The sequence below is a fragment of the Sphingomonas sp. SP3 genome, assembly GCF_058514305.1.
In genome coordinates, this window is sequence record NZ_JBZSOE010000001.1 from 1272116 (window position 1) to 1327709 (window position 55594).

Consider the following 55594-nt stretch of genomic DNA (forward strand, 5'->3'; position numbering starts at 1 on the left):
AGCCTGCCGCGACTATGCACGGCGCGGCCGCGCTGCGCTCGACGAGCGCCTGGCGAAGGAGCAGCAGCCATCAGCTGGCGAGTAACGGTTCGCTGCACCCGGCAGCAGGCCGAGGCGGTCGGCGCGATGGACGAGCTGCCCGACTTTGGTGACCACCCGCCGGTCCTCGTCGCGGACGAGCCGGATGAATCGAAGCCCGACGAATGGGTGATCCACGCCTATCTCGAACATGAGCCGAAGTCGGACGAACTCTACATGCTCGCGAGCTTGGGAGGAGGCGAGCCGCGAATCGAAAAGCTCGATGAAACCGACTGGGTGAGGATGAGCCAGGCGGGGCTTCAGCCGATCCGCGCCGGCCGCTTCACGGTTCACACGCCCACCTATGTGCCGGACCCGGAGCGGATCAATTTCGAGATCGACGCTAGCCTCGCCTTCGGCACCGGCCAGCATGCCACGACCAGCGGCTGCCTCGCCGCGCTCGATCGCCTGGAGGTCGAAGGTAAGGCGTTCGCCAACGTCGCCGATATCGGCACCGGCACAGGTTTGCTCGCCTTTGCGGCGCTGGCGCTGTGGCCGCAAGCGAAGTGCATCGCGACCGACATCGATCCCATCGCGATCGACGTCGCGCGCGACAATGCCGCCATCAATCGCATGAAGCTAGGCCACGGGGCCGGCGAGCTGCTCCTCGGTGTCGCCGACGGGATGGACTCGCCGCTGCTCGCCGCGCGCGCGCCGTTCGACCTGATCGTCGCCAATATCCTCGCCGGACCATTGATCGAGCTCGCGCCCGATTTCGCAAAAGCGCTGGCGGCGGGCGGGAAGATCGTGCTCGCTGGCCTGCTCGACACGCAGGCTGACGGCGTCATCGCGGCCTACCAGCAGCAGGGACTGACATTGAAGGATCCCGGCTTCGGCGAGTGGCCGGTGGTGGTCTGCGAACGGGTCGCCTAGGCTTGCTTGCCGCCGCGGCGGCTGCAACACCCGCGCAATGAAATTGCCGATGCTCCTCGCGGCGACCGCGCTGCTCGCCGCTCCCGCTCTTTCCGCTCCCGCCGCAAAGCATTCGGCGGCGAAGCCACCACGAAGCGAAGCCAAGAAGGGCGACGCCAGCCAGCCTGCGAAGCAATTCTTCCACCCAAGCGAAGTTCGCTCGGTCGGCAGCGTCACGATCGGCGGCCAGCCGATCGCGTTCGATGCGGTAGCCGGAACGCTCGTGATCCACGCCAAGGACTGGTCCGACACCGACCAGCTCGAAGCCGACGCCCAGACCAAGGGCGACAAGGACGAGCCGAAACCCGAATCGTCGATGTTCTACACGGCCTATTTCAAGCAGGGCGTGCCATCCGCGACCCGGCCGATCACCTTCCTGTTCAACGGCGGCCCGGGATCCTCAACCGTGTGGCTGCGTATGGGCGCATTCGGGCCGGTCCGCGTGGCCACCGTGGACGGAAGGCACACCAACGCGCCTTATTCGGTCGTCAACAACGACCAGAGCCTGCTCGATGCCTCCGATCTCGTCTTCATCGACGCGCCCGGCACGGGCTTTTCGCGCATTGCCGGCAAGGACAAGGAAAAGGCTTTCTACGGCGTCGACCAGGACATCGACGCCTTCTCGCAATTCATCTTCCAGTTCCTCAGCAAGTACCAACGCTGGAGCTCGCCCAAATATCTCTTCGGGGAGAGTTACGGCACGATGCGAGGCGCGGGCCTCGCGCTCGCGCTGCAGAACAAGGACATCGACCTCAACGGCGTGATCCTGCTGTCGGACATTTTGAACTGGGACTTCATGCCGGACGATCCGCAGAACAATCCGGGCATCGACATGCCCTATATCGTGTCGCTGCCAACCTATGCGGCGACCGCCTGGTACCACAATCGCATCGCGAACAAGCCCGCGAGCCTTCAAACCTTCCTCGCCGGGGTCGAAGCCTTTGCGACCGGCGATTACGCGACGGCCCTGCTCAAGGGGAACGACTTGCCCGACGCGGAGCGCCAGCGGATCGCGGAGCGGCTGTCGGCTTACACCGGGCTGACCGTCCCCTATTTGCTGAAGACCAACCTGCGCATCGAATATGGCGCGTTCCAGAAGGAGCTGCTGGCGCGCGAGGAAGCGACCACGGGCACGCTCGACACGCGCTTCGTCGGCGCGACGATCGATCCCCTAAGCAAGGTCGCGAGCTACGACCCGCAGAGCGCCGCGATCAGCGCCGCCTACCTCGCCGCGTGGAACGGCTATGTACGCTCGGCTCTGCATTACGGCGAAGGCGTTGAGTATAAGTCCGGCATCCCGATCTATTCGAAATGGGACTACAAGCACGCCCCGCCGGGCGTCAGCGACCCGCTAATCGCGCTTCCTAACGTTCTTCCGGATCTCGCGGTCGCGATGAAGCAGAACCCGGACATGAAGGTGATGGTCAACGGCGGTTATTACGACATTTCGACGCCTTACTTCGAAGGCAAGATGGAGTTGCGGCACTTGCCCGTGCCGCCGGCGCTCCGCGGCAATATCGAATACAAATATTATGAGAGCGGGCACATGGTCTACGCGCACCTGCCGTCATTGGTCGCGCTGCACGACAATGTCGCGGACTTCATCCGCAGGACGAGCGGGGCGCGCTAGGCGGCTTTTCGCCCAGCCATCTGCGCCTCTACGTCGGCGACGCTGAGGATATGGCCACCCACTGCCCAATGGTCGACCTCGTTGAGCTTCACCCAGGTCACACCGCGCATGGTCTCGCCTTCAACCGAAATCATCGCCTCGGTCACCCGCTCGATCATCTGCTTCTTTTGATCGTCGTTGAAGACACCTTTGACGATGTCGATCGTAACCAGCGCCATTCGTTACTCCCACGGAATGTTATGCGCGGGCCGATACCGTCGGCGGCTTGGGTGTAGCCAACTAATGAATTCGAATGCCCGATAAGCGCCGCTTATCGGTGAGGGTCACGCCTCGGCGACGATCTTCGCCCATTCCGTTTCGTTGACGACGCGGATGCCGAGCTCCTCGGCTTTCTTGAGCTTCGATCCCGCACCGGGCCCAGCGACAACCAGGTCTGTCTTGACGCTGACCGACCCGGCGGCGCGCGCACCAAGTCGCTCGGCCTGCGCCTTGGCCTCGTCGCGGCTCATCGTTTCCAGGCTGCCGGTGAAGACGATGGTCTTGCCGGTCCACTCGGTCTGCTTCGCGCCGCTGAGATAGGGTGCCGGAGAGACCTCGGAGAGCAGGTCATCGAGGACTTCTTGATTGTGCTTCTCATGGAAGAAATCATGGAGTGCCTCGGCCACAACCGGGCCGACGCCCTGAACGGACGACAGTTCTTCCTGTCCGCCCTCCGACAGCGCGGCACGGCGAAGTTCCTCGATCGTCCCGAAGCATTTCAGAAGATCGCGCGCGGTGACGATCCCGACGTGGCGGATGCCGAGCCCGAACAGGAAGCGTGGGCCATCGGGCTCACGCTTGGACTCGATCGCAGCAAGGAGATTGTCGACCGATTTCTCCTTCCATCCCTCGCGGCCGAGCAGGTCGGCGCGACGCTTGTGCAGCCGGAAGATGTCGGCGGGCGAGTGCAGCCAGCCGAGATCGATGAATTCGGAGATCGACTTCTCGCCCAGCCCCTCGATATCGAGCGCGCCGCGCGACACGAAATGGCGCAACCGCTCGAACCGTTGCGCGGCACAGATCAATCCGCCCGTGCAGCGGACGTCGACTTCGCCTTCTTCCGCGACCGCCTCGGAATCGCAGATCGGGCAATGGTCGGGGAAGACATAGGGCTCGCGCGGCTCGTCGCGGGTGAGGTTCTCCACCACTTGCGGGATCACGTCGCCGGCGCGCTGGATCCGGACCCGGTCGCCAATGCGCAGGCCGAGCCTCTCGATCTCGTCGCGATTGTGCAGGGTGACGTTGGCGACCATCACGCCGCCGACGCCGACCGGCTTCAGCCGGCCAACCGGGGTTAGCTTGCCGGTCCGCCCGACCTGGATATCGATCCCCTCCAGCGTCGTCTCGGCTTTTTCCGCCGGGAATTTGTGCGCAAGGCCCCAGCGGGGAGCGCGGGCGACGAAGCCCAGCCGCTCCTGGAAGTCGAGCCGGTCAACCTTGTAGACCACGCCATCGATGTCGAACGGCAGGTCGGCGCGCGCTTTCTCGATCGCGCGATAATGAGCGAGCATCGCCGCGACATTCTCGCAGCGGACCAGCAAATCGCTGACGGGGATTCCCAAGCTCTCGATGCGCCTCATCGCTTCATATTGCGTGTCTGCCAGCGGCGCCGAAAGCTCGCCCCAGCCGTGGGCGAGGAAACGCAACGGCCGCGCCGCGGTGACGGCCGGGTCCTTCTGGCGTAGCGAGCCGGCGGCGCCATTGCGCGGGTTGGCGAAGACCTTGCCGCCGGCCGCTTCCTGGCGCTCATTGAGCGCCTCGAAGTCGGCCTTGGACATGTAGACCTCGCCGCGAACTTCGAGCACATCAGGTGCGCCGGCGATTTGCTGGGGCACGTCACTTATCGTCCGCACATTGGCGGTCACATCCTCGCCCACCGAGCCGTCCCCGCGCGTCGCGGCAAGCACCAGCGCGCCCTTCTCGTAGCGCAGCGAGCAAGAGAGCCCGTCGATCTTTGGCTCGGCGGTCATCGGCACCGCCGCGTCGGCGGGCAAGTTGAGGAAGCGCTTCACTCGAGCGACGAACTCCTCCACTTCCTCAGTCGCGAAGGCGTTTTCCAGGCTAAGCATCGGCCGCGCATGCGTGACCTTGGCGAGCGAACTGGTCGGGGCCGCACCCAACCGCCTTGATGGAGAATCCGCGCGGACCAGCCGAGGAAAGCGCTCCTCGAGCTCCCGGTTCTCGCGGATCAGGGCGTCATAGTCCGCGTCGGAAATCTCCGGCGCGTCCTGGTCATGATAAAGCTTGTCGTGCCGGGCGATCTCCTTCGCCAGCCGCATCAGGCGGTTGGCGGCATCGGCCTCGGAGAGAGTCTCAGCCAAACACTTCCTCGAGCAGGCTGACGAAGCTGGTCCACGACCGCTCGGCCGCCAGCTGGTGGTAGAAGACGCCGTCGATCCCGATCTGGTGCGCGTGCGGGTTGGTGAAACCATGGCCAACATGGCCGTAAGCGTGGATCTGCCAGTCCGACCCGGCCTCGGTCAATTCCTGCCCCAGTGCGACGACCTTTTCCGGCGGGACCATCGGATCGTCCCAGCCATGGTAAGCGACGACTTTCGCTTTGATCTTGTGCTTGGGCAGGCCGGGCGGATCGAACAGGCCGTGGAAGCTCACTGCTGCGGCGATGTCCGCGCCGCTTCGGGCAAGGTCGAGGGCGCACATGCCGCCGAAGCAATAGCCCGATACGGCGATCCGATCGCCCTCGACCTCGTCGAGCCCGCGCGCCACGCCGAGGACATGCTCGAGCCGGCGCAGCAGCGCAGAACGGTCTTCCTTGATCCGGTTCATCTCGCCGAACATCGTGTCCCGCGGCGCCCCCCGGAATTCGCTCCCGAACACGTCCGCGAGGAAGGTGCTGTAGCCAAGCTCGACGAGCTGGCGGCCCCAGCCGATCTCAAGGTCGGTGATCCCCATCACGCTCGGGATCAGCAGGATGGTCGGTCGGGCCTCGCCGTCGCGCCGCCCGACGAACACGCTCTCGAGGCTCTCACCCTCGAATCGATGCGCGACGCTTCGTTCCTTGCTCATGCTGCCTCCAGTAGTTTCGCGGCTTGGGCGCGCGCTTCCTCGGTGATCGACGCGCCCGATAGCATGCGCGCTATCTCTTCGCGCCGCTCATCGTCGTTCAGCTTGCGAACGGTGGTTCGCGTGCCGTCCGAGCCGTGATTCTTCTCGATCCGGTAATGATGCGCGGCGCGCGCCGCGACCTGCGGGCTGTGGGTAACGACCAGAACCTGCGATTGGCGCGACAGGCGGGCAAGGCGCTCCCCGATCGCGCTCGCAACGGCACCGCCGACGCCGCGGTCGACTTCGTCAAAGATCATCGTTGCCGCGCCTCCGGCTTCAGCAAGCGCTACCTTGAGCGCGAGAATGAAGCGGGACAACTCACCACCGCTCGCGATCTTGGTGAGCGGGCCGAACGGCGCACCGGGATTGGTCGAGACTTCGAATTCCACCCGATCTGTTCCGGCCGAGCCCGGCTCGACCGCTGCGATCGCCGTACGGAATCGCGCCGCGTCGAGCTTCAGCGGGACGAGTTCGCTGGCCACCGCCGCGTCGAGCCGCTGTGCTGCTTCATGTCGCTGTTTGCTAAGCAGCGAGGCCGCCCGGGCGTAGGCCGCGCGCGCTACCATAAGCTCGCGATCCAAATCGTCGATGCGCTCGCTGCCCGCTTCGATCGCCGCAAGCTGCTCCCTCATTTGATGACCGAGCGCCGCCAGCGCGTCGGGCTCAACCCTATGCTTTCGGGCGATGCCGCGAATATCGAACAGTCGCGCTTCGGCCTGTTCCAGTCGAGCAGGGTCGAATGCCAGTGCATCCGCCGCGCGAGTGATCCGATCCTCGGCTTCGCTCGCTTCGATCACCGCACGGTCGAGCGCTGCAAGTGCCTCGCCGAGCAGCGGGTGATCTGCCGCGCCGCGCTCGATCCGCCGTGCCGCCTGGCGTAACTGAGCGAGTGCACCCTCGGACCCGCCGAGCAGCTCGTCGAGGCCGGTCAGCGATTCTCCAGCCTTCAGTCCGGCCTGCATAGCGGTGCGCTCTTCGGCCAGCCGCGTCTCCTCCCCCTCTTCGGGCGCCAATGCCTCGATCTCCGCACAGGCGTGCTCGAGATAGTCGCGGTCGCGCTCTGCCGCCGCGGCCTCGGCCCGCTGGCGGGTGAGCTCTGATTCGATATGGGTAACAGTTGTCCACGCATCGGCGACCGGCCCGACGTCGAGCTTGCCGAAGGCGTCCAGTAACGCCCGGTGTCCCTTGGGGTTGAGCAGTCCGCGATCGTCGTGCTGGCCGTGAATCTCGACCGCCAGCGCACCAACGTCGCGAAGCAGGCCGGCGGGAACTGCAGCCGAGCCGATGAAGGCCCGACTGCCGCCGTCACTTTTCACCGTGCGGCGAATGATCAATGGTTCGCTCGCATCGAGGTCGATGCCTTGCTCGGCGAGAAGCTTGTGCGCGGGATGATCGCCGGGAAGCTCGATTTCTGCGGAAACCGTGGCACCGTCCTGTCCAGTGCGGACGAGGGACGTATCCGCGCGCACGCCTAGCGCGAGGCCAAGCGCATCGAGAAGGATCGATTTGCCAGCGCCCGTCTCACCCGTCAGAACGCCAAGCCCCGGCTCGAACTCGAGCTCGAGCCGCTCAACGAGCACGACATTGTGGACGGCGAGCTGCCTCAGCATGCTCGGGTGAAGGGCGCGGCTGCTCTGCTTGGCCCGCCCATCGCTACTTACTGTTTCGGGTCCGGATAGTCGGTCGCGCTCGGCGGTCCGACCCGCTTGGCCTTCGGCAACCGAGCATTCGTCGCCCCCGCTGGCGCGAGCTGGTTCGCCCCGAACGCCCTACCCTTGGTGTACTGCCGCTCCTTGATCAGAAGCCGCAGCGACTGACGGTACCAATAGCTATCGGGATAATTGGCGCCCAAGACCGAGGAAGCGCGCCACGCCTCATCGGGAATGCCGAGCGCGATGTAGCATTCGACCAGGCGCTCAAGTGCTTCGGGCGCGTGGCTGGTGGTCTGGTATTTGTCGACAACGGTGCGGAAGCGGTAGGTCGCGGCAAGCCACTGGCCCGAACGCTGATAGAAGCGGCCGACCTCCATTTCCTTGCCCGCCAGATGGTCGCTGATCGAGGCGGCCTTTTCCCGTGCATCGGCCGCATAGCGCGAGTCAGGATAACGGCGGACCAGCTCACCGAACGCATCCGACGCCGACTGGGTGATCGACTGGTCGCGCGTCACGTCCGCAATCTGCTCATAATAGCTCATCGCGATCAAATACTGGGCATAGGGCGCTTCCGCGTTGCCCGGATGGATCGAGACGAACCGCTGGGCCGAGCTGATCGCTTCAGTATACTTCTTCGACAGATAGTAATTGAACGCGCTCATCAGCTGGGCGCGACGGGCCCACACCGAATAGGGATGCTGGCGCTCAACCTCGTCGAACAGTTTCGCCGCCTGCTCGTAGTCGCCGCTGTCCATCGACCGCTTCGCGGCCGTGTAGAGCATGCCGACATCGCGAGCGACATAGGCCGTATCGCCCTTCTTTCCGCCAGTCGCGCACGCGCCGAGCGAGAGGATCGCGGCCGAGCCGAGCAACAGGGCGACAGAACGGGTGAGCTTCAGCATGGGGTCCTCATTAGCGTGGGGGTCATAGCAGGCCAAGCGGCGGGATGGACTGAAGAAGCTTGGCCGTTCCTGAACGAAAATCAGGCGGGTTGTGGTTCAGGCTCGTCCTTCTCATCGCCCTTTAGGAAGCTGTCGGGCTTGACCCCCAGCCAGACGAGAACGGGCGCCGAAATGTAGATGGACGAGTAGGTGCCAATCAGCACACCTAGGAAAATAGCGATAGCAAGACCGAAGATGACCTCCGGTCCGATCAGCATCAGCACGCCGAGCGCAAGCAGCACGGTGAGCGAGGTGACGACGGTCCGCGCCAGCGTCTCGTTGAGCGAAAGGTTCAGGAGCGGCAGGATTCCCATCTTGCGGTATTTGCGCAGATTCTCGCGCACGCGGTCATAGATGACGACGGTGTCGTTCAGTGAGTAGCCGACGATGGTCAGGAAGGCGGCGACGACGTTCAAGTCGACCTGCAATCGTGTGAACGCGAAGAAGCCCAGGGTCATGGCGATATCGTGGCCAAGCGTAAGCAACGCCCCAACCCCGAATTGCCATTCGAACCGGAACCAGATGTAGACCGCGATTCCGAGCATCGCCAAGGCGATGGCGATGGCGCTGTTGTCCGCCAGCTCCTCGCTGACCTTGCCCGAGACGGTGTCGACCGAATCGATCTTGGCGCCAGGGTAATCGGTTTCGATTTCCTGCTTCACGCGGGTCGCGACGCTGTTCGCGGCAGCATCGCCGCCGGGCGGCTTGGGCAGCCGGATCTGGAAGGTCTTTGGACCGCCAAACTCCTGGATGCTGGCTTCGCCGAGATGCATGCTGTCGACCTTGCCGCGCAGCTGCTCGACATCGACCGGCTGGGCGAAGGTGACGCGGATGAGCTGGCCGCCGACGAAGTCGACGCCGAGGTTCAGCCCCCGGTAAACCGTGTAGGAGAGGGAGGCGACAGTCGCGATCAGCGAGAGGACCAGCGCGAGGTTGCGCCAGCGCATGAAATCCAGGTTGGTATGATCGGGAACGAGCTTCAGCAACTTCATGCGATGAGCCTTAAATATGCAGGGCGCGCGGACGGGCGCGGCGAATCCACAACGCGACCAGCATCCGGGTGAAATAGACAGCCGTGAAAACCGAAGTAACGACGCCGATCAGCAGCACCACGGCAAAACCCCGCACTGGACCCGATCCGAAATAGGCCATGATCGAGGCGGAAATGACGTGGGTCACGTTGGCGTCGAAGATCGCGCGCATCGCCTCGCGATAGCCAGTCTCGACCGCGTCGATCAGCCTTCGCCCTCTTCGTATCTCCTCGCGTATGCGCTCGTTGATCAACACGTTGGCATCGACCGCGGCACCGATCGTCAGGATGAAGCCGGCGATTCCGGGCAAGGTCAGTGTCGCATTGAAGATCGCCATGATGCCCAGGATCAGGAAGGCGTTCACGAGCAGCGCGATGTTCGCATAGACGCCGAAGCGGCCGTAGGTGACGAGCATGAACAGAACCACGAGCAGGACCGAGATCCCGCTGGCGATCGCGCCCTTGTGAATCGAATCCTTGCCGAGATCGGGGCCGACCGTGCGTTCCTCGATCACGTTCAGCTTGACCGGTAGCTTACCCGAAGCAAGACTGACCGCGAGGTCGTTGGCTGATTTGACCGTGAAGCCGCCATTGATCTGCGCCTGACCGCCGAGGATCGGTTCATTGATGTTCGGCGCGGACAGGATCTTGTCATCGAGGATGATCGCGAATGGCTTCCCGACATTCTCCTGGGTGACCCGGCCGAAGCGCCTCGCGCCACTGGTGTTGAACTTGATGTTGATGTCCGGCCGGCCGTCCTGGTCGAAGCCCTGCTTGGCGTCGGTCAGCTGGTCGCCCGACACCATCACGCGGCGCTTCACGGCCATGAAGCCCGTGCCGTCGGCCATGGGAAGAACCTGACTTCCCGGCGGCGCGCGGCCCTGCTGGACGTCCTGGGGGTTGGCCGAAAGATCGACCAGCTTGAATTCAAGCCGGGCGGTCTGGCCGATGAGGCGCTTGAGCGAATCCGGGTCCTCGACGCCCGGGACCTGGACGAGGATTCGGTTGCCGCCTTCGGTAATGACCGTAATTTCCTTGGTGCCGCCCGGATCGATACGGCGGCGGACGACATCGCGCGCGACGCCCATCGCATCCTTCAACGCCCGCGCTGTCCCCTCCGATGTCGGAAGCATCACCACGCGGGTGGAATCGACAACCTGGACATCCCAATCGCGTTGACCAGTCAGACCCTGCGGCTTGGTGAGCGTCCGCATTCGCTCGACCGCAGCGTCTACCTGGGTCGGATTGCGGACGAGGAAGGAGAGACGGCCGCCGGCGGTCGAGATATCGCCGATATCGATGCGCGGGTCGCGGCGAAGTTCGGTCGAGACCGAATCTTCCATCGCCTGAAGGCGCTGCTTTTGCGCGTCGCGCGCGTCGGCTTCGAGCAGCAGGTGACTGCCGCCGGCAAGGTCGAGACCGAGGCTGATTTTGTACTGCGGAGCCCACTTAGGCCAGTAATTCTTCGCCTGGGTCCCGGCGATCAAGCTTGGAATAGAAAACAGCACGCCGAGCGCGACGATGAGCCACAGGACCGTGACCTTCCAGCGCGGGAATTCGAGCATCAGTCGTTGGCCGCTGCGGAATTGCCGGTGAGCACGTGACTAATCGTGGATTTCACCACGCGGATCTTGACGCCCGACGCGATCTCTACCTCGGCCTCGTCATCGCTGACCTTGGTCACGCGCCCACGAATGCCTCCACCCGTGATCACGTCGTCACCCTTTTTGATAGCGGCAATCGCGGCTTGGTGATCCTTCAGCCGGCGTTGCTGCGGACGGATCATGAGCATGTAGAAGATGACGAAGATCGCGAGCCAGGGAAGGATGCCGACGAGGATGCCTGCGGCTCCCCCCGGCTGGCCGCCTGGCGCGGCTTGCACGAGGCTCATCTGGATCGGTTCGTTGGACATGGGATGCTAACTGACTTTCCGAGAAAGATGATGGTCGGGGCGACTGGATTCGAACCAGCGACCTCCACACCCCCAGTGTGATGCGCTACCAGGCTGCGCTACGCCCCGACCTGGCCGCGGCATCTAGGCAGGGCCACCAGTGAAGGCAAGGCATGGGCGGGAGGCCAAGTGGCTCGGCGGGCTAAGAAAGTGAAGCGCGGCAAGTGGGTTGGCCGCCTGCTCGTCGCAATTCTGGCGTTCCCCGCGCTCTACCTCTGTGCCGCGCTGGTCGGCTCGCTTGTCCCGGTCAATCGCGCCTGGACCGAGCCGGCCCGCGGGACGACGATCTACCTGATCGACAACGGCATCCACGTCGACATCGTTATGCCAATTGCCGCGCAAGGGCTCGACTGGGCCAGGCTGATCCCACCCAGTGATTTTGCAAGTGCCGGCGGACCCGCCTGGATCGCCTTCGGCGCAGGGGAGGAGCGAGTCTATCTCAACACGCCGACCTGGTGGGACCTGACGCCGCGCACGGCCTGGCACGCCCTCGCAGGCGGCAACCGCGTAATGCACGTCGATTATGTCTCGGGGATCAATGTCGAGGTTCGCCAAATCCGGCTGCGGCCGGAGGAATACCGGCGGCTGTTCGCCGCGATCCGCGCTGACCTCATTTTGGATGCGCACGGCCGACCAATTCGCATCGACCATCCCGGCTATGGCCGGAACGACGGCTTCTACCGCGCCCGCGGAAAGGCAAGCGCGGTTCGGACGTGCAATAGCTGGGTCGCCGACAAGCTGCGTCTCGCCGGCGTCAAAACAAGCTTGTGGCCGCCGTTCGAACAGGGCTTGCTGTGGCGCTACCGCCGCGAGAATTGGTTGCGACTGCTTTAGAGTACGTAGCGGCTGAGGTCTGCGTTGCGAGCGATGCTGGACAACTGCTGGTCGACGAAGGCCGCGTCGACGACCAGCGTGTCGCCCGCCCGGTCCTCTGCGTCAAAACTAACGTCCTCGAGAAGCTTCTCCATCACCGTCTGAAGCCGGCGCGCGCCGATATTCTCGACCGCTTCGTTGACCTCGGCAGCGATGCGAGCGAGCGCCTCGATCCCGTCGTTGGCAAATTGAACGGTCACGCCTTCGGTGCCGAGCAGCGCCTGATATTGCTCGGTCAGGCTCGCCCGGGTGTCCGACAGGATCCGCACGAAATCTTCCTGCGTGAGTGCCTTGAGCTCGACGCGGATCGGCAGCCGGCCCTGAAGCTCCGGCAGCAGGTCGGCGGGCTTGGCGATGTGGAACGCGCCCGAGGCAATGAACAGGATGTGGTCCGTCTTGAGCGGCCCATATTTGGTCGCGACCGTCGTGCCCTCAATGAGCGGCAACAGGTCGCGCTGAACGCCCTCGCGGCTGACTGACCCGCCGCGGACATCGCTAACCGCGATCTTGTCAATCTCATCGAGGAAAACGATGCCATTGGCTTCCGCGTCCAAGAGCGCCGCGCGGTTGATGTCGTCGGGATCGAGACGCTTGTCGGCCTCTTCTTCGGTCAGCCGAGCGAACGCTTCCGGTACCTTGAGCTTCCGGCGCTTGCGCGGTCCGCTGCCCATCGCCTTGCCCATGATCGACTTCAGGTCGAACACCTGCGCGCCCATGCCCGGGATCTCGAACGGCATGGCGGCCGCCTCGTCGACCTCGATCTCGACTTCGGCCTGGTTGAGGCTGCCGTCGGCGAAGCGCTGGCGAAAACTCGCTCGCGTTGCTTCGCTCGACCCTTTGCCCGTGAGTGCGTCGAGAAGCTTGTCCATGGCCGCTTCCTCTGCCGCGGCGCGGACCTTGTTGCGGCGACGCTCCCGCTCGAGGCGAACGGCCTCCTCGACCAGGTCGCGAGCGATCTGTTCGACATCGCGACCGACGTAGCCGACCTCGGTAAACTTGGTCGCCTCGACCTTCACGAACGGCGCGTCGGCAAGCTTGGCCAGCCGTCGGCTGATCTCGGTCTTTCCGCAGCCCGTGGGGCCGATCATCAGGATGTTCTTGGGCGTGACCTCGTCGCGAAGCTCGGGGCCAAGCTGTTGGCGACGCCAGCGGTTGCGCAGAGCCACCGCGACCGCGCGCTTTGCGTCGTCCTGGCCGACGATATGCGCATCGAGCGCGGCGACGATCGCCTTTGGAGTGAGCTTGTCCTTAAGCACTTCGGCTTGCTCCCCGCCCTGGGGAATGGGGGAATGGTAATTCATTTCCCGAACTATGTCGGAAGGCAGTCAGGCCACTTCAAGCAGTGCAGCGGAAGGTGTCGAAGAAGCGCTTCTGGGATGACAGGATCCGGGCGATGTCATCCGGCTGGGGCGTCACATCCCAGGTATCGTACTCAAACGTGCCGCCAAGCAGAATGCCGTCCGCTCGGGGGAACATGTAGCCGAAACTGCCGAGCGCGGCGTAGCGAACCTCCGGCTGCGGCTCGAGGATGGCGAGCTGGCCGCGAATGGGTTGGAGTTCCTGATCTCCAAACAGGTTGCGCGATCCGAGGCCGGTGCAGTTGAACACCAGCGCTTCGGGGAGCGCGGCAATGTCTGCGGGCGTCGCAAATTGCCGCACCTCGATCTTGCCGCCGGCAATCTGGATGTCGCGCATCATCTGCCGGAGGTAGCGGCCGGTTTCCACGTACATCGTGTCGTAGCGGCGCATGCTGTCGACCGGGAACGGATGCTCGGCCCGACGGAGCATTCGGTTAATCGGTGGGAACGTCGCGATGAGCTTTTCTTCAGGGCTGTCGGATTCGACGTAGGTCGGGAGCCAGCGCACGCCATAGTCGTCGCCGACCATGATCTGGAAACGGCGCCAGCTATAATCGAGAGCACGTATGAACTGAGCCCTGAATTCGGGTGTCGACACCGATTCCCGGAAGACGGCGAAGGGGTGAAACTGGCCGCCGGCGATGTTCGAGGTGGTGTCCGGCGGAAGCGCGGCGGCATAGATCGTGGCGGGAAAGCCCGCCTCCTGCACCAGCCGCGCGGTCGACAGGCCGAGAATGCCCGCGCCGAGCACCGCGACCGGGCCCGAATGGCCCTGCAACCCGAGCTCGGCGGCAAGCTTGGCCGACCCCCAGCTCAAGGTGATGCCGCCACCGCCGTGACCGTAATTGTGCACGAGCGCCTTGTCGCCAAGCGACTCTCGCCGGACGACGAAGCCCGAACGGCGGTAAGGCCTCAAGCCGGCAACCGTGCGGATTACCCGGCTTTCATCGACCAGGACCTTGGGCAGCGGCGTGCATTCCGAAAAGCTCCGCGGCGCGACGACCGTCGTACAACCGGAAAGCAAGGCGGCGGAGCTGGCGGCGAATGTCCGGCGATCGAGGAGCATGGGGCCAGACTAGCCGCTCCGCGTCAGCCTTCAACCGTCTCCACGGTCAGCCGGTCGTTGGTGAATACGCAGACTTCCGACGCGATCTGCATCGCCCGGCGGGCAAGCACTTCGGGATCCTGCTCGTAATCGGCGAGCGCCTTGGCCGCAGACAGCGCGTAATTGCCGCCCGACCCGATCGCCGCGATCCCGCCTTCGGGCTCAAGCACGTCGCCATTGCCGGTGAGGATCAGCAGCTGCTCCGCGTCGGCGACGATCATCATGGCCTCGAGATTGCGGAGGTATTTGTCGGTGCGCCAATCCTTGGCGAGCTCGACCGCGGCACGCAGCAGTTGGTTGTTATATTGCTCGAGCTTGCGCTCCAGCCGCTCGAACAAGGTGAAGGCATCGGCCGTCGCGCCGGCAAATCCGCCAATGACCTTTCCGTCCTCCCCGATCCGGCGAACCTTCTTCGCGTTCGGCTTGATCACCGTGTTGCCAAGGCTGACCTGCCCGTCCCCGGCGATGACGGTCTTGCCGCCCTTCTTCACACCAAGGATCGTGGTTCCGTGATATTGTTCCATGGACGTTGAGGTGGGAGGCCGTGGCTATTGCTGCAAGGCGCGCGGGCCGAACGCCCATTCGAGGCCTTCGGTCAGCGACTGCGGATCGATCTGATGATCGCCGTCGAATGGGCGGAAGCGCACGTTCGCCCCGCCGCGCTGGAGGAGCTCCACCATATCCTTGGTGGCGGTGTAAGGCAGGACGTGATCGCTGCGTCCATGAGCGACGAATACCTGCTGCTGATGGTCGATGCGCTTCAGCGGGGCGAGCATGCCCGGTGACAGCGCGATCACGGTCGTGAACAGCTTCGGGTTCGCAAGGCCCAGCGACAGCGCGTAGCTCGCGCCATCGGAGAAGCCGAGCAGCACGACGTGGCTGGGATCGACGGCTGAGCGCTTGAACAAGTCGCCTAAAGACTGGTCGAGGCGGTGAGCGTCGAGCCCCTGCCACGGCTGGTCCTCGGTCTGCATGTTGAGAATGAGGTCCCACGTCTTGTCGAGCGAGTGGGGCGCTACCAGGATCACGCCGAGCTTGTCGGCGAGCGGCTCCATCTTTTGAAGGAAGCCCTGCGGGTAGCCGCCTGCGCCATGCAGCAGGATCAGAACCGGCAATGGCCCGGGCGAGACTTTGGCCGGACGGTAAGCTGAAGCACCGTTGACCAAGGTCGTCTCGCCGGCGGGAAGCATCGGGCCGATCGCAGACGGGTGCGCCTTCAACGAGGGCGGCGAGGCACCGGGCATCGGTGGGCCGGCCCAGGCCGGACAGGCGATCGCAATGGCAATCGCGCCGAGAAGGCCGAGGTCACGCCTCATTGGGATCGAGCGAACCGGCGGTCCGGGACCAGCCACATCAGCGCGACCGCCACGTACAGGATGATCGAAAGCCAGGGCGACACCAGGAAAGCCGAGACAACGCCGACGATGTAAAGCGCGCAGCTCAGCCATTCCTTGAGACTGGACCCCACCGCCCTCGCGACTCCCGAGGATTCGCCCTCGGCCGCGATCAGCGCCCTTTCGAGTATGAAATAGGCAAGTCCAGCGAGGGCAAGCACGACGCCGAACGCGGCGACCGGAAAGGCGGTCACGCCACGCTCATCGATCCAGCGGATCACGAACGGGAACAGGCTCAGCCAGAACAGAAGGTTGAGGTTCGACCACAGCACCCGGCCGTCCACCCGTTTCGCGGTCTGCATCATGTGGTGATGGTTGTTCCAGTAGATGCCGACGTAAATGAACGAGAGGACGTAGGCACCCAGGATCGGTAACACGGGTTGCAAGGCGGCTAAGCTAGTCCCTTCCGGAACGCGCATCTCCAGCACCATGATGGTGATGATGATGGCGATCACGCCGTCGGTGAATGCATTGAGCCGATCCGGCTTCATCCTGTCCCCCGCTCAATCTTCCGGCCAAGTGGGCGCAGCGGCGGCGTTGTTGTCAACCTTTGCCTGCGCGCGAACCCATTTGATGAGCTCGTCGAGCTGGATTGCCTGCTCGGTCGCGATCAGCGCGGTGGCTGAAGGAAGTCGACCTGAGCTGGCGCTTTGAGCAGCGCTTCGGGCGGAAGTGGATAGGGCGGGCAAGAGCGGCGCTCTGCCAGCACGGCGATCGGTTGCGGGGCGGGCAGCTTCGATGCGCAGGCGCTGAGCAGCAGCGCGAGCGGTAGCCAGGCGGGCTTCGAAATCATGGGCGGTCCTTTCATTGATGGTGCGCTGGTCGGCGGCGACGCGTTGTGCATTGGCGAGATCGGCGGCGCGGGCGCGATCGGCGGCGACGCGAACGTTGGCCACGGTCCCGGCCAAGGCCGCCTGTTCCTTCTGGTAGAGCCGCTCGAACCCGGCGCTCTGCTTCTTCCAGTGGCGGGTCTCGACCTTCTGCAGCGCGAGGAGGGTCGCGAGCGCTGCGCCAAGAGCAATCCCGGCGATGCCCTGGATGTTGAGCAAGCGAAGGATCATGGTTGGCAGTCCGCTTCGACGCTGGCGCCGTCGCGCCCGGCGGCGAGCCTGAACCGGCCGACCGGTCCGCCGGCGAGCAGCCCGACGATCACCGCGACCATCGCAGCAATGAATCCGCCGAGCGACCAGCCGAAGATGACGACGATGCTATGCTCTTCGTACGGGGACCAGCCGCCCCACATCAGGAGCGCGATCATGCCGACCGCGAAGGCGCCGCAGAACATGCCGGCGGCGGCGGCGAGCAGGCCGTAAACATAGCGCTGGCCCTCGGCGAAGGTGCCGGGCGGCGGCAGGGGTTTCATGCCAATCTCCGTCGAAAAGTCCCAAAAGTCACAGATTCACGCGTGCGCACGCGCGAGTCAGGGCTCACCAATCCGGTTCGAAAGCCACCCATAAAGGAACACCTCATTGGCTGGGCGGCGCTCGGCCAGCCGGAGGTAGCGCTCGCCCTGAAGCGCCTCGAGCGCGCGCAGCAATATTGTTTCACCGTTGCTCTTTCGTCCGCTGAGAAACGAGTCCAAGGCGGCGAGCGTCGCGGCGCCAATCCTGCCATCGGGGACAAGGTCGGGGTAATCCTTGCCATTGCGGTTAAGGGCGGTGAGCGCGCGCTGTAGGAAGGTGATTGCGACTGCCGGGCCCATGTTGGCGCCCGTGTCGAAAAGCTCAACGGCGATCCGCTCGCTGCGTCGTGCTACTTCGTCGAGCCGCGGCCGTAGCCAGTAGAGCCGGGCGTAAATCGCCGCCGCTTCGTCGCGCGGCAGCTGGCGCATCAGTCCGGCGTAGCCGTGAGCGCGAGCGACCGCCTCGGTAATGCCAAAGCAGGTCGGCCCGCCCCTGTCTGCGGGATGATCGACATAGCCGCCCTCACGCTCGATCAGGGCGTCGATCAAGGCGCTGATATCCAATATCCCCTCCCCATCTCATCCCGAGTCGGTGATTTGATAACCAAATAGGTGTGGTGTAGGAAAGCAGAACTAACCGGGTAGATCTCGACGCAATTTTCCGCTGGACGAGTCCGCTCGCTGTCGTGCAACTCGCTCCCGCTTCGCGGGTTGTGCGTAACGCGGCGGTCTATGCCGACCGTCGCACCGAGAGGAGTGAAGCTTGGAGGGGGCTCCGGAAACCGTGCCGCAACCGATGCCGGAACATTCGTTCAAGCTGCTCGTGCAGTCGATTGTCGACTACGCGATCTACATGCTCGACCCCCAAGGGCATGTGACCAGCTGGAACGCGGGCGCCGAGCGGATCAAGGGGTTCCAGACCAGCGAAATCCTCGGCCGCCATTTCTCGGAGTTCTATACCGAGGAAGACCGCAAAGCGGGCACGCCGGACAAGGTGCTGAGCATCGCGCGGACCGAGGGCCGGTTCGAGGGCGAAGGCTGGCGGGTGCGCAAGGACGGATCGCGCTTTTGGGCAAGCGTGGTGATCGACCGCATCGACCAGGATGGCGAGATCGTCGGCTTCGCCAAGATCACCCGCGACATGACCGACAAGCGCGCCACGCAGCAAGCGCTGATCGAGGCCGAACGACGCTTTCGAATCCTCGTCCAGGGCGTCACCGATTACGCGATCTACATGCTCGATCCCGAAGGTCTGGTAACCAACTGGAACGCGGGCGCCGAGCGGATCAAAGGCTATTCGCCCGGTGAAATCATCGGCGAGCATTTCAGCCGCTTCTACACGCCCGAAGATTTCAAAGCGGGTGTGCCGAAGACCGCGCTGGAAACCGCGCGCGAGACGGGCCGCTACGAAGCCGAGGGCTGGCGCATGCGCAAGGATGGGACGCGCTTCTGGGCGAGCGTGGTGATCGACGCGATCCGCGACGAGGAAGGCGAGTTGATCGGCTTTGCCAAGATCACTCGCGACATGACCGAGAAACGCGAGACTCAACTTCGCTTGGAAGAATCGCGCGAGCAATTGTTCCGTTCGCAAAAGATGGAAGCGCTCGGTCAGCTCACCGGCGGGCTTGCCCATGACTTCAACAATTTACTCACGGCGATTCTCGGCGCGTCCGACCTCGCGCTGCGGAACGCCGGCAGTCCTGAGAAGCTCAAGCGGATGCTCGACGGCATCCGCAGTTCGGCGCAGCGCGGGGCCAGCCTTACCAAGCAGCTGCTTGCCTTTGCGCGCGCCCAGCCGCTTGAATTGAAGCAGATCGACCTCAAGGATTTCTTCGGCGACGTTACCACCCTGCTGCGGCCGTCGCTGCGCAGCAACATCGAGCTGATCACCGAAATCTCCGATCAGCTATGGCCGATCGACGCAGACGCGGGCGCGCTTGAGCTCGTCATGCTCAATCTCGCCTTCAATGCCCGGGACGCGATGAAGGACGGTGGAATGCTGCGCATCGGCGCGCACAACGTTGTTCTGAACGGAGAGCCTGAGGGTCTTCGCGGCGAGCATGTTGCGCTTGTCGTGAGCGACACCGGCATAGGCATGGCACCCGAACTCATGCAGCGCGTGTTCGAGCCATTCTTCACGACCAAGAGTTACGGCGAGGGAACCGGGCTCGGTCTCAGCCAGGTGTTCGGCTTCGCCAAGCAACTCGGCGGCGCCATCAACGTCAAATCGACAGAGGGCGAAGGATCGACCTTCACGCTCTACCTGCCCGCAAGCCGTGGGGCGGATGCGGAAGAAACCCACGCCAACGGCGAACGCGCGATGGGCCGGGTGCTGGTGGTCGAGGACGATACACTGGTTGCCGAGTTGGCCGCTGGAATGCTCCATGAGATGGGATTTGAAGCGACGGTCGCGCATAGCGCCAAGGAAGCGCTCGACAGGCTTACTGGGGGGGAGAAACCCAGGCTCGTCTTCACCGACATCGTGATGCCGGGGGGGATCAGCGGAATCGAACTCGCTCAGAAGGTGCGCAAGCGCTTTCCCGAATTGCCGATACTGCTGACCACCGGTTACAGCGAACAGGTGGGTGGTACCCACGGTTTCCCGGTACTGCAGAAACCCTATGAATTGGACTCGCTCGCAGGCGCGCTGGGCGATCTGTTGAAAAGCGAAATCCCCATCAACTGAAAGGCTTGGCCGCGCCGCCTTGACGGCAGCGGCGAATAGGGGCCTGATCGGAGCACCGACCGCGGCGGGGCCGCGGCATGGAGGGGGTAAAATCCATGGCAACATCTGCACCTACGCGCGCGCCCGCTCACCTGTGGGCCGTCGGGCTTCTTGCCGTCCTGTGGAACGGCTTTGCCTGCTACGACTATCTGATGACCAACCTTCGAAGCGAAGCGTATCTTGCGAACTTCCCGGCCGACCAGCTGACATACATGGACAGCCTGCCCAGCTGGCTCACCGCCTTCTGGGCGCTGGGTGTCTGGGGCGGTCTCGCAGGGTCGCTTCTGCTGCTGGCGCGCAGCCGCCACGCGATCGCGGCTTTCGCCCTGTCGGTGGTCGGAGTGGTGATCACGTTCGGCTATATGATGTTTGGCACCGACATGCCGGCGAGCATGAAGACCGGCGTTTCGGCCGCAATGCCGTGGGTGATCTTCATCATCGCTCTGTTTCTGCTGTGGTACGCCCGCGGCGCGCAAAAGCAGGGACTGCTTCGCTGATTTGGTAGGGGGTCGCCTCCCCTAGCCGCGGCGGCCCCCGAACCGCGTTCGCTGCTGCTTGCCGAACCGGCCCTTGCGGGTGCCCGGCTTGCCCTCGGTCGAGTTGCCGGGCGGCCGCGGCGCGACACGGTCGGGGTCGGGTATGCCGAGCTCGTCCTCCTCGAGCCGGCGGATTTCGTCGCGCAGGCGAGCGGCCTCCTCGAACTCGAGGTCCGCCGCGGCTTTGCGCATCCGCTCCTCGAGGTCGGCGATATAGGCCTTGAGGTTGTGGCCGACGAGGTGCGGCCGCTCGTCGTCGCCGGTGTCCACGGTGACCCCTTCGCGAGCCGCCAGCGAGCCCATGATGTCGTGGATGTTGCGCTTGATGCTTTCGGGCGTGATGCCGTGCTCGGCGTTATACTCGAGCTGCTTTTCGCGCCTACGGCTGGTTTCGGCGAGCGCACGCTCCATCGAACCGGTGACGGTATCGGCGTAGAGGATGACGCGGCCCTCGACGTTGCGCGCGGCGCGGCCGATCGTCTGGATCAGTGACGTCTCTGAGCGCAAGAAACCTTCCTTATCGGCGTCGAGGATCGCAACCAGGCCGCACTCCGGAATGTCGAGACCCTCGCGCAGCAGGTTGATGCCGACCAGCACGTCGTAGACGCCGAGCCTCAGTTCGCGGATCAGCTCGATGCGCTCGAGCGTCTCCACGTCGGAATGCATGTAGCGGACCTTCAGGCCCGCCTCGTGTAGGTATTCGGTGAGATCCTCCGCCATGCGCTTGGTGAGCGTGGTGACGAGGGTGCGGTAGCCCTTTCGCGCGGTCTCCCTAGCTTCGTGGACAAGGTCGTCGACCTGGTCCTCGACCGGCTTGATCTCAACCGGCGGGTCGATGAGCCCGGTCGGCCGGATGACCTGCTCGGAGAAGACGCCGCCCGTCTCGTTCATTTCCCACGGGCCGGGGGTTGCCGATACGAACACCGATTGCGGGCGCATCGCTTCCCATTCGTTGAAGCGAAGCGGGCGGTTGTCGATGCAGCTCGGCAGGCGGAAACCATATTCCGCCAGCGTGATCTTCCGCCGGTGGTCGCCGCGCGCCATCGCGCCAATCTGCGGCACCGTCTGGTGGCTCTCGTCGACGAACAGTAGCGCGTTGTCGGGGAGATATTCGAACAGGGTCGGCGGCGGCTCACCGGGCAGGCGCCCGGTGAGGAAGCGAGAGTAATTCTCGATGCCCGCGCAAGACCCGGTCGCGGCGATCATCTCGAGATCGAAATTCGTGCGCTGCTCGAGCCGCTGCGCCTCGAGCAACCGCCCTTCGGCGGTCAGCTCCTTGAGGCGCTCGGCGAGTTCGTGGCGAATTGCCTCCATCGCCTGCTTCAAGGTCGGACCCGGCGTTACGTAGTGTGAGTTCGCATAGACCTTGATGTAATCGAGGCTCGCGACCTTCTTGCCGGTCAGCGGATCGAACTCGACGATGTCCTCGATCTCGTCGCCGAAGAAGCTGACGCGCCAGGCGGTGTCCTCATAGTGCGACGGGAAGATCTCCAGGCTGTCGCCGCGCACTCGGAAATTGCCGCGGGCAAAGGCCTGGTCGTTGCGCCGATATTGAAGCGCGACGAGTTTGCGGATGACCTCACGCTGATCTTCGCTCGCGCCCTTTTTCAGGCTGAAAGTCATGGCCGAATAGGTCTCGACCGAGCCGATGCCGTAGAGGCAGGAGACGGAAGCGACGATGATCACGTCGTCGCGCTCCAGCAGCGACCGCGTAGCCGAATGGCGCATGCGGTCGATCGCCTCATTCACCGAGCTTTCCTTCTCGATGTAGGTGTCGGTGCGCGGCACGTAGGCTTCGGGCTGGTAGTAATCGTAATAGCTGACGAAATACTCGACCGCATTGTCGGGAAAGAAGCTCTTGAACTCTCCGTAGAGCTGGGCGGCGAGGATCTTGTTCGGGGCGATGATCAGGGCCGGCCGCTGCAACGTCTCGATGACCTTGGCCATCGTGAACGTCTTGCCGGATCCGGTGACGCCGAGCAGCACCTGGCTGGTCTCGCCATTCTCGCCGATGCCTTCGACAAGCTCGCGGATCGCCGTCGGCTGGTCGCCGGCGGGCTCATACTCTGAAACCAGCTGGAAGAGCTTTCCCCCCTCCGCCTTCTCCGGACGAGCAGGCTTGTGCGGGACGAATGTCTCGGCGGTTTCGGGTTCGGCAAGGCTGGTGCGGATTTGAATCGCCATCCGCGGCTATATGGTCGCGCGGCCGGGACGGAACAACGCTAGTCGCGCGGTTCGCGCCCGCTTATGCTGCGCAGGAGAGAGGGGAAGTCGCATGAGAGCATCCATCCTGCTGATCGCCTGCGCATCGGTCGCGGCGTGCAACAAAGGCCCGGAGGTCCACGAGCAGAATGCAAGCGTCGCCGAGGTTGCCCAGAAGGTTCGCGAGGCAGCCGGAAGCCAGATGCTGATGGAGCCGGGCCGGTGGGAGACCAAGGTCAGCATGCTGGACATCGACATGCCGGGAATGTCGCCTCAAGTGGCGGCCCAGATGAAGCAGTCGATGTCGAAGATGCAGGAACATAGCTTTGCTAGCTGCCTGACTGCTGAAGACTTGAAGCAGCCGAAGGAAGACTTCTTCGCCGGCGCCAACAAGGACTGTCGTTACGACCACTTCACTATGTCGGGCGGCAAGATCGACGCGATGCTGCGCTGCGAAGGCAAGCCCGGTGGCGGCATGACGATGACGATGAGCGGCAATTATTCGCGCGATAGCTATGACGCGACGACCGCGATGGATGTCGCGGGGGGGCCGCAAGGCAATATGAAGATGCGGTCCCACATGGAATCGCATCGTGTGGGCCAGTGCCGGGGCGACGAAGACAATGCAAAGCGGGAGGCCGAAGGATGATCGGATACGTGACGGTCGGCAGCAACGACCTCGAAAAAGCGCGCAACTTCTATGACAAGCTGATGCCTGCGATCGGGGCGTCGCGGATCATGGAGTTTGGCGATAACTTCACGATGTACGGCACGAGCATGGGCAAGCCCGGCTTTGCCGTCTGCAAGCCTTACGACGGCAATGCCGCAACCGCCGGCAACGGAAACATGGCTTCGATCGCCTGCGACAGCCGCGGCAAGGTCGACGCGCTGTACGCGAGGGCGATGGAGTTGGGCGGCAAGTGCGAGGGACCTCCGGGTGTCCGCGGCGAGGAAGGCGACCAGGCGTTTTACGGCGCCTATTTCCGCGACCTGGACGGAAACAAACTTGCCGCCTTCTGCATCGGCCCGGCGCAGCAAGCCTGAGTGCCGGCGACCGTCCTGCTAAACCGCGGTGGCGGTGCGGTCGCGGCCGATAGCGAAATCGCGAACAAGGTTGCGGCTGCGCTCGCCTCAGCCGGCGTGGACGCCAAGGTCGAGCTCATCGACGGCGGCGATTGCGCGGTTCGCAGCAAGGCCATCGTGGAACGCGGCGACGAGCTGCTGATCGTCGGGGGCGGCGATGGCACGATCAGCGCGGCCGCCTCAGCGCTGATCGGCACGAACACGAGGCTCGGCATATTTCCGCTTGGGACGCTCAACCACTTCGCCCGGGACCTCGGCATTCCGGCCGAGCTCGACGAGGCTGCCCAACTCATCGCGGCCGGCAAGGACCGCCGCGTCGACGTCGCCGAGATGAACGAGCGCATCTTCATCAACAACAGCGCAATCGGCCTTTATCCGCTCATGGTCGTCGACCGCGACCTGCAACGTAAGCGGCTCGGTCGAAGCAAGCGCCTCGCAATGCTCGTCGCGTCGCTCCGCACGCTCGCGCGGTTCAGCCATCAGCGGCTGACCTTGACGGTCAATGACGAGAAAGCCCGAGTCGACACGCCGCTGCTATTCGTCGGCAACAACGATTACCGGATCGACATTGGAGCTCCCGGCCAGCGGGAGAGCATCGACGACGGCGAGTTGTGCGTGATGGTAATGCGCAAGAAGACCCGCGTCGGCCTTGTCGCCGCCAGCATTCGGGCGTTGTTCGACCGCTCGCGGCCTGACGACATGGTCTATCTCGATGGCGTCGAGCGGCTTCGCGTCGCAAGCCACCGCAGCCACCTCACCGTGTCGCTCGATGGCGAAGTAGTCAGCGCGGAGCAGCCGCTCGAGTATAAGATCCGCAAGAAGGCGCTTCGGGTTATCGCTCCGTAACGGGAATGCAATGGAACCGGCGGGCGGGTCGCAGGGTTCGAGACATCAGCAGATCGGGGCTTAAGTGGCGACGCGAGGCTACCAAGGACTGAACGACAAGACGCGATCACGCGGCATCCGCGTGGCCGGAGTCGCGATCATCCTGCTCAGCATCGGCGCCGCTTTGCTGCCCGTCGACAAGGGCATTTCCTCGGACATGATCGGCGGGCTGCTGATTGCTGCGGGCCTGATAGAAGCGGTCGCAGGGTCGCTTCGCCGAAATATCCGGGTCGAGGCCATGGCTGCCGGCGCGGTGACGGCCTTCGCCGGCTTGTTGTTCATCACCAACCCGGAGACCCGCTTCTTTCCGACCGTGGCGCCGGTCATCGCCTGGCTGGTTATCCGCAGCCTGATCCTTGCCTACGCGAGCCGCGATTCATCGGGATCGGTGCGCCTATGGACCGGGCTCTCCGCAGGGATGGATTTCTTCCTGGCGCTGCTTCTTGTCGCGGGCCTGTCCGTCTCCACCCTGGTCGTCAGCATCTTCGGCCCGACGCCAGAAATGGTTGCCAGCTTCGCATGGATCCTCGCGGCGAGCTTCGTGGTGAACGGGCTGCTCCTGCTCGAAGTCGCCAACTGCGAAAGGGAGGCTCCCTAAGTTCGCGGTTGCCGCGCGGGCCCTCTTTGACTTAACTGCAGATAAGGGCGGAGCAGTCGAAGATTGCGGGGGAAGTGATGAACTCTCAAGGTGAAGCGATCGTCAGCCAGCCGATCGCGGTCGTATTGATCGTCCTGATCCTCGGCGCTGCCATCTTCATGTGGAAACAGGGTCAGTTACGCAGCCGCGCCGCCATGTTGGCCGTCCTCGGCGTGCTCGCTGTTCTCGCCTATTTCGCATTCTGGGCCACGCCGACCATCGGTTAGCTGGAATTCGGCACCGACATGGGTGCATAGCAGATCAATGTTCGAGGCATCGCCCGACCTATCGGTCAACACCGTCGCCGAGATCGTCCGGCTGGCGCTGGCGCCAGTCTTCCTGCTGAGCGGCATCGGGGCCTTCCTCAACGTACTGGCCTCGCGCCTGTCACGCATTGTCGACCGGTCGCGGGATATCGAACCACGCCTGCTTGCTAGCCGCGGGCGGGAGCACGACCGCTGGATCGCCGACCTAAAGATCCTCGACCGGCGCATGTCGCTGATCAGTTGGGCGACCGGCTTTTCGGTGACGTCGGCGATCCTGACCTGCTTGGTCGTTATCCTCCTGTTCGCAGCAAACCTCATCCGAACCCGCCTCGGTACGGAGATTGCGTGGTTGTTTATCGCGTCGATGCTGACGATCGGCGCGGGGTTCGCCGTGTTCCTGATCGAAACGACTATCGCCGCGCGCGCAGTTCGCGTCCGCTCCGAATTGCTTCAGCACACGGTGGACGACGAGGGCTAGGCCTTTTATCGGCTGAGCCACCAGCAATTCTTTCGGAGCAAGCCAGAACCATGAATCGCGCCGCCGCGAGCCAAGTCCTCGACCGGGTGCTCGTCCTCGAGATGGTGCGGGTCACCGAAGCAGCCGCGATTGCCGCTGCCAAACTCATCGGTCGCGGGGACGAGAAAGCCGCCGACGCTGCAGCTGTCGAAGCGATGCGAGCCGCGCTCAACGAGCTGCCGTTCGACGGAACCGTGGTGATCGGCGAGGGCGAGCGCGACGAAGCGCCGATGCTCTACATCGGCGAGAAGGTCGGGTCGGAGCAGGATGGTGGGCCGAAGATCGATATCGCGCTCGACCCGCTGGAAGGCACCACGATCACGGCCAAGGCAGGCCCCAATGCGTTGGCCGTGCTGGCGATCGCGGAAAGCGGCTGCCTGCTGAACGCACCCGACGTTTACATGGAGAAACTTGCGATTGGCCCCGGCTACCCGGATGGGACGATCGACCTCAACAGGTCGCCGGCAGACAATGTCCGCGCGATCGCCAAGGCCAAGGGCGTTGACGCGAGCGACATCACCGCCTGCGTGCTCGACCGCGACCGGCACGCGGAGATCATCGCGTCGCTTCGTGAGCTGGGCTGCGGAATTAAGTTGATCCCGGACGGCGACGTCGCCGGGGTAATCGCGACCGCCGATCCGGAGACCGGCATCGACGTTTACATGGGCACCGGCGGCGCGCCCGAAGGCGTGCTCGCGGCGGCGGCGCTGCGGTGCGTCGGCGGGCAGATCCAGGGACGGCTGCTGTTCCGCAACGACGATGAACGGGCACGCGCCAAGCGTTGGGGGATCGACGACCTCGACCGGGTTTACACGATCGAGGACATGGCCAAGGGCGACTGCATCTTCGCCGCGACCGGCGTCACCGACGGGTCGCTGCTAAAGGGCGTGCACCGGCGCAAGAGCTGCGTCACGACGGAGAGCGTGGTGATGCGTGCCAGCACCCGGACGGTGCGCCGCGTATCCACAGAATATCACAACCTCGCCCATCGCGGCCTCTAGACCCCGGAATCCGCGACTCCTACCTTCAGCGGCGTGAACGCCGCGCTCAACATCGAACGGTCGGTAACCGGCCAGCCGTGGCGCTGGCGTCGGCCCGCGGACCCGAACCTGCCAATGGACGCGCTGATCGACGAGCTGCTGCTCGGGCGCGGCGTCGCGCGTGAGGACTTGCCGCGGCACCGCGATCCGAAAATCCGCGACTTCCTGCCCGACCCCAGCTGCTTCCAGGACATGGACAAGGGCGCAAAGCGACTGGCCGAGGCAGTTCAGGCGGGCGAGACAATCGCAATCTTCGGCGATTATGACGTCGACGGCGCGACTAGTGCGGCGCTGCTGGTATTGCTCCTGCGCCAGCTCGGCGCCGAGCCGATGGTCTACATCCCCGACCGGTTGATGGAGGGATACGGCCCGTCGGGCGAAGCATTGGTCGAGTTGAAGAATCGCGGTGCATCGCTCGCCGTGACGGTGGACTGCGGCGCGCAGGCCTTCGACGCACTCGCGCAGGCCAAGGCCGCCGAATTCGACGTCATCGTCGTCGATCACCACCAATGCGCGAGCCTGCTCCCAGTCGCCTTTGCGATGATCAACCCCAACCGCCTCGACGAAAGCGAGGATGGCGCGGCGCACGGCCACCTGGCGGCGGTGGGGATGGCGTTCCTGCTGGGCGTGGCGCTGATCCGCGACCTTCGCCGCCGTAACTTTTTCGAGGGCCGCGACGAGCCCAGGATGCTCGACCTTCTCGACCTGGTCGCGCTTGGCACCGTTGCTGACGTCGCACGGCTCAAGAGTCTCAATCGCGCTTTCGTGACCCAGGGTCTCAAGATCATGGCGGGCAGGCAGAACATCGGCCTCGCCGCCCTCGCCGAAGCGGCACGGCTGGTGAAACCGGCAAGCTGCCGCGACCTCGGGTTTGCGCTTGGCCCGAGGATCAACGCCGGCGGCCGCGTCGGCAAATCCGATCTGGGGGTGCGGCTGCTCACCACCACCGATAGCGAGGAAGCCCGGACCCTGGCCGCCGAGCTCGATCGCCTCAACGAGGAGCGGCGGGCGATCGAGATGCTGGTCATCGAACAGGCCGAGGCGCAGGCGCAAAGCCAAGCGGATTCGCCGGTCATCACGGTGATGAGCAACGGCTGGCACCAGGGGGTGATCGGCATAGTCGCCGGAAGACTCAAGGAGCGGTTCGGGCGGCCGGCGATCGTCATCGCGGAATGCGAGGACGGCACGGGTAAAGGTTCCGGCCGGTCGATCGGCGGCGTCGACCTCGGCGCGGCCGTACTCGCCGCCAAGGACAGCGGGCTGCTGATTGCGGGCGGCGGGCACGCGATGGCCGCCGGTCTCACCTTGCCAGCCGACGGGCTCGAACCGTTCCGCGAATTCATCAATCAGCGGCTCGCTACGGACATTGAAAAGGCGCGGAGCGACAAGGCACTGTTGCTGGACCTCATGCTGTCGCCCGGTGGGATCGCCGGCGCGCTGTGCGATGCACTCGATTCGGCTGGCCCTTACGGGGCTGGCTGGCCAAGCCCGCGCGTCGCCGCCGGCCCGGTCCGGCTGATCAAGACGAGTATCGTCGGCGACGGCCACGTGCGCGGAATCGCGGCCGGCGACGACGGCAAGAGCTTCAAGTGGATCGCCTTCCGAAGCGCCTCCGGCGAGCTTGGACAAGCCCTGCTGGGCAGCGCACCCGATACCCGTTGGTGGCTGGCGGGGTCGATCAAGCGGGACGAGTGGAATGGCGGCAACGCGGCGGAAATGCACGTCGACGACGCCGCGCTTGCTTGACGCTTCGGGGGCCGTCGCCTAACCGGCACGCGCCTTCACCGGCCCCATCGTCTAGCGGTCTAGGACGTCGCCCTTTCACGGCGAAAACACGGGTTCGAGTCCCGTTGGGGTCACCAAAGTACGAGGTAACGCCGCTGGCCAAGCGCTTTGCCATTGTCGTGCTCACCGCACTGGCGACCGCCGGTTGCAATCGGGGCCTGCTCGATCCGGTCGGCCCCGTAGCGGCCGCCGAAAAGCAGATCATGATCAATTCGACCGCGATCATGCTCGCGATCATTATCCCCACGATGATCGCGACGGTCGCCTTCGCCTGGTGGTTCCGCCGCGGAAACAAGAAGGCGACCTACCGGCCTGACTGGGAATATTCGGGCGCGATCGAAATGGTTGTGTGGGCGATCCCGGCGCTGACCATCATGCTGCTGGGCGGCATTACCTGGATCAGCAGCCACGACCTGGATCCCGGCAAGCCGCTCAAATCCGCGAACCCGGCGATTAATGTCCAGGTGGTCTCGCTCGACTGGAAATGGCTGTTCATATACCCCGACCAGGGCATCGCGACCGTCAATCAGCTCGTCGTTCCGGCGGGTACGCCCATCAACTTCCGCCTGACTTCGGCCACGGTGTGGAACGCCTTCTTCGTCCCCCAGATGGGGAGCATGATCTACACCATGCCCGGCATGGCGACGCGGCTTAACCTGCAGGCTGACCGCCAAGGCGAATATGAAGGGATCTCGGCCCACTTCAGCGGCGACGGCTTTCCCGGCATGCAATTCAAGGTGCAGGCGATCCCGGCCGACCAGTTCGCGATGTGGGCGCAGGGTGCACGCGGCAACCCGCCACTCGACGGCAAGGCTTATGCCGAGCTGGCCAAGCCGAGCAGTTACGTGAAGCCGATCACCTATGGCTCCGTCGCGCCCGGCCTGTTCGACGCGATCATGATGAACAAAGCACCGCAGAAGATGCTTCCCCACAACCCGCCAGCGCCGCCGGCAGGAGCCTGACGATGTTCGGACGGCTCACCTGGGACGCGATCCCGTTCCACGATCCAATTCCGCTGATCACCTCGCTGGTTGTCATGCTGGCGCTCGGCGCGATCGCAATCTGGGTCCAGAAGATGAAGGCGTGGCCTTATTTGTGGAACGAGTGGTTCACGTCCACGGACCACAAGCGCATCGGCGTCATGTACATCGTCCTTGCGCTGGTGATGCTGGTCCGGGGCTTTGCCGACGCGATCATGATGCGCCTGCAGCAGTCGCTCGCGATTGGCGCGTCGCAGGGCTATTTGCCGCCCGAGCATTACAATCAGATCTTCTCCGCGCACGGCACGATCATGATTTTCTTCGTCGCCATGCCTTTCGTGATCGGCTTCATGAATTTCGTGGTGCCCCTGCAGCTCGGCGTCCGCGACGTCGCCTTCCCGACCATGAACAACGTGAGTTTCTGGTTGAGCGCGTCGGGCGCCCTGCTGATTAACATCAGCCTGGTCCTCGGCGAGTTCGCGCGGACCGGGTGGCTCGCCTTTCCGCCGCTCAGCGAGAAGGCATTTTCGCCCGGGGTCGGGGTCGATTACTACCTCGTCGCGCTACAGATATCCGGCGTGGGGACGACGCTGACCGCGGTCAATTTCGTGACAACGATCCTCAAGACCCGCGCACCTGGCATGAGCTACCTCAGGATGCCGATCTTCTGCTGGACTTCGCTTGCGTCCAACCTGCTGATGCTCGCGGCCTTCCCGGTGCTGACCGCCACCTTGGCACTGCTGATGCTCGACCGCTACCTCGGCTTCCACTTCTTCACGAACGACGGCGGCGGCAACTCGATGCTGTACATGAACCTCATCTGGGTGTGGGGTCACCCGGAGGTTTACATCCTCGTCCTGCCCGCGTTCGGCATCTACTCGGAGATCGCGTCGACCTTCTCGGGCAAGCCGCTGTTCGGATACCGGTCGATGGTCTTCGCGACGCTCGCGATCTGCATCATCTCGTTCATGGTCTGGCTGCACCATTTCTTCACGATGGGCGCCGGCGCGGACGTCAACGCGATCTTCGGCATCGCCAGCATGATCATCGGCGTCCCGACCGGCGTGAAAATCTACAACTGGCTGTTCACGATGTACGGCGGCCGCGTCCGGTTCACTGTCCCGGTGCATTACCTGATCGGCTTCATGCTGACCTTCGTCATTGGCGGCCTGACCGGCGTATTGCTGGCGATCCCGCCGGTCGACTTCGTAGTCCACAACAGCCTGTTCCTGGTCGCCCACTTCCACCAGGTGATCATCGGCGGCGTCGTGTTCGCGCTGATGGCCGGCTACACTTACTGGTTCCCCAAGGCCTTCGGGTTCACGCTCGACGAAAGGCTCGGCAAGGCCATCTTCTGGTGCTGGTTCATCGGGTTCCACCTCGCCTTCATGCCGCTTTACGTCCTCGGCCTGTGGGGCGGGACAAGGCGGATGCAGCATATCAACGATCCGACTTGGGCACCGTGGCTAAACGTTGCGCTGCTCGGTGCAGTCATCATCGGCGCTGGGATCGTGCTGACCGTGGTCCAGCTGCTTTATTCGATCAAGACGAGGGACCAACGCCGCGACATCACCGGCGACCCCTGGGACGGCCGGACGCTCGAATGGCTGACCCTGTCGCCGCCGCCGCATTACAATTTCGCGGTGCTCCCCGACGTGCACGGCGAAGAAGCCTATTGGATGCGCAAGCAGACGGCGATCAAGCAGGACCAGCTGATCAAGGAGCCGGACTACAAGCCGATCGAAATGCCGCTGAACACGCCGACCGGCGTGGTCGTCGCCTTCTTCGCCTCGGTCTGCGGGTTCGCCGTCATCTGGTACATCTGGTGGCTGGCGATCCTTGGCCTGATCGGCGCCTTCGCCGCGCTCGTCTGGTACGCATGGCGTGACGAGCATGAGCATGTCATTCCGCTCGAGGAAGTCCGCAAGAATGCGCGCGAGCGCCGCCGCATTCGCAAGGAACATCTCCACAAGTTGAGCCAGTCCACATGAGCACCGTTAGCGAAACCCCCGCGATCGGGCTGACTCACCACGGTTCGGAAGACACCGGCCTCGGGCATCGCGGGCCGGAATCGAAGAGCATCGTCGTCCCCTACGGCTTCTGGCTGTTCGTGCTCAGCGACATGGTGCTCTTCTCGGCGCTGTTCGCGACCTACGCGAGCCTGGTCAACGCGACCGATGGCGGCCCGACGACCAACCAGTTGTTCGACCGCAACCTGGTCGCGATCGAGACCATCGCGCTGCTGATTTCCAGCTTCGTGTGCGGCCTCGCCATGATCGCGGCCAAGCGTAAGAACATGCTGTGGACGCAGGTCTGGCTGCTGGTCACCGGCCTGCTCGGTTTCGTGTTCCTGTCGATCGAGCTGTTCGAGTTCGCAAAGATGATCAACGAGGGCGCGCCGCCGCAGCGCAGCGCCTTCCTCTCGGCCTTCTTCACCCTGGTCGGCTGCCACGGTGCCCACGTCACTGCGGGCCTGCTGTGGCTGGGCACGATGATGGCGCAGATCTGGGCCAAGGGATTTCGCCAGGACATCACCCGCCGCCTGCTGTGCTTCAGCGTGTTCTGGCACGCGCTCGACATCATCTGGGTGGCGATCTTCACCATCGTCTATCTGATCGGGACATTGCCATGACCGAACGCGACCCCGAACAAATGAACGTCGCCCCAGGCGAGCCACACGACAGCATGCTGAGCGAGACGATCAGCTATGTGATCGGCCTTGGCCTGGCCCTGCTCCTCACCGGCATTTCGTTCTGGGTGGCGTCGACGACGACCTTGTGGGGCCCTGGCGTTGCGACCGGGCTAGTCGTGCTGGCGATCGCGCAGATGGGCGTGCACCTGGTGTTCTTCCTTCACATTACCAGCGGCCCCGACAACACCAACAACGTGCTGGCGCTCGCCTTCGGCGTGCTGATCGTGTTCCTGGTGATGGTCGGCACGATCTGGATCATGGCGCACATGAACGCCAACATGGCGCCGCCGCCCGACCTGATGAACCTGCACAACCAGCGCGGCTAAAGCCGCAGCGCGGCAAGCCCGATCATCACCAGGAGCGTGACGACGCTCGCGCCCATCGCGATGACCGCGGAGACACCCTTGCCGCGCGCATAAGCGAGAGTGATTCCGATCTTCACCGCCATGTTGGCGATGATCGTCCCGGCGATCGCGATTGCCGCGAGCAAGGGCGAGATCGCGTCGGGCGACAGGCCGCCAAGCGTGATGATCGCGGTATCGACGTCGGTCGAGCCGACGATCAGCAGGAGCACTGCAATGCCCTGCTCGCCGAAGCGGCCGGCAGCCCATTTGGCGGCGACAGCGGCGAAGGCGACAAACAGAACGAAACCCAGCGCAGGAAGGATGGCGATCGGGTTGCCGGGCGGCGCTGGCGCATCGCTTTTCGGAGCCTTCCGATAGAGCCAGAAACCCGCTGCCCAGGCGGTGATGATCGCCGGGAACAAGATGATCGCGAACGGCACGAACACGCGTGTCGCGAGGATCCCGATGAGCAGCAGGACGCGCAGATACATAACGGCCGTCGCCAGCGCGATGCCGGCCGGCTCCGCACCGCCCTTCTCCTCGCTGCCGAGCCGCTGCGCCAGCGATTGTGTGACCGCGGTCGAGCTGTAGGCGCCGCCGATCAGCGCGGTGGCGATCGTCCCGTGCCGCTCGCCGAAAATGCGGTTGGCGACATAGCCCAGGAACGAGAAGCCGGTGACCAGCACGACGACCAGCCACAGCTTCTGCGGGTTCCACGCGCCCAGCGGCCCATAATGGCCATTAGGCAGGAAGGGCAGCACCGCGCCGGCGATGACAGCGTAGCGCGCGAGGGCTTTCACATCGTCCTCGTCTAGCTTGTCGAGGAAGCCGTGAAGCTCCGCCTTGAGCGCGAGTATCAGCGTAACCACCGCCGCCCCTGCGATCGCGAATCCCGGCTGGCCGAAGCCGGCGATGAAGCCGAGCCCGACGGTCGTCAGCGCGGCAATCGGAGTCGTTGCGTCAGGCCTCGACTTGAGGCCGGGCCGATTGGCGAAACCGATCGCAAGCACCGCAGCACATCCGGCCACAATCGCCCCGGCCGCGAAGGGCTGGCCCATCTCTCCGGCAAGCCCCGCGAGCCCCGACGCCAGTCCGAGCAAGGTGAAGGTGCGGACGCCGGCAACGCGCGTTCCCGCGCGAAGGCTTCGAAGATCGAAGCCCCGCTCAATCCCGATCAGCAGGCCGCACGCGAGCGCGGTCGCAATCGACAGCGCGTGCCAGCCCCAGTCGTTCACGCCATCGCCCTAGATGGAGAGGCCGGGATCGCCTTCGAGCACTTCCTGGACCAGTTGCGGCCGTTCGCCCGGCGCCCAAAGCTTCGCCGTATGCACGATCCTGTAGCGGAGCGGCCCGCCGTCGGGCGTGCTCGCCCGGGCGATTGGCGGCGGAATGCAGACGAACTCGGTCCGCATCTCATCGCCAGTGAGCCGCACGGTCGCATAACCATGACCGCCAATATCCACGAAAGCGAGGTGCGGTGCCAGATCGGGGTTCTTCAACGCCCGCGCCTTGGTCCGGTCGAAGGATTTGGCATATTCGAAACATGACCGGACGCCGTGGGTCAGCATCATGTCGTAAGTGCACTCTGGCTTGGCCGCGCCCGGACGGTCGGCGAGGTAAAGCGGCCGGAACTTGTCGTCTTTCTTTATCGTGTACTGGTTGGCCTCGCCACCGCCCACGCTCGACATCGACCCGCCGGTGAAAATCAGGCCAACAGGCTCAAACTTGCCGGGCGGCAGTTGCGCGGAAGCATAGCCGGCCCAGAAGCTGTGGAGGTCGCCCGAAACACTGGCGAAACCGGTGATGTTGGCGTCGCGGACGAGATCATAAATCTCGGCGCGCTCGATCCATGCGCTCCCGAAGTCGCCGCCTTGCACGTTGGCGAACCGGCCCGCCGGCCACTTCGCCTTGGTCAGGCCGGGCGGGAAATTCTCAGGATCGGCGCGCTGCTCGTGAGTGGCTTGCGAACTCGCCCAAATCTTCCAGGTCGCAGTTGAGTTGCGGAGGCGGTCTTTGAACCACGCCTTCTGAGTCGCTCCGAAAAGGGTCTGTGGGGGCTTGTCCTTGCTCGGATTGGGGACGGTCGCGCCGTTGAATTCGAGTTCGGCCGGCGGGTTGCCGCCGTTGAACGCGCGGCCGCCGTCGAGGACCTGGAGCAGGTCGTCGGGGAACATCCCGAAATCGGCCCAGTCGGCAAGCTTATCGGTTGAGGATTCCTCAAACGGGTTTGGTCCGCGATGGCTGCGCTCGTCGGTGAGGATGAGGTCTAGGTGGCGGCCATAGCGCAACGTCCGGTAGATGATCAGGCTGTTGATCGCGGCGATGTTGTTGGGCTCCAAGCCGAGGCCGCCATCGTCGAACCTCTCGATCTTGACGTTCTTCACGGGCACCGAGCCGAACTGCTCGAGCGATCCGCTCGGCGCCTTCACCCGCGCCGGGATATTCTCGAACCAGACCTGGTTGGCCGCCACCTTGATCGTTTGCCCGGGCTGTTCGAACTTCGGGTTTTTGAGGATGCTCTGCCAGCCCTGCCACGAGAATTCGTGGTTGTCCCAGATGCACACGAACGGCCAGCGAGCACGCGCATCCTGCAGGTCGGGATCGGCGAGATAGCCCTTCCACACCGCACGATATCCATCGACGGTCGTGGGAAGGTGGAAAATGGCGACCTTCAGCGCGTCCGGAATCCGCGCCACCTCGTAGAGATTGCGGCCGAAACGGGGCTTCCCGTCTTCCGGATATTGAATGAGCTCGTAGATAAAATCGCCAAGGTGCAGGACAAAATCGAGCTGGTCCTCAGGCTGTGCCCGCTCGTCCTCGAAGATCATGCGACGGTAGCCGTTGAGCTTGCTTTCGTTAACGTCCTGGCAGCTGACGAAGGCGAACTTCACCGGACGCGGGTCGTTCGGTTCGGGCGCGGTGATGGTACGCCCAACGCGGCTGCCGTTTCCGTCGGAGTCGGTGAACCGGTACCAATAGGTCGTCGCGGGCTTGAGCCCGCCGACCAGTACCCGGCTCGTCCAGTCAGACGCCGCTAACACCGGCGCCGGCGCGTGGGCGATGACGTGGCGGAACTCCGAATCCTTCGCGACCTCGACGGTAAGCACTTGCCGAGTGCCTGACGCGAACGGGCGGCGGGTCCAAAGGATGACGCTGCTCGGATCGGGGTCACCCGATGCGACGCCCTCGGGATAGAGATCGCGCCGCTCGGTCCATTTGGTGCGAGACGCGCGGGCCGGCCCGGTCCACGCGAGTGCGGCGCCCATCGCCGCCGCTTGTTTGACGAAATCGCGGCGGCTGAGCGTCATCGGACTATCCCCCCTTCAGTCTCTCCGCATGCCAGGCGAGATGATCGGCCATGAACGTCGAGATGAAATAATAGCTGTGGTCGTATCCCGGCTGACGACGGAGCGTCAGCGCGATCCCCGCCTGCTTGCATGCTGCTTCGAGCAACTCCGGCCGCAATTCCTTTTCGATGAACGCATCCGCCGTGCCGACATCGACGAGGATTTCATCGACGAATGCACCATCTTCGATCAGCGCGATTGAATCATGCTTGCGCCAACTCGCGCGATCGGCGCCGAGATAGCCGCCGAGCGCCTTCTCGCCCCACGGTACCTGGCTCGGGGCAACGATCGGGGCGAAAGCCGAGACGCTGCGGAATCGCCCGGGGTTACGGAGCGCAACAGTCAGCGCGCCGTGCCCACCCATCGAATGGCCGGTGATGCCCTGGCGGTCCATGTCGACCGGAAATTCCGCAGCGACCAACTTCGGAAGTTCGTCCGTGACGTAGCTCCACATGCGAAAGTTTGCCGCCCACGGCTCTTCCGTTGCGTCGACGTAGAAGCCTGCGCCCTGACCGAAGTCATAGGCCTCGTCGTTCGGAACGCCCTCGCCGCGCGGGCTTGTGTCAGGCGCGACGAAGATGAGGCCTTGGCTTGCACAGGCGGCGCGATACTCGCCTTTCTCGGTAACGTTGGCGTGGGTGCAGGTCAGGCCCGACAAATACCAGACAACCGGCAGCTTGCCGCCGGATTGAGCGTGCGGGGGCAGGAAGATGGAGAAAGTCATGTCCGTCGACGTCGCGGCTGACGGGTGTTTCATCACCAGCTGACGTCCGCCGTGCGCCCAATTCTCGGTGACGATCTCCATCAGTAGACGACGACCGCCCGGATGCTCTCGCCCGCGTGCATCAGGTCGAAGCCCTTGTTAATCTCCTCGAGCGTGAGCTGGTGCGTGATCATCGGATCGATCGCGATCTTCCCGTCCATGTACCAGTCGACGATCTTGGGGACGTCGGTGCGGCCCTTGGCGCCGCCGAACGCGGTGCCGCGCCAGTTGCGCCCGGTGACCAGCTGAAACGGCCGCGTCGCGATCTCCTTGCCGGCTTCGGCGACGCCGATGATGATGCTGGTGCCCCAGCCGCGGTGGCAGCATTCCAATGCGGTGCGCATCACGTCCGTGTTGCCGGTCGCATCGAAGGTATAGTCGGCGCCGCCGTCCGTGATCTCCACGATCTTCGCGACCACGTCCTCGCGGCTCATGCCCTTGGAATTGAGGAAATCGGTCATGCCGAACTTCTTGCCCCATTCCTCGCGCGCGGGATTGATATCGACGCCGACGATCTTGTTCGCCCCGACCAGCTTCGCTCCCTGGATGACGTTGAGGCCGATCCCGCCGAGGCCGAACACGACCACGTTGGCGCCTGGCTCGACCTTAGCCGTCTTCACGACGGCTCCGACGCCGGTCGTAACGCCGCAGCCGATGTAGCAGCTGGTGTTGAACGGCGCGTCCTCACGGATCTTGGCCACCGCGATTTCGGGGAGGACGGTGAAGTTCGAGAAGGTCGAGCAGCCCATGTAGTGGAAGATGGTCTCGCCCTTGTAGGAGAAGCGCGAGGTGCCGTCGGGCATCACACCCTTGCCCTGGGTCGCGCGGATCTTGGTGCAAAGGTTGGTCTTGCCGCTGAGGCACGACTTACATTCGCGGCATTCGGGCGTGTAGAGCGGAATGACATGGTCGTCCGGCTTCACGCTGGTGACCCCCGGGCCGACTTCGCGCACGACGCCCGCGCCTTCGTGCCCGAGGATCGACGGGAAGATGCCTTCGCTGTCGAAGCCGTCCAATGTGTAGGCGTCGGTGTGACAGATGCCGGTGGCCATGATTTCGACCAGCACTTCGCCCTGCTTCGGCCCGTCGAGATCGACCTCGACGATCTCGAGCGGTTGCTTGGCGGCGAAGGCGACGGCGGCACGGGTCTTCATGGTGGTCCCCCAGGGATGATTTGCGCCCGCCATTGCCACCGGAAAGCCGTTCGGCCAAGCTGAATGGATGGGGAAAGAGCTTGAGGGTCGCCATGCGCTGATCACCGGCGGCGGGACCGGGATCGGTGCCGCGGCCGCTTCGCATCTCCACGCTGCCGGGGCCAAGCTGTCTCTGCTCGGTCGGCGGATGGAGCCGCTCCAGCAGGTTGCCGAGAAGCTCGGCGGCTATGCGATCGCCTGCGACGTCACCCAGCCCGACCAGATCCGCAATGCGTTCAACGAAGCGCGCACCATCAACGGGCCGATCGACCTGTTGATCGTCAATGCCGGGATCGCGGAGAGCGCGCCGTTCCATAAGATGACGCGCGACAGCTGGGACAGGATCATCGCCACCAACCTGACTGCAGCGTTCGACTGCGCCCAGGCGGCGATCGGCGACCTGATGGAAAGCGACAACGGCCGGCTCGTGTTCGTTGCTTCGGTCGCGAGCCTTCGCGGCGTTCCCTACGCGGCCCATTACGCGGCATCGAAGCACGGGCTCCTCGGCCTGATGCGCAGCCTCGCCGCCGAATATGCCAAGACCAAGCTGACCGTGAACGCGGTCTGCCCCGGTTATGTCGACACGCCGATGACCGACCAATCGATCGCCCGTGTGTCCGAGGTCACCGGTCGCAGTTCAGACGACAGCCGCTCGATCATCACCAACCAGAATGCGAGCGGACGGCTGGTCGATCCGCAGGCGATCGGCAACGTAATCGCCATGCTGTGCCTGCCCGTTAGCCAGGACATCAACGGCGCCGCGGTGACCATCGACGGGGGAACGAGCGCGTGAGCTTCGACCCGAAGGACTTCGCGCCAACCCATTTCCTGTGGGACTTCGCCGACGGGGTCGCGACGATCACGCTCAACCGGCCCGAACGCAAGAACCCGCTGACCTTCGAAAGCTATGACGAGCTGCGCGATACGTTCCGCGCGCTCGACCGCTGCTGGGACGTTCGCGCAATCGTCATCCGCGGCGCGGGCGGCAATTTCTGCTCGGGCGGCGACGTCCACGAGATCATCGGCCCGCTCACGAAAATGGACCGCGAGGGCCTGCTCGGCTTCACCCGGATGACCGGCGACCTGGTGCGGGCGATGCGCGCCTGCCCCCAGCCGATCATTGCCGCGGTCGAAGGCGTGTGCGCCGGGGCGGGCGCGATCATCGCCATGGCCAGCGACCTCCGCATCGCCGCGCCAAATGCCAAGACTGCCTTCCTGTTCGTGCGCGTCGGCCTGTCGGGCGCGGACATGGGCGCGTGCGCGATCCTGCCGCGGATCATCGGCCAGGGACGCGCGGCCGAGCTGTTGTTCACCGGACGGTCGATGAGCAGCGAGGAGGGATTCGCCTGGGGCTTCTGGAACCGACTAGCCGACGATCCCTATGCCGACGCGCAATCGCTCGCGCGCGAGCTGGCGAAGGGCCCAACCGTCGCCAACGCGGTGACCAAGAAGCAGCTCGACGCCGAATGGCATGTGTCGGTCGAGGAAGCTCTGGAGCTGGAAGCGCAGGCACAGGCGCGGTGCATGGAGACCAACGATTTCAAGCGCGCTTACGAGGCTTTTTCGAACAAGCGCACGCCGGAGTTCCAGGGTGACTGACCTCAGCTGGCCCTTCTTCGAACCCAGGCACCGCGAGCTAGCCGACACGCTCCAGCGCTGGTGCACGGACAATCTCACTGGCCGTTACGCCGAGGACCCGGACAGCGAATGCCGGACCTTGGTGCGCGAGCTGGGCGCGGCGGGATTCCTCAAGCTCAGCGTCGCCGACGCCAAGCACCGCCCGGACGTGCGCAGCCTGGCGATCGCGCGCGAGACGCTTAGCTATCACAGCGCGCTCGCCGACTTCGCCTTCGCGATGCAGGGCCTCGGATCGGGGGCGATTTCATTGTTCGGGACTATCGAGCAGAAGCGCGCGTGGCTGCCCAAGGTCGCCAGCGGCGAAGCCATCGCCGCCTTCGCCATGACCGAGCCGGAATGCGGTTCGGACGCCGCGAACATGTCCACCTCGGCGATGCGCGACGGCAACGAATGGGTGATCGTCGGCGAGAAGACTTACATCTCCAACGGCGGCATCGCGGATTTCTATTTGACCTTCGCTCGCACCGGTGAAGGCGAAGGCGCGCGCGGGCTTTCGGCGTTCATCGTCCCGGCCGAGGCGGTCGAGGTCGTCGAGCGGATCGAGGTGGTTGCGCCCCACCCGCTCGCGCGGCTGAAGTATGACAATGTCCGCATCCCGGCCGACACGATCATCGGCGAGCCGGGCGAAGGCTTTCGCATCGGCATGGAGACGCTGAACTTGTTCCGAGTGACAGTCGGCGCGGCGGCGCTGGGGTTCGCGCGGCGCGCGCTCGATGAGGCGATTGGCTTTGCCAAGGGCCGCCGGCTTGGCAGCGGAACGCTCGCCGACAATGCGGTGACTCAGGAAAAGCTCGCCGACATGGCGCTCGCGGTCGATGCGTCGGCGCTGCTGATCTACCGCGCCGCGTGGCAGCAGGACATTGGTGGTTCTGGGGCGAGCACCGACAACCGCCGCGCCGCGGCGATGGCCAAGCTCCACGCGACCGAATCCGCGCAAGCGGTAATCGACGCGGCCGTGCAGATGCACGGCGGTGCGGGCGTCACCAAGGGCGTAAAGGTCGAATCGCTCTACCGCGATATCCGCGCCTTGCGCATCTACGAAGGAGCATCCGAGGTGCAGCGCCAGATCATCGCCCGCGACTTGCTGAAGGAGGTTCGCCCATGAAGATCCTGCAGCCCCCAGGCTGGCGGCGGCCCAAGGGCTATTCGAACGGCATCAGCGCGAAGGGCCGGATGATCTTCACCGGTGGCATCGTCGGCTGGGACGAGAACGAGAGCTTCCCCGAATATACTTTGCACGCCCAGTTCGCTCGGGCGCTCAGGAACACGCTCGCGATCCTGGCCGAGGACGGCGCCGGGCCACAGCACGTCGTGCGCATGACCTGCTACGTCACCGACCGGCACGAATATTTGGTGTCGCGCGACGAGATCGGCGCTGCGTGGCGCGAGATCATGGGCGCCAACTATCCGGCGATGGCGCTGGTCGAGGTCAAGGGCCTGGTCGAAAGCGCCGCCAAAATCGAGATCGAGACGACGGCCGTCGTCGAAGAGTGATGCGCGACCGTTTCGTCGAGGAAAGATTGCCGCCGCCGGAGCTGCTTCCGGAATTCAGATTCGACCTGCCCGAGCTCAACTATCCGGAAAGGCTGAACGCCGCAGCGGCGCTGCTGAACGCCGGAGCGCCCGACGCGCTTGCAGTCGTCAACGACCATGGCCGCTGGACCTATGAGGAGCTCGACGACTTCAGCGGGCGCATCGCGCGGCTGCTGGTCGAGGAAGAAGGGCTTATCCCCGGCAACCGCGTGCTGCTGCGCGGACCCAATTGCTATACGATGTTCGCGGCGTGGCTTGGCGTTATCAGGGCCGGCGGCGTGGTCGTCGCCACGATGCCGCTGCTTCGCCCGGGCGAGATCGCAACCGTGATCGAGCGCGCGCAAATCAGCCATGCAATCATCGACAGCCGCTTCATCGGCGATTTCCGCCAGGCTGTCGAGCAGACCCACAGCGTCAAGCACATCGTCAAATACGACGGCGATTACGGCAAAGGTGAGCTGGAAACGCGCACAGCACAGCTAAAACCGCTCCCCGCCGCCGACACCGGCCGCGACGACCCGTGCATCATCGCCTTCACCAGCGGCACGACCGGCGTGCCCAAGGGCTGCGTCCAGTTCCACCGCGACATACTCGCGCCCTGCGATACGTTCGCGAAGCACCTGATCGATCCGAAGCCCGGCGACGTGTTCCTGACCTCTGCGCCAATGGCCTTCACCTTCGGGCTCGGCATCACGCCGATGTTCCCGCTGCGCTTCGGCGCGGCGAGCGCGACCATCGAAGTGGGCGGACCGGACAAATTGCTCGACGCGATCGCGAAGTTCGGGGTCACGCACCTCGGCACCGCGCCGACTGCCTACAAGGCGATGCTGTCGCAGCCCGCGCTCGATACGGCGCTGAAGACCCTTCGTTATTGCATCTCGGCCGGTGAGCATCTGCCCGAAGCGACCTGGCGCGCGTGGCAGGAGCGGACGGGGATCGCGATCACCGACGGCATCGGATCGACCGAGATGATGCACATCTTCGTCTCCGCCGCGGGCGACGACATCCGCCCCGGCTCAACCGGCAAGGTGGTGCCGGGCTATGAGGCAACCGTGCTCGACGATTTCGGCGAACCGCTGCGCGAGGGCGTCGGCCGCCTCGCGATCAAGGGGCCGACCGGCTGCCGCTACCTCGATGACGAGCGGCAGAAGAACTACGTCGAGCACGGCTGGAACGTCACCGGCGACACCTACCGCCGCGACGCTGACGGATACTATTGGTACCTCGCGCGCAGCGACGACATGATCGTCAGCTCGGGCTACAATATCGGCGCGCCCGAAGTGGAGAATGCTTTGCTCGGTCACCCCGCGGTCGCCGAATGCGCGGTGATCGGCGTGCCCTGCCCAGAGCGCGGGCAAAAAGTGAAGGCGTTCGTGGTGCTGGCGAGCTTCGCCGAGCCGAGCGACGAGCTGGTCAAAGGCCTTCAGGATTTCACCAAGGAGCAAATCGCGCCGTACAAATATCCGAGGCTGATCGAGTTCGTCGAGGCGTTGCCCAAGACCGCGACGGGCAAGCTCAGGCGGAGCGAATTGAGGACTCAAAGTGACGGCTGAAGCAAAGTTACCGGGCGCATTGCTTGAGCGTGCTTCCCTTCGTGGGAGCGAGTACGCGTGGTCGATAGAGGATATTCCTGCAGTCATCGATGCGGCTGAACAGGCGAATCTGATCAGCGTCGGCGGACAGTTGCAGTTTCGGCTGCCTGACGGTGCCACATGCGAGTGTTATTGGGTGGAAGTCGACGCCCTACGTGACCTACCTACTGAGTTGAGTTGGGTCGACCGAGTTCACGCCACAGCCTCGGCAGCGAGGCAACAATTTGGCGAGCTGAAGCAGCAATATAGTTTCACCGCTGAAGGTAGAGACGCGTTTGGGTCGATAGTCTTAGAGTTCGAGGCGAACGGTGGCTCGCTTACCGACGCAATGTGCTTCGTCTGGTACGTCGACTCCGAAGGGACCTACTCAAACTCCACGATGACCTGATCGACCGCGAGGCTGTCGCCGGCCTTGGCCGGGGTCGCCTTGACCGTCGCCGCCTTCGGCGCGCGGAGGATATTCTCCATCTTCATCGCTTCCATCACCGCGACCGGTTGCCCCGGCTCGACCTTGTCGCCGATCTTGACGTCGAGCTTGGTCAACAGCCCCGGCATCGGCGCGAGCAGCAGCCGCGACAGGTCCGGCGCGGGCTTGTCTAGCATGAACGTCGACAGGTCTGCGATGTGCGGTGACAGCACCTGCACCTTGTGGCTCGCTCCGCGCGTCTGGAGCTCCCAGTTGCGGCCGACCCGACGGACCTGCACGATGCGGTGCCGCCCGTCGACGACCGCCGACAAGAGCCGCTGGCCCGGCGCCCACTTGCCCACGATGTCGATCGGCCCTTCGCCATCGAGCACCGCAAGTGTCCCACCCTTGTAGGGCTTGATCCGGACCAGGTGCTTGTCGCCGCCGATCTTCACCACGCGCTCGCACGGCACATGGATCGGCGGGCCGAGCTGGCCGTCGATCTCCGCCCCGCGCTCGTCGGTGATGACCGCAACCATGCCGGCGATCACCGCGAGGTCGGACATCAATTGCGCATCGGCCGGCGCGCCCTCGAACCCTTCGGAATATTCGTCGGCGATGAAGTCGGTCGCGAGGTCGCCCTTGCGGAAGCGCGGGTGCTGCATCAGCGCCGAGAGGAAGTCGACATTGTCGGAAATGCCGTCGATCACGAACTGGTCGAGCGCATCCACTTGCGCGTCGATCGCCGCGTCGCGGCTCGGCGCCCAGGTGATCAGCTTCGCGATCATCGGGTCGTAGAACATGCTGATCTCGCCGCCGTCGGCGACGCCGTCGTCGACCCGGACGACGAGATCCTTCTCGCGGTGAGTCCGCGGCGTCCAGTAACGGATCAGCCGGCCGGTCGAGGGCAGGAAGCTGCGGTACGGGTCCTCGGCATAGACCCGCGTTTCGACCGACCAGCCGTTGATGCCGATGTCGTCCTGTGTGATCTTGAGCTTTTCGCCCGCCGCAACGCGGATCATCTGCTCGACCAAATCGAGGCCGGTGATCTCCTCGGTCACCGGATGCTCGACCTGCAGCCTGGTGTTCATTTCGAGGAAGTAGAAGCTGTTGCCCGACGGGTCGGCGCCGTTGACGATCAGCTCGACTGTGCCGGCGCTGTAATAGCCGACCGCCCGCGCCAGCGCGACCGCCTGCTCGCCCATCGCTTTCCGCATTTCCGGCGAGACGAAGGGCGATGGCGCTTCCTCGACCACCTTCTGGTTGCGGCGCTGGATCGAGCATTCGCGCTCGTTCAGATAGAGGATGTTGCCGTGCTGGTCGCCGAGCACCTGGATCTCGATGTGGCGCGGCGCCTCGATGAACTTCTCGATGAACACGCGGTCGTCGCCGAAGCTGTTGAGGCCTTCGCGCTTCACGGAGTCGAAGCCTTCGCGCACGTCCTTCTCGTTCCAGGCGAGGCGCATGCCCTTGCCGCCGCCGCCCGCCGAGGCCTTCATCATCACCGGGAAGCCGATGTCTTTCGCGATCTTCAGCGCTTCGTCGGTGGTCGCGATGTCGCCCAAGTAGCCGGGGACGACATTGACGCCGGCCTTCTGCGCCAGCTTCTTGGATTCGATCTTGTCGCCCATCGCGGCGATGGCCTTGGGTGGCGGGCCGATGAAGGCGATCTTCTCCTTGGCCAGCGCCTTGGCGAAGCTCTCGCGCTCGCTCAAGAAGCCGTAGCCCGGGTGCACCGCCTCGGCGCCGGTCGCCTTGCACGCGTCGATGATCAGCTCGGCCTTCAGGTATGACTCCGACGCGGGCGGCGGCCCGAGGCGGACGGCCTCGTCGGCCATCTTGACGTGGGGCGCGCGGGCGTCCGCGTCGGAATAGACCGCGACCGTCTTGATCCCCATGCGCTTGGCCGTGCGGATCACCCGGCAGGCAATTTCCCCGCGATTGGCGATCAGGATTTTCTTGAACATGCCTACTTCAAATCCTTCGGAGAGCGTCGCCAAAACCAAACCGCGCCGGCAATGTAAATCACGGCGAGAATGGGAATGACAAACGAAAGCTCGCGATCAACTCTCGCATCGCAAATCGGTGAGCTATCCGGACCAAGGCCACACTGCAGCAAGACTTGCAGCCAGATGAAGTAGGCCAAAAGCAAATACGCCACGGATGCGGCGACAAAGAGAGTCGCCTTCAATTCGTCACCTCGGTTTCTTAGCGAGGTAGACGCCGACCGCCATGACGAGCAAGCCGATGGCGCGCTGAACCGTCAGGCTCGTCCGCGCCGCGCCGAACAAGGCAAAATGGTCGATGATCGCGGCGGCGATGAGTTGGCCCAGCAGCACGAAGAAGATCGCGTTGCCGACGCCGATCCGCGGCGCCGACCAGGTCACCGCGAGGATATAGAAAACGACGCCGAGCGCGGCGAGATAATACCAAGGCGAGAGGCCGGCGAAGACCCCGCGCGGCGGCAAGCCGACGAAGGCGAGTACGATCGCGGTCATCACGAAGCCGACGCCGAACAGGATCGCGCTCGCCGCGACCGGGCTTGCGATATGCTGGCCGAAGCCTGCGTTGAGCGCGGCGGTGACTGGAATGCCCATGCCGACGACCGTCATCAGCAAGGCGATGGCGGTGAAGCTCGCGCCGGCAGATTGGCCGCTCACTCCGCCGCCTCATCGAAAAGGCGCAGTATCTCCTGAGCGGCGACGCTATCGATCATTTGGGCGTCGGCAAGTTGTGAAGCTCTACTGCTCGCTTGTTGACCTGTTCCGCCAAACAATCCTCGCGCTCGGACCCGCTCAATTTGCCGCAGATTGTCGGCAGCTGGTTTGCCCAGGCGATCTGACCCTGAACAACCGGGTTTGGGGACGTGCCACCCGACGACCTTCCGAGCGCCTTCAGCCGGATCATCTCCTTGGCCATGGTCCGTTCGGCTTCGCGCATTGCGGCCCGCTTCTGCCGCGTTTGCTGCATCTCCGAAAGCATGTCCCGCGTGTCCTCCCGCGCATCCTGCGAGATGTTCATGAACATCATTTGGACAGCATCCTCGATCGGCATTTTCGAGAAATCCGGCTCGGTTGACTCGAGCAACATGGCAAGAATGATCATTCGGCAGCCTCATCCAATGGCGGGCGGTTGTGGCCGAGCAGGCGGAGGACCTCGTCGGCGGCATCGGCGAGGTTGGTGCCGGGGCCGAAGATCGCCTGCACGCCCGCGGCGCGAAGATCGGCATAGTCCTGCGGCGGGATGACGCCGCCGGCGACCACCTTGATGTCGGCGCGGCCCATCTCGCGAAGCGCTTCGATCAGCTCGGGGATCAGGGTCCGGTGCCCGGCGGCGAGGCTCGACGCGCCGACCACGTCGACGTCATGCTCGATCGCCATTTCGGCAGACTCGCGCGGAGTCTGGAACAGCGGTCCGGGGATCACTTCGAAGCCGAGGTCGGTGAAGGCGGAGGAGACCAGGTTCGCGCCGCGGTCGTGGCCATCTTGGCCCATCTTCGCGACCATGATCCGGGGCTTGCGGCCGAGCCGTTTCGCGACTGCCTTGGTGCCTTCAACCGCGGCCTGCCAGCCGCCGTCCGAGCGCGCGGGGCCATAGATGCCGCGCACGGGCTCTGGCACCGTTCCGTAGCGGCCGAACGCGCGCTCCAGCGCATCCGAAATCTCGCCGAGCGTGCAGCGCGTCCGCGCGGCTTCGACGCTGAGCTTGAGCAAATTCTCGTCGCCCCGCGCGCCCGCTTCCAGCGCACCCAGCGCGGCGCGAACCTTCGCCTCGTCGCGGCTGCTACGAACCTTCTCGATCTTGGCGATCTGGGCGCTGCGGACCCTGGCATTGTCGACTTCGAGGATGTCGTGCTCGGGCTCGCTGTCCGGCTGGTAGCGGTTGACGCCGACGATCACCGTTTCGCCGGTGTCGACCTTGGCCGCGCGCGCCGCGGCGGCTTCCTCGATGCGGTGCTTGGGCAGGCCCTCAGCGACCGCCTTGGTCATCCCGCCGTGCGCCTCGACCTCCTCGATCAGCGCCCAGGCCTTTTCCTCGAGCTCGCGAGTCAGCGCCTCAACATAATAGCTTCCGCCGAGCGGGTCGGCGACCGCGGTCACGCCGCTCTCCTCGGCCAGGATCAGCTGCGTGTTGCGGGCGATGCGCGCGGAGAAATCGGTCGGCAGCGCGATCGCTTCGTCATAGCTGTTGGTGTGAAGCGACTGAGTACCGCCGAGCACCGCGGCGAGCGCCTCGATCGTGGTGCGGATGATGTTGTTGTAGGCGTCCTGCTCGGTCAGGCTGACTCCGCTAGTCTGGCAGTGGGTGCGCAGGCGCTTGGACTCGTCTTTCTTGGCGCCGAGGTCGGTCATGATCCGGTGCCACAAGGTGCGCGCGGCGCGGAGCTTCGCGACCTCCATGAACAGGTTCATGCCGATGCCCCAGAAGAAGCTAAGGCGACCGGCGAAATCGTCGATATCGAGCCCGTCGGAGATCGCGGCGCGGACATATTCCATGCCGTCGGCGAGCGTGTAGGCGAGCTCCTGAACCGCCGTCGCTCCGGCCTCGTGCATGTGATAGCCGGAGATGGAGATGCTGTTGAACTTGGGCATCTCGGCCGCGCAATAGCCGATGATGTCGGCAACGATCCGCATCGAGGGTTCGGGCGGATAGATGTAGGTGTTGCGGACCGCGAACTCTTTCAGGATGTCGTTCTGGATCGTGCCGGTCAGCTTGTCGTGCGGGACGCCCTGCTCTTCGCCCGCGACGATGAAGAAGGCCATGACCGGAAGCACCGCGCCGTTCATGGTCATGCTGACGCTCATCTCATTGAGCGGGATGCCGTCGAACAGCAGCTTCATGTCCTCGACCGTGTCGATCGCGACTCCGGCCATGCCGACATCGCCGGCGACGCGGGGATTGTCGCTGTCGTAGCCGCGGTGGGTGGCGAGGTCGAAGGCGACGCTGAGCCCCTTCTGTCCCGCTTTCAGGTTGCGGCGATAAAAAGCGTTGGACTCTTCCGCGGTCGAGAAGCCGGCGTATTGGCGGATCGTCCACGGGCGGCCGGCGTACATCGTCGCATAGGGTCCACGGGTGAACGGCGCGAGGCCCGGCCAGCCGCTGTCGACGCCATCTTCCGGTCCGTAGACGGTGGCTAGCTTGATGCCCTCGACCGTCTCGCGGCTGAGGTCGCGTCCGCGCGATTCCTTCTCGGCGAGCTTGTCCCAGTCGGATTTTGACGGCTTTTCGGTCATTGGCGACGGTCTTTAGCCATCAATGCGAGCCTTGCGAAGGCAAGGAAGTTTAGGCGCAAGCCTCAGGGTGCGGCCCTCCGCGCCGTCGGCCATGGTCCTCGCATTGGAGAAGGATTTGATCATGACCGCCCGCCAAATGACGGACACTTACCGCAGCCCCGCGCAGGAGGTGGCGCAGGCCTGCGCGGCCAACCCCGTCGCCATCCTCATTCCCTGCCATCGCGTGATCCGCAGCGACGGTGGCCTGTCCGGCTATCGCTGGGGCGTCGCACGCAAGCGAGCGTTGCTGGAGGCCGAGCGCCGGGCGGTCGTCCAAGACACGCTTCTTTAGTGCGCGCCCTTCGGCGTCTCCATGATCTCGGTGAGGACGCCGCCCATGTCCTTGGGATGGACGAAGAAGACGAGCGTGCCGTGCGCGCCGATGCGCGGTTCGCCGAGGACGCGCGCGCCCCTCGCCTCGAACTCGGCCTTGGCGGCGTGGATCTCGGGCACTTCGAAGCAGACGTGGTGCTGGCCGCCAAGCGGGTTCTTCTCGAGGAACTTCACGATCGGGCTGTCGGGGCCAAGCGGCTCGATCAGCTCGATCTGGCTATTGGGCGTGTCGACGAAGCAGACGCGGACGCCCTGCGCGGGAAGATCGAACGGAGCGCCATGCGGCTCCGCGCCGAACATGGCCTTATAGAGCGCTAGGCTGTTTTCGATCGACGGCGTCGCGAAGCCGACATGGTTGAGGCGTCCGAGTTTCATTGTTCGACGGTCACTTCCGAATTGACGCTGTTGGCGATGAAGCAGTCATCGTGGCTGCGGTGATGGAGGTCGGCGAGCTGCTCCGCGCTCGGCGCGTCGCCGACCCACTGGATCTTCGGGCGGAGGGTGACCTTGGTCACCGCGATCTTGCCGTCGGCGCGCTTCTCAAGAACGCCCGTCGCCTCGTCGACGTAGGACGAGATCGCGAAGCCGGCGCGGCGTGCATAGTCGAGGAAGAACAGCATGTGGCAGCTGGAGATGGCCGCGATCAGCGCTTCTTCCGGATCGACTCCGGCTGGATTCGAAGTGCCGGGCGGGACGTTCTCCGGCGCGGCGCTCGCTGGGACGATTGTGCCGCCGTCGAAGGCCCATTCGTGCCCGCGATAATAGCGGCCCTTGCGGTACCCTTCGGGATCGTCGCCGCTCCAGCGGACGGTTGCGGTGTAGGTGCTCATGCCGACCTCAAAGCGGGATGTTGTCGTGCTTCTTCCACGGATTTTCGAGCTGCTTGTTGCGGAGCTTGCGCAGCCCCATCGCGACACGGCGGCGGGTCGAGTGGGGCATGATCACCTCGTCGATGAAGCCCTTGCTCGCCGCCACGAACGGATTGGCGAAGCGCTCCTCATATTCGGCCGTGCGCTTGGCGATGGTCGCGGCGTCCTTGGCATCCTGGCGGAAGATGATCTCGACCGCGCCCTTGGCTCCCATCACCGCGATCTCCGCGGTCGGCCAGGCATAGTTTAAGTCGCCCCTTAGGTGCTTTGACGACATGACGTCGTAGGCGCCGCCATAGGCCTTGCGCGTGATGACCGTGATCTTGGGCACCGTCGCTTCGGCGTAGGCGAACAGCAACTTCGCGCCGTTCTTGATGATGCCGTTATGCTCCTGTGCGACGCCGGGGAGGAAGCCGGGGACGTCGACGAAGGTCAGGATCGGGATTTCGAACGCGTCGCAGAAGCGGACGAAGCGCGCCGCCTTCTTCGATGAGTTGATGTCGAGCACGCCGGCCAAGACCATCGGCTGGTTGGCGACGACTCCGACGGTGCGCCCCTCGATCCGGCAGAAGCCGATGATGATGTTTGCGGCATGCGCCGGCTGAAGCTCAAAAAAGTCGCCTTCGTCGGCGACCTTCCGGATCAGCTCATGCATGTCATAGGGCGTCGCCGCGCTCGGCGGCACGAGCGTGTCGAGACTGTCCTCGATACGGTCGACCGGGTCCTCGCACGGTCGTTCGGGCTGATCGTGGCGGTTGCTCAGCGGCAGGAAATCGAAAAACTCGCGCGTCGCCAGCAGTGCGTCGATGTCGTTCTCGAACGCGACGTCGGCGACGCCCGACTTGGTCGTGTGGGTGATGGCACCGCCGAGCTCGTCCTGGGTGACGACCTCATTGGTAACGGTCTTCACCACCTCGGGGCCGGTGACGAACATGTAGGATGAGTCCTTCACCATGAAGATGAAGTCGGTCATCGCCGGCGAATAAACCGCGCCGCCCGCGCACGGGCCCATGATCAGGCTCAATTGCGGAATGACGCCGCTGGCGAGCACGTTGCGCTGGAACACCTCGGCATAGCCGGCGAGGCTGGCGACGCCCTCCTGGATGCGCGCGCCGCCTGAATCGTTGAGGCCGATCAAAGGCGCGCCGACCTTCATCGCCATGTCCATGACTTTGCAGATCTTCTGCGCGTGCCGTTCGGACAGCGAGCCGCCAAACACGGTGAAGTCCTGCGCGAAGACATAGACCAGGCGGCCGTTGATCGTACCTGAGCCGGTGACCACGCCGTCGCCGGGAACGACTTGGTCGGCCATGCCGAAGTCCGTCGCATTATGTTCGACGAACATGTCATATTCTTCAAAGCTGCCCGGATCGAGCAGCACAGAAAGCCGCTCGCGCGCGGTTAGCCGGCCTTTGCCGTGCTGCGCGTCGATACGTTTCTGGCCGCCGCCCATGCGGGCAGCTTCGCGCCGTTTCTCAAGCTCTTCGATCGTCGTCGCCAAAGGCCAGGTCTCCTTGGCCCCGCGTCCTTCCACGCGGCGTTCGTCGGGTCAATCGGGCGGGCTGGCGAATGGTGCACCGCACAATCGCATTAAATCGGATTAATCCAGCGGCTATTGCGGAACCGTAATCCCCCGCCGCTGGTTCATCAGTCGGGCCATTTACAAGACGGAGGACAAAGGGAAAATGCTTACGCGCGTTGGGGTGCCTGTTGTGTCGGATACCGAACATTCGGAGCCGGCGTCGCAACCCGCCACTTTGATCTGCTTTTCGCACCTGCGGTGGAACTTCGTGTTCCAGCGACCGCAGCACCTCATGATGCGCTTCGCGCGCGACATGGACGTGATCTTCTGGGAAGAACCGATCGAGATTGGGCCGAAGGAAACGGCCTACCTCCAGGTCCGTGAAGCCGAAGACGCTGCGAGCGTTCGGGTCGTTGTTCCGCACCTTCCGGCCGGCATGCCGGAGGATGCGCGCGAGGCTGCGCTCAGCCGCCTGCTCGATGCGCATGCGTCGCCCATCCGCGGGCCCCTAATTGCCTGGTATTACACGCCGATGATGCTGCCCTTCTCGCGGGCGCTCGACGCCGACGTCGTGGTGTTCGACGCGATGGACGAGCTGTCGAAATTCAAGTTCGCGCCGGAGCATTTGCTCGATCTCGAGCAGGAGCTGATCGACAAGGCCGACATTGTCTTCACCGGCGGCTCCTCGCTCTACGAAGCGAAGAAGGACCGCCACCCGAGCGTCCATTGCTTCCCGTCATCGGTCGACCGCGCGCATTTCGCCAAGGCCCGCGCGAGGCAGTTCGACCCGGCCGACCAGGAAGACTTGCCGCGCCCGCGCCTCGGTTTCTATGGCGTGATCGATGAGCGCTTCGACACGGAGCTGCTCGACAAGGTCGCGGAAATGCGTCCCGACTGGCAACTCGTGATGGTCGGTCCGGTCGTGAAGATCAGCCACGACGACCTGCCGAAGCGGCCAAACATCCATTACCTCGGCGGCAAGACGTACGCGGAGCTTCCCGCGTACCTGTCGGGCTGGGATGTCGCGTTGATGCCGTTTGCGATGAACGAATCGACGCAGTTCATCTCGCCAACCAAAACGCCCGAATATCTCGCGGGCGGAAAGCCGGTCGTGTCCACCCCCGTCCGCGACGTCGTCCGCACCTACGGCGACCTTGAAGGCGTGAAGATCGCGTCGACTCCGGAAGAGTTCGTGGCGGCGTGCGAGGAAGCGCTGAAGCTGTCGCGTGAGCCGTACGAGTGGCTCTCGGAAGCGGACCTGATGCTGTCCGCCACCAGCTGGGACACGGTGCAGGCGCGCATGGCGGGCCTCATTGCCGAGTTGCTCGGCACTGGCGCGTCGGCTTCTCCGGCGCTGCTCGTGGCGGCGGAATGACCACGGCTCCCGGGGGCCCTGACAGGGGCAAATACGATTATCTGATCGTCGGGGCCGGCTTTGCCGGCTCCGTTCTTGCCGAGCGTCTGGCGAGCCAGCACGGCGCGAAGGTTTTGTTGATCGACCGCCGGCCCCACGTCGGCGGCAATGCCTATGATGAGCCCAACGAGGCGGGCATCCTCTATCACAAATACGGACCGCACATCTTTCACACCAACAGCGACCAGGTGGTCGACTACCTCTCGCAATTCACCGAATGGCGTCCCTACGAGCACCGGGTGCGCGCCATGGTGCGCGGGCAGCTGGTCCCGATCCCGATCAACCGCACGACCCTGAACAAGTTGTTCGAGGTGGAACTGGAGACAGACGAGGATGCGGAGCGCTATCTCGCGTCGCGCTCCGAGCCGGTGGCGGAGATCGAAACTTCCGAGGATGTCGTCGTCAACGCCGTCGGGCGCGAGCTCTACGAGCTGTTCTTCCGCGGCTACACGCGCAAGCAATGGGGCCTCGACCCTAGCGAGCTCGATAAGTCGGTGACCGCCCGGATCCCGACCCGGACCAACACCGACGACCGCTATTTCACGGACACGTTCCAGGCGATGCCCAAGCACGGCTACACCAAGATGTTCGAGAAGATGCTCGACCATCCGTTGATCGAGGTGCGCACCGGCGTCGACTATCGCGACGTCCGCGACGAGGTCGATTACGACCATCTTATTTTCACCGGGCCGATCGACGAATATTTCGACCACCGCTTCGGCAAGCTTCCGTACCGGTCATTGAGGTTCGATCACCAGACGCTGGAGCAGGAGCGCTTCCAGGATACGGGAACGGTCAATTACCCGAGCGAGGACATCCCGTTCACGCGGATCAGCGAATATAAGCATCTGACGGGCCAGGAATCGCCGGTGACGACGGTCACCTATGAATATCCGTCGGCCGAGGGCGACCCTTATTATCCAATCCCGCGGCCGGAGAATCAGGAGCTGTTTAAGCGCTATGAAGCGCTCGCCGACGCAACCGAAGGCGTGACCTTCGTCGGGCGGCTCGCAACTTATCGTTACTACAACATGGATCAGATCGTCGGGCAGGCGCTGGCGACGTTCCGGCGGATGGACGACAAGCGAAAGCGGGAACAGGCACGGCCCACCACCGTTGCCGCTGAGTGAATCGTCCAGCCAAGGTTCCAGCGCCCGTGTCGGGCACCTACATCAATCCGGTCATCGACGCGGACTTTCCCGACCCGGCGGTCATTCAGGCGCCGGACGGTTTTTACTATGCCTACGCGACGCAGACCGAGCATGGCGACGAGTGGATCAACATCCAGGTCGCCCGGTCGATGGACCTCATCCACTGGGAGCAACTGGGCGACGCCCTGCCGGTAAAGCCGAACTGGGCGCAGGAAACGCAAGACTTCTGGGCGCCGAGTGTGCTCTTCGATGGCTCCACTTACTTCATGTATTATTCGGCGACACCGGACGTCTGCGAGCATCCGGAGCGCGGACATTGCCTGGCCGTCGCGACAGCGAAATCGCCGGCCGGCCCGTTCACCGACATGGGCATGCCGCTGCTGCACGGGATGGGCTTTGAATACATTGACCCGATGGCGTTCGACGATCCGGCGAGCGGCAAGCGCCTGCTGTACTGGGGGTCGGGATTCCTGCCGATCAAGGTGCAGGAACTGGCGGAGGACCGGTTGTCGTTCGCCCCGGGCAGCCAGCCGATCGACCTCATCTGGCCCAACGGGAAAAAGGGTGGCTTCCCACGCCTGGTCGAGGCGGCGTGGGTGATCGAGCGCGAGCAATTTTATTATCTATTCTACTCGGGTGACAATTGCTGCGGCCCGCACGCCGAATATGGCGTGATGGTAGCTCGCTCGGAAAGCCCCACTGGCCGGTTCGAAACGCTCGAGCAGGCCCGCGGCGTGCCGCACAGCCTTATGCTGTTCAAAAGTGAGCGCTGGCTTGCCCCCGGGCACAATACGATTGTGACCGACAAGGCCGGGGATACCTGGATTATCTATCACGCGATCGACGTGAATCGCCCGCGCCAGACGCAGGACGATGAAATAAACAGCCGCCGGATCCTGCTGATCGACCGGATCGAATGGAAGGACGGCTGGCCCTACGTCGGAACGCCGTCAGACGAGGCGAAGGCGGCGCCGGTCACCTAGTCGATCGTCGCCACCGTGACCGAACAACTCCCGCTGGATCTGATATTCTTCGAGCAACGCGGAATCGACATGGCGGCTACCGTCGGCGGTCACCGTCGACAGCAGGCCGGCCTCGGCGTGCCGGCTGTTGTCCCAGCCCGGGTAAGCCGTGATCGGGTACCAGCAGATGCCCTCGACCCTCGCGCCGCCGTCCATCGCCCGCCGGACCTCGCTGCACACATAATGAAGCCAGGACGCTCGGCCCGAACCTTCGGCGCCAGTTTCCGACAGGAATACGGGCTTGCTGTAGCGCTCCGCGACCTCGACCAGCATCTCGCCAAGCGGTCGATATTCATGATGGCCCATGGGAATTGGCGCGCCGCCGTCCGCATACCATTGGTTGTGCGGGTAGAAGTTTAGACCGATCACGTCGATAAGCGACGGATCGCCGCCAAGCTCGGGCTGCGCCCTGCCC

56 protein-coding genes and 2 tRNA genes (2 of these 58 cut by a window edge) are annotated in these 55594 nt (G+C 64.3%); 28 read left to right on the forward strand and 30 right to left on the reverse strand.

Annotated features, from left to right (window positions below; genetic code table 11):
* The 3 genes in view from bla to AC4K8G_RS06660 are tightly spaced (at most 41 nt apart) and all read left to right on the forward strand, a layout consistent with a single transcriptional unit that may run on beyond the window.
* Positions 1-85 carry the final stretch of a subclass B3 metallo-beta-lactamase gene (gene bla, locus AC4K8G_RS06650; protein ID WP_491733375.1) on the forward strand. It extends 788 nt beyond the left edge of the window, so only the last 85 of its 873 coding nucleotides appear in the window; its start codon lies off the left edge, out of view; it ends in the stop codon at positions 83-85.
* 41 nt (positions 86-126) lie between these two features.
* Positions 127-951 (forward strand): 50S ribosomal protein L11 methyltransferase, encoded by an 825-nt coding sequence (locus tag AC4K8G_RS06655; protein WP_491733376.1) that lies wholly within the window; start codon positions 127-129, stop codon positions 949-951.
* Positions 952-988: 37 nt separating this feature from the next.
* Positions 989-2620, forward strand: a complete 1632-nt coding sequence (locus AC4K8G_RS06660) for a S10 family peptidase (RefSeq protein ID WP_491733377.1) — start codon at positions 989-991, stop codon at positions 2618-2620.
* On the opposite strand, the gene AC4K8G_RS06665 is transcribed toward AC4K8G_RS06660, so the two are convergent.
* From AC4K8G_RS06665 to AC4K8G_RS06705, 9 genes are all read right to left on the reverse strand, one after another.
* Complete coding sequence (locus tag AC4K8G_RS06665; RefSeq protein WP_491733378.1) at positions 2617-2838, reverse strand: tautomerase family protein; 222 nt, start codon at positions 2836-2838, stop codon at positions 2617-2619. The two genes, AC4K8G_RS06660 and AC4K8G_RS06665, sit on opposite strands and share 4 nt — an antisense overlap.
* 105 nt (positions 2839-2943) lie before the next feature.
* Complete coding sequence (ligA, locus tag AC4K8G_RS06670; RefSeq protein WP_491734427.1) at positions 2944-4938, reverse strand: NAD-dependent DNA ligase LigA; 1995 nt, start codon at positions 4936-4938, stop codon at positions 2944-2946.
* A 34-nt stretch (positions 4939-4972) separates the two neighbouring features.
* Positions 4973-5686: a dienelactone hydrolase family protein gene (locus AC4K8G_RS06675; RefSeq protein WP_491733379.1), complete on the reverse strand. Its 714-nt coding sequence runs from the start codon at positions 5684-5686 to the stop codon at positions 4973-4975.
* Entirely contained in the window at positions 5683-7335 is a 1653-nt protein-coding gene (recN, locus tag AC4K8G_RS06680) for a DNA repair protein RecN (RefSeq protein ID WP_491733380.1), read from the reverse strand. Before recN ends, AC4K8G_RS06675 begins: the two co-directional genes overlap by 4 nt.
* 47 nt (positions 7336-7382) lie before the next feature.
* Positions 7383-8279, reverse strand: a complete 897-nt coding sequence (locus tag AC4K8G_RS06685; RefSeq protein WP_491733381.1) for an outer membrane protein assembly factor BamD — start codon at positions 8277-8279, stop codon at positions 7383-7385.
* An 80-nt stretch (positions 8280-8359) separates the two neighbouring features.
* On the reverse strand, positions 8360-9310 hold the full coding sequence (secF, locus tag AC4K8G_RS06690) for a protein translocase subunit SecF (RefSeq protein ID WP_491733382.1): 951 nt from the start codon (positions 9308-9310) through the stop codon (positions 8360-8362).
* Between the two features lie 10 nt (positions 9311-9320).
* On the reverse strand, positions 9321-10913 hold the full coding sequence (gene secD / locus AC4K8G_RS06695; RefSeq protein WP_491733383.1) for a protein translocase subunit SecD: 1593 nt from the start codon (positions 10911-10913) through the stop codon (positions 9321-9323).
* Positions 10913-11260 (reverse strand): preprotein translocase subunit YajC, encoded by a 348-nt coding sequence (gene yajC, locus AC4K8G_RS06700; RefSeq protein ID WP_491733384.1) that lies wholly within the window; start codon positions 11258-11260, stop codon positions 10913-10915. Before yajC ends, secD begins: the two co-directional genes overlap by 1 nt.
* Before the next feature lie 31 nt (positions 11261-11291).
* Positions 11292-11368, reverse strand: a tRNA-Pro gene (locus AC4K8G_RS06705).
* Positions 11369-11428: 60 nt separating this feature from the next.
* On the opposite strand from AC4K8G_RS06705, the gene AC4K8G_RS06710 reads away from it, so the two are divergent.
* Complete coding sequence (locus tag AC4K8G_RS06710; protein ID WP_491733385.1) at positions 11429-12133, forward strand: TIGR02117 family protein; 705 nt, start codon at positions 11429-11431, stop codon at positions 12131-12133.
* On the opposite strand, the gene hslU is transcribed toward AC4K8G_RS06710, so the two are convergent.
* Genes hslU through AC4K8G_RS06750 form a run of 8 tightly spaced genes read right to left on the reverse strand, consistent with a single transcriptional unit; the run spans position 12130 to position 17995 of the window.
* Entirely contained in the window at positions 12130-13473 is a 1344-nt protein-coding gene (hslU, locus tag AC4K8G_RS06715; RefSeq protein WP_491733386.1) for an ATP-dependent protease ATPase subunit HslU, read from the reverse strand. The genes AC4K8G_RS06710 and hslU overlap by 4 nt on opposite strands.
* A gap of 34 nt (positions 13474-13507) precedes the next feature.
* Complete coding sequence (locus AC4K8G_RS06720; protein WP_491733387.1) at positions 13508-14596, reverse strand: FAD-dependent oxidoreductase; 1089 nt, start codon at positions 14594-14596, stop codon at positions 13508-13510.
* A 23-nt stretch (positions 14597-14619) separates the two neighbouring features.
* Positions 14620-15159: an ATP-dependent protease subunit HslV gene (gene hslV / locus AC4K8G_RS06725; RefSeq protein WP_491733388.1), complete on the reverse strand. Its 540-nt coding sequence runs from the start codon at positions 15157-15159 to the stop codon at positions 14620-14622.
* Between the two features lie 24 nt (positions 15160-15183).
* Positions 15184-15951, reverse strand: coding sequence for an alpha/beta hydrolase (locus AC4K8G_RS06730; protein ID WP_491733389.1), 768 nt, complete (start codon positions 15949-15951; stop codon positions 15184-15186).
* A complete protein-coding gene (locus AC4K8G_RS06735) occupies positions 15948-16520 on the reverse strand; it encodes a TMEM175 family protein (RefSeq protein WP_491733390.1) in 573 nt (190 codons plus the stop codon). Before AC4K8G_RS06735 ends, AC4K8G_RS06730 begins: the two co-directional genes overlap by 4 nt.
* A gap of 12 nt (positions 16521-16532) precedes the next feature.
* A complete protein-coding gene (locus tag AC4K8G_RS06740) occupies positions 16533-17090 on the reverse strand; it encodes a hypothetical protein (protein ID WP_491733391.1) in 558 nt (185 codons plus the stop codon).
* A complete protein-coding gene (locus AC4K8G_RS06745) occupies positions 17087-17392 on the reverse strand; it encodes a hypothetical protein (protein ID WP_491733392.1) in 306 nt (101 codons plus the stop codon). Before AC4K8G_RS06745 ends, AC4K8G_RS06740 begins: the two co-directional genes overlap by 4 nt.
* 57 nt (positions 17393-17449) lie before the next feature.
* Positions 17450-17995, reverse strand: a complete 546-nt coding sequence (locus tag AC4K8G_RS06750; RefSeq protein ID WP_491733393.1) for a glycoside hydrolase family 108 protein — start codon at positions 17993-17995, stop codon at positions 17450-17452.
* A 232-nt stretch (positions 17996-18227) separates the two neighbouring features.
* Here AC4K8G_RS06750 and AC4K8G_RS06755 point away from each other — a divergent pair, with 232 nt between their 5' ends.
* Together AC4K8G_RS06755 and AC4K8G_RS06760 are read left to right on the forward strand one after the other, a co-directional pair.
* On the forward strand, positions 18228-20117 hold the full coding sequence (locus AC4K8G_RS06755; protein ID WP_491734428.1) for a hybrid sensor histidine kinase/response regulator: 1890 nt from the start codon (positions 18228-18230) through the stop codon (positions 20115-20117).
* A 95-nt stretch (positions 20118-20212) separates the two neighbouring features.
* Positions 20213-20653, forward strand: a complete 441-nt coding sequence (locus tag AC4K8G_RS06760; protein ID WP_491733394.1) for a hypothetical protein — start codon at positions 20213-20215, stop codon at positions 20651-20653.
* A gap of 21 nt (positions 20654-20674) precedes the next feature.
* On the opposite strand, the gene uvrB is transcribed toward AC4K8G_RS06760, so the two are convergent.
* Positions 20675-22876 carry an excinuclease ABC subunit UvrB gene (gene uvrB / locus AC4K8G_RS06765; protein ID WP_491733395.1) on the reverse strand — a complete coding sequence of 734 codons (2202 nt, stop codon included), beginning with the start codon at positions 22874-22876 and terminating at the stop codon, positions 20675-20677.
* A gap of 91 nt (positions 22877-22967) precedes the next feature.
* Between uvrB and AC4K8G_RS06770 the strand changes: the two genes are divergently transcribed.
* The 13 genes from AC4K8G_RS06770 to cyoD all read left to right on the forward strand — a co-directional run bounded on the left by AC4K8G_RS06770 (position 22968) and on the right by cyoD (position 33105).
* Positions 22968-23543 (forward strand): DUF3617 domain-containing protein, encoded by a 576-nt coding sequence (locus tag AC4K8G_RS06770; RefSeq protein ID WP_491733396.1) that lies wholly within the window; start codon positions 22968-22970, stop codon positions 23541-23543.
* On the forward strand, positions 23540-23938 hold the full coding sequence (locus AC4K8G_RS06775; RefSeq protein WP_491733397.1) for a VOC family protein: 399 nt from the start codon (positions 23540-23542) through the stop codon (positions 23936-23938). The genes AC4K8G_RS06770 and AC4K8G_RS06775 overlap by 4 nt, the downstream gene beginning before the upstream one ends.
* Positions 23939-24823, forward strand: a complete 885-nt coding sequence (locus AC4K8G_RS06780) for a diacylglycerol/lipid kinase family protein (RefSeq protein WP_491733398.1) — start codon at positions 23939-23941, stop codon at positions 24821-24823.
* Between the two features lie 64 nt (positions 24824-24887).
* A complete protein-coding gene (locus AC4K8G_RS06785) occupies positions 24888-25460 on the forward strand; it encodes a hypothetical protein (RefSeq protein ID WP_491733399.1) in 573 nt (190 codons plus the stop codon).
* Positions 25461-25537: 77 nt separating this feature from the next.
* Entirely contained in the window at positions 25538-25726 is a 189-nt protein-coding gene (locus tag AC4K8G_RS06790) for a hypothetical protein (RefSeq protein WP_491733400.1), read from the forward strand.
* 37 nt (positions 25727-25763) lie between these two features.
* Entirely contained in the window at positions 25764-26243 is a 480-nt protein-coding gene (locus tag AC4K8G_RS06795) for a DUF2721 domain-containing protein (RefSeq protein ID WP_491733401.1), read from the forward strand.
* A 50-nt stretch (positions 26244-26293) separates the two neighbouring features.
* A complete protein-coding gene (glpX, locus tag AC4K8G_RS06800) occupies positions 26294-27283 on the forward strand; it encodes a class II fructose-bisphosphatase (RefSeq protein WP_491733402.1) in 990 nt (329 codons plus the stop codon).
* A 33-nt stretch (positions 27284-27316) separates the two neighbouring features.
* Positions 27317-29068, forward strand: a complete 1752-nt coding sequence (gene recJ, locus AC4K8G_RS06805; protein WP_491733403.1) for a single-stranded-DNA-specific exonuclease RecJ — start codon at positions 27317-27319, stop codon at positions 29066-29068.
* 40 nt (positions 29069-29108) lie between these two features.
* A tRNA-Glu gene (locus AC4K8G_RS06810) sits at positions 29109-29184 on the forward strand.
* On the forward strand, positions 29173-30069 hold the full coding sequence (gene cyoA / locus AC4K8G_RS06815; protein WP_491733404.1) for a ubiquinol oxidase subunit II: 897 nt from the start codon (positions 29173-29175) through the stop codon (positions 30067-30069). Before AC4K8G_RS06810 ends, cyoA begins: the two co-directional genes overlap by 12 nt.
* A gap of 2 nt (positions 30070-30071) precedes the next feature.
* Positions 30072-32078 (forward strand): cytochrome o ubiquinol oxidase subunit I, encoded by a 2007-nt coding sequence (cyoB, locus tag AC4K8G_RS06820; protein WP_491733405.1) that lies wholly within the window; start codon positions 30072-30074, stop codon positions 32076-32078.
* The gene (cyoC, locus tag AC4K8G_RS06825) at positions 32075-32719 is read left to right on the forward strand and encodes a cytochrome o ubiquinol oxidase subunit III (RefSeq protein WP_491733406.1); all 645 of its coding nucleotides are present in this window, start codon (positions 32075-32077) and stop codon (positions 32717-32719) included. Before cyoB ends, cyoC begins: the two co-directional genes overlap by 4 nt.
* Complete coding sequence (cyoD, locus tag AC4K8G_RS06830) at positions 32716-33105, forward strand: cytochrome o ubiquinol oxidase subunit IV (RefSeq protein WP_491733407.1); 390 nt, start codon at positions 32716-32718, stop codon at positions 33103-33105. The genes cyoC and cyoD overlap by 4 nt, the downstream gene beginning before the upstream one ends.
* Here cyoD and AC4K8G_RS06835 read toward each other — a convergent pair.
* From AC4K8G_RS06835 to AC4K8G_RS06850, 4 genes are read right to left on the reverse strand one after another with little or no spacing between them, the layout of a single operon-like run.
* Positions 33102-34358: an MgtC/SapB family protein gene (locus AC4K8G_RS06835; protein WP_491733408.1), complete on the reverse strand. Its 1257-nt coding sequence runs from the start codon at positions 34356-34358 to the stop codon at positions 33102-33104. The genes cyoD and AC4K8G_RS06835 overlap by 4 nt on opposite strands.
* Before the next feature lie 9 nt (positions 34359-34367).
* On the reverse strand, positions 34368-36431 hold the full coding sequence (locus tag AC4K8G_RS06840; protein ID WP_491733409.1) for an alkaline phosphatase D family protein: 2064 nt from the start codon (positions 36429-36431) through the stop codon (positions 34368-34370).
* A 4-nt stretch (positions 36432-36435) separates the two neighbouring features.
* Positions 36436-37275 carry an S-formylglutathione hydrolase gene (gene fghA / locus AC4K8G_RS06845; protein ID WP_491733410.1) on the reverse strand — a complete coding sequence of 280 codons (840 nt, stop codon included), beginning with the start codon at positions 37273-37275 and terminating at the stop codon, positions 36436-36438.
* A complete protein-coding gene (locus AC4K8G_RS06850) occupies positions 37275-38387 on the reverse strand; it encodes an S-(hydroxymethyl)glutathione dehydrogenase/class III alcohol dehydrogenase (RefSeq protein ID WP_491733411.1) in 1113 nt (370 codons plus the stop codon). Before AC4K8G_RS06850 ends, fghA begins: the two co-directional genes overlap by 1 nt.
* Before the next feature lie 67 nt (positions 38388-38454).
* On the opposite strand from AC4K8G_RS06850, the gene AC4K8G_RS06855 reads away from it, so the two are divergent.
* The 5 genes from AC4K8G_RS06855 to AC4K8G_RS06875 are packed head-to-tail and all read left to right on the forward strand — an operon-like array spanning position 38455 to position 43150.
* On the forward strand, positions 38455-39219 hold the full coding sequence (locus AC4K8G_RS06855; RefSeq protein ID WP_491733412.1) for an SDR family NAD(P)-dependent oxidoreductase: 765 nt from the start codon (positions 38455-38457) through the stop codon (positions 39217-39219).
* Positions 39216-40025 carry an enoyl-CoA hydratase family protein gene (locus tag AC4K8G_RS06860; RefSeq protein WP_491733413.1) on the forward strand — a complete coding sequence of 270 codons (810 nt, stop codon included), beginning with the start codon at positions 39216-39218 and terminating at the stop codon, positions 40023-40025. The genes AC4K8G_RS06855 and AC4K8G_RS06860 overlap by 4 nt, the downstream gene beginning before the upstream one ends.
* Entirely contained in the window at positions 40018-41169 is a 1152-nt protein-coding gene (locus AC4K8G_RS06865; RefSeq protein WP_491733414.1) for an acyl-CoA dehydrogenase family protein, read from the forward strand. The genes AC4K8G_RS06860 and AC4K8G_RS06865 overlap by 8 nt, the downstream gene beginning before the upstream one ends.
* Complete coding sequence (locus tag AC4K8G_RS06870) at positions 41166-41558, forward strand: RidA family protein (RefSeq protein WP_491733415.1); 393 nt, start codon at positions 41166-41168, stop codon at positions 41556-41558. Before AC4K8G_RS06865 ends, AC4K8G_RS06870 begins: the two co-directional genes overlap by 4 nt.
* The gene (locus tag AC4K8G_RS06875; RefSeq protein ID WP_491733416.1) at positions 41558-43150 is read left to right on the forward strand and encodes an AMP-binding protein; all 1593 of its coding nucleotides are present in this window, start codon (positions 41558-41560) and stop codon (positions 43148-43150) included. The genes AC4K8G_RS06870 and AC4K8G_RS06875 overlap by 1 nt, the downstream gene beginning before the upstream one ends.
* A gap of 402 nt (positions 43151-43552) precedes the next feature.
* On the opposite strand, the gene AC4K8G_RS06880 is transcribed toward AC4K8G_RS06875, so the two are convergent.
* The 4 genes from AC4K8G_RS06880 to scpA form a co-directional block, all read right to left on the reverse strand.
* Positions 43553-45562 carry an ATP-binding protein gene (locus AC4K8G_RS06880; RefSeq protein WP_491733417.1) on the reverse strand — a complete coding sequence of 670 codons (2010 nt, stop codon included), beginning with the start codon at positions 45560-45562 and terminating at the stop codon, positions 43553-43555.
* Positions 45563-45790: 228 nt separating this feature from the next.
* Positions 45791-46255, reverse strand: a complete 465-nt coding sequence (locus AC4K8G_RS06885) for a DMT family transporter (protein WP_491733418.1) — start codon at positions 46253-46255, stop codon at positions 45791-45793.
* Positions 46256-46307: 52 nt separating this feature from the next.
* Positions 46308-46700, reverse strand: a complete 393-nt coding sequence (locus AC4K8G_RS06890; RefSeq protein ID WP_491733419.1) for a hypothetical protein — start codon at positions 46698-46700, stop codon at positions 46308-46310.
* Entirely contained in the window at positions 46697-48829 is a 2133-nt protein-coding gene (scpA, locus tag AC4K8G_RS06895; protein WP_491733420.1) for a methylmalonyl-CoA mutase, read from the reverse strand. Before scpA ends, AC4K8G_RS06890 begins: the two co-directional genes overlap by 4 nt.
* Before the next feature lie 121 nt (positions 48830-48950).
* On the opposite strand from scpA, the gene AC4K8G_RS06900 reads away from it, so the two are divergent.
* Positions 48951-49160, forward strand: a complete 210-nt coding sequence (locus AC4K8G_RS06900) for a methylated-DNA--[protein]-cysteine S-methyltransferase (RefSeq protein WP_491733421.1) — start codon at positions 48951-48953, stop codon at positions 49158-49160.
* Here the strand turns inward: AC4K8G_RS06900 and mce are convergent.
* Genes mce through AC4K8G_RS06915 form a run of 3 tightly spaced genes read right to left on the reverse strand, consistent with a single transcriptional unit; the run spans position 49157 to position 51523 of the window.
* Positions 49157-49576 (reverse strand): methylmalonyl-CoA epimerase, encoded by a 420-nt coding sequence (gene mce / locus AC4K8G_RS06905; protein ID WP_491733422.1) that lies wholly within the window; start codon positions 49574-49576, stop codon positions 49157-49159. The two genes, AC4K8G_RS06900 and mce, sit on opposite strands and share 4 nt — an antisense overlap.
* Entirely contained in the window at positions 49573-50031 is a 459-nt protein-coding gene (locus tag AC4K8G_RS06910; protein WP_491733423.1) for an OsmC family protein, read from the reverse strand. The genes mce and AC4K8G_RS06910 overlap by 4 nt, the downstream gene beginning before the upstream one ends.
* A 7-nt stretch (positions 50032-50038) precedes the next feature.
* Complete coding sequence (locus AC4K8G_RS06915; RefSeq protein WP_491734429.1) at positions 50039-51523, reverse strand: acyl-CoA carboxylase subunit beta; 1485 nt, start codon at positions 51521-51523, stop codon at positions 50039-50041.
* A 232-nt stretch (positions 51524-51755) separates the two neighbouring features.
* Between AC4K8G_RS06915 and AC4K8G_RS06920 the strand changes: the two genes are divergently transcribed.
* The 3 genes from AC4K8G_RS06920 to AC4K8G_RS06930 are packed head-to-tail and all read left to right on the forward strand — an operon-like array spanning position 51756 to position 55140.
* The gene (locus AC4K8G_RS06920; protein WP_491733424.1) at positions 51756-52967 is read left to right on the forward strand and encodes a glycosyltransferase family 1 protein; all 1212 of its coding nucleotides are present in this window, start codon (positions 51756-51758) and stop codon (positions 52965-52967) included.
* Positions 52964-54136 (forward strand): UDP-galactopyranose mutase, encoded by a 1173-nt coding sequence (gene glf, locus AC4K8G_RS06925; protein WP_491733425.1) that lies wholly within the window; start codon positions 52964-52966, stop codon positions 54134-54136. The genes AC4K8G_RS06920 and glf overlap by 4 nt, the downstream gene beginning before the upstream one ends.
* On the forward strand, positions 54133-55140 hold the full coding sequence (locus AC4K8G_RS06930) for a glycoside hydrolase family 43 protein (protein ID WP_491733426.1): 1008 nt from the start codon (positions 54133-54135) through the stop codon (positions 55138-55140). The genes glf and AC4K8G_RS06930 overlap by 4 nt, the downstream gene beginning before the upstream one ends.
* Here the strand turns inward: AC4K8G_RS06930 and AC4K8G_RS06935 are convergent.
* Positions 55108-55594 carry the final stretch of a glycoside hydrolase family 1 protein gene (locus AC4K8G_RS06935; protein ID WP_491733427.1) on the reverse strand. Its footprint extends 680 nt past the window's final position, so only the last 487 of its 1167 coding nucleotides appear in the window; its start codon lies off the right edge, out of view — the gene reads right to left on this strand; the stop codon is at positions 55108-55110. The genes AC4K8G_RS06930 and AC4K8G_RS06935 overlap by 33 nt on opposite strands.

What these genes read in the sequence shown, in the direction of transcription:
- AC4K8G_RS06735 (WP_491733390.1), bottom strand. Translation starts at nt 16,520, where the DNA reads ATGAAGCCGGATCGGCTCAATGCATTCACCGACGGCGTGATCGCCATC.
- AC4K8G_RS06875 (WP_491733416.1), top strand. Translation starts at nt 41,558, where the DNA reads ATGCGCGACCGTTTCGTCGAGGAAAGATTGCCGCCGCCGGAGCTGCTT.
- AC4K8G_RS06850 (WP_491733411.1), bottom strand. Translation starts at nt 38,387, where the DNA reads ATGAAGACCCGTGCCGCCGTCGCCTTCGCCGCCAAGCAACCGCTCGAG.
- ligA (WP_491734427.1), bottom strand. Translation starts at nt 4,938, where the DNA reads ATGCGGCTGGCGAAGGAGATCGCCCGGCACGACAAGCTTTATCATGAC.
- AC4K8G_RS06890 (WP_491733419.1), bottom strand. Translation starts at nt 46,700, where the DNA reads ATGATCATTCTTGCCATGTTGCTCGAGTCAACCGAGCCGGATTTCTCG.
- AC4K8G_RS06855 (WP_491733412.1), top strand. Translation starts at nt 38,455, where the DNA reads ATGGGGAAAGAGCTTGAGGGTCGCCATGCGCTGATCACCGGCGGCGGG.
- cyoB (WP_491733405.1), top strand. Translation starts at nt 30,072, where the DNA reads ATGTTCGGACGGCTCACCTGGGACGCGATCCCGTTCCACGATCCAATT.
- AC4K8G_RS06745 (WP_491733392.1), bottom strand. Translation starts at nt 17,392, where the DNA reads ATGAAACCCCTGCCGCCGCCCGGCACCTTCGCCGAGGGCCAGCGCTAT.
- recN (WP_491733380.1), bottom strand. Translation starts at nt 7,335, where the DNA reads ATGCTGAGGCAGCTCGCCGTCCACAATGTCGTGCTCGTTGAGCGGCTC.
- glpX (WP_491733402.1), top strand. Translation starts at nt 26,294, where the DNA reads ATGAATCGCGCCGCCGCGAGCCAAGTCCTCGACCGGGTGCTCGTCCTC.
- AC4K8G_RS06685 (WP_491733381.1), bottom strand. Translation starts at nt 8,279, where the DNA reads ATGCTGAAGCTCACCCGTTCTGTCGCCCTGTTGCTCGGCTCGGCCGCG.
- scpA (WP_491733420.1), bottom strand. Translation starts at nt 48,829, where the DNA reads ATGACCGAAAAGCCGTCAAAATCCGACTGGGACAAGCTCGCCGAGAAG.
- AC4K8G_RS06740 (WP_491733391.1), bottom strand. Translation starts at nt 17,090, where the DNA reads ATGATCCTTCGCTTGCTCAACATCCAGGGCATCGCCGGGATTGCTCTT.
- hslV (WP_491733388.1), bottom strand. Translation starts at nt 15,159, where the DNA reads ATGGAACAATATCACGGAACCACGATCCTTGGTGTGAAGAAGGGCGGC.
- AC4K8G_RS06755 (WP_491734428.1), top strand. Translation starts at nt 18,228, where the DNA reads ATGCCGGAACATTCGTTCAAGCTGCTCGTGCAGTCGATTGTCGACTAC.
- glf (WP_491733425.1), top strand. Translation starts at nt 52,964, where the DNA reads ATGACCACGGCTCCCGGGGGCCCTGACAGGGGCAAATACGATTATCTG.
- AC4K8G_RS06920 (WP_491733424.1), top strand. Translation starts at nt 51,756, where the DNA reads ATGCTTACGCGCGTTGGGGTGCCTGTTGTGTCGGATACCGAACATTCG.
- secF (WP_491733382.1), bottom strand. Translation starts at nt 9,310, where the DNA reads ATGAAGTTGCTGAAGCTCGTTCCCGATCATACCAACCTGGATTTCATG.
- AC4K8G_RS06665 (WP_491733378.1), bottom strand. Translation starts at nt 2,838, where the DNA reads ATGGCGCTGGTTACGATCGACATCGTCAAAGGTGTCTTCAACGACGAT.
- AC4K8G_RS06720 (WP_491733387.1), bottom strand. Translation starts at nt 14,596, where the DNA reads ATGCTCCTCGATCGCCGGACATTCGCCGCCAGCTCCGCCGCCTTGCTT.
- mce (WP_491733422.1), bottom strand. Translation starts at nt 49,576, where the DNA reads ATGAAACTCGGACGCCTCAACCATGTCGGCTTCGCGACGCCGTCGATC.
- AC4K8G_RS06900 (WP_491733421.1), top strand. Translation starts at nt 48,951, where the DNA reads ATGACCGCCCGCCAAATGACGGACACTTACCGCAGCCCCGCGCAGGAG.
- AC4K8G_RS06880 (WP_491733417.1), bottom strand. Translation starts at nt 45,562, where the DNA reads ATGTTCAAGAAAATCCTGATCGCCAATCGCGGGGAAATTGCCTGCCGG.
- AC4K8G_RS06915 (WP_491734429.1), bottom strand. Translation starts at nt 51,523, where the DNA reads ATGGGCGGCGGCCAGAAACGTATCGACGCGCAGCACGGCAAAGGCCGG.
- fghA (WP_491733410.1), bottom strand. Translation starts at nt 37,275, where the DNA reads ATGGAGATCGTCACCGAGAATTGGGCGCACGGCGGACGTCAGCTGGTG.
- secD (WP_491733383.1), bottom strand. Translation starts at nt 10,913, where the DNA reads ATGCTCGAATTCCCGCGCTGGAAGGTCACGGTCCTGTGGCTCATCGTC.
- cyoC (WP_491733406.1), top strand. Translation starts at nt 32,075, where the DNA reads ATGAGCACCGTTAGCGAAACCCCCGCGATCGGGCTGACTCACCACGGT.
- cyoD (WP_491733407.1), top strand. Translation starts at nt 32,716, where the DNA reads ATGACCGAACGCGACCCCGAACAAATGAACGTCGCCCCAGGCGAGCCA.
- hslU (WP_491733386.1), bottom strand. Translation starts at nt 13,473, where the DNA reads ATGAATTACCATTCCCCCATTCCCCAGGGCGGGGAGCAAGCCGAAGTG.
- AC4K8G_RS06795 (WP_491733401.1), top strand. Translation starts at nt 25,764, where the DNA reads ATGTTCGAGGCATCGCCCGACCTATCGGTCAACACCGTCGCCGAGATC.
- AC4K8G_RS06660 (WP_491733377.1), top strand. Translation starts at nt 989, where the DNA reads ATGAAATTGCCGATGCTCCTCGCGGCGACCGCGCTGCTCGCCGCTCCC.
- AC4K8G_RS06760 (WP_491733394.1), top strand. Translation starts at nt 20,213, where the DNA reads ATGGCAACATCTGCACCTACGCGCGCGCCCGCTCACCTGTGGGCCGTC.
- AC4K8G_RS06840 (WP_491733409.1), bottom strand. Translation starts at nt 36,431, where the DNA reads ATGACGCTCAGCCGCCGCGATTTCGTCAAACAAGCGGCGGCGATGGGC.
- AC4K8G_RS06730 (WP_491733389.1), bottom strand. Translation starts at nt 15,951, where the DNA reads ATGAGGCGTGACCTCGGCCTTCTCGGCGCGATTGCCATTGCGATCGCC.
- AC4K8G_RS06770 (WP_491733396.1), top strand. Translation starts at nt 22,968, where the DNA reads ATGAGAGCATCCATCCTGCTGATCGCCTGCGCATCGGTCGCGGCGTGC.
- AC4K8G_RS06775 (WP_491733397.1), top strand. Translation starts at nt 23,540, where the DNA reads ATGATCGGATACGTGACGGTCGGCAGCAACGACCTCGAAAAAGCGCGC.
- AC4K8G_RS06910 (WP_491733423.1), bottom strand. Translation starts at nt 50,031, where the DNA reads ATGAGCACCTACACCGCAACCGTCCGCTGGAGCGGCGACGATCCCGAA.
- AC4K8G_RS06790 (WP_491733400.1), top strand. Translation starts at nt 25,538, where the DNA reads ATGAACTCTCAAGGTGAAGCGATCGTCAGCCAGCCGATCGCGGTCGTA.
- AC4K8G_RS06655 (WP_491733376.1), top strand. Translation starts at nt 127, where the DNA reads ATGGACGAGCTGCCCGACTTTGGTGACCACCCGCCGGTCCTCGTCGCG.
- uvrB (WP_491733395.1), bottom strand. Translation starts at nt 22,876, where the DNA reads ATGGCGATTCAAATCCGCACCAGCCTTGCCGAACCCGAAACCGCCGAG.
- yajC (WP_491733384.1), bottom strand. Translation starts at nt 11,260, where the DNA reads ATGTCCAACGAACCGATCCAGATGAGCCTCGTGCAAGCCGCGCCAGGC.
- AC4K8G_RS06870 (WP_491733415.1), top strand. Translation starts at nt 41,166, where the DNA reads ATGAAGATCCTGCAGCCCCCAGGCTGGCGGCGGCCCAAGGGCTATTCG.
- AC4K8G_RS06675 (WP_491733379.1), bottom strand. Translation starts at nt 5,686, where the DNA reads ATGAGCAAGGAACGAAGCGTCGCGCATCGATTCGAGGGTGAGAGCCTC.